This window comes from Microbacterium sp. NPDC089190 (genome assembly GCF_040701795.1).
Classification (GTDB): Bacteria; Actinomycetota; Actinomycetes; order Actinomycetales; family Microbacteriaceae; genus Microbacterium; species Microbacterium galbum.
In genome coordinates this window covers 676270-733940 of sequence record NZ_JBFBHF010000003.1, presented here as the reverse complement: position 1 = coordinate 733940, position 57671 = coordinate 676270, and the positions used below count along the sequence as shown (strand labels likewise).

Here is a 57671-nt window from a genome sequence, read left to right as displayed (position 1 = left end):
GCGGCCGCGGCCAGGTCTTCCACCCGCTGGCGCAGCTCGCGGGGTCGGAACGGTTTCGTCAGGTAGTCGTCGGCTCCGGCCTCGCGCCCCGTGCGCTGCTCCGCCTCGTCGGCGCGGGCGCTCACCATGAGGATGCGCGTGTCGCTGAAGGCCCTGATGCGCCGTGCGGTCTCGAAACCGTCGATTCCCGGCATGCTCACGTCGAGCGTCGTGACCACCGGCGCGTGGAGTCGGACCAGTTCGATGCCGTCGAGTCCGGTGCTCGCGGCGTGCACCGTGAAGCCCGCGCTCTCGAGCACGGTGGACACGAGCGTGCGGATGTCGAGGTCGTCCTCGATCACCACCGTGGTGCGGGCATCGGGCATGGCGGAGCTTTCGTCGGGCGGGTCCGGGAGCGATCCCACCTGGGGGAATCGTAGACGACGCAGCGCCGTGACGCTCGGGAGTGCCCGGGACGTCGTGTTGTGGCATCCTCTTCGGGTGCCTCTTCTCGCGCTGACGGGTGGGATCGCCTCCGGGAAGTCCACCATCGCCGCCCTCCTGGCCGGGCGCGGCGCCGTGGTCGTCGACGCCGACGCCATCGTGCGCGAGGTGCAGGCGCCCGGATCGCCGGTTCTGTCGGCGATCGCCCGCGAGTTCGGAGACGACGTGCTCACGGCCGAGGGAGCACTCGATCGGCCCGCTCTCGGAGCGCGGGTGTTCGGTCACCCCGACCGATTGGCCGTTCTCAACGCCCTCGTGCACCCCGCGGTCAGGGCGGAGTCGCAGCGGCGCTTCGACGAAGCCTTCGCCCGCGACCCCGCGGCCGTCGTGGTCTACGACGTCCCGTTGCTCGCCGAGGCGCGCGCCGGGGACGCGTGGGATCTCGTGATCGTCGCTCATGCGCCGGCCGAGACGCGCGTGCGGCGGCTCATCGAGGGTCGAGGACTCTCCGAGGCGGACGCCCGTGCGCGCGTGGGCTCGCAGGCGTCCGACGAGGACCGCCTGGCGCTGGCCGACGTGGTGATCGACACCTCGACGACGATGGATGCCACGCGGAGCCAGGTCGACGACCTCTGGGCGCGGATCTCCCCGGCGGACTGACCGCGGTCACGGGGCACGTCGTCGCCGCGGTCGCATCCCGCCGTCGACGGGCCGACGAGCGGCCGAGAGCATTCGCGCTCGCCCACGGCGAACGCAACCCGACCCCGATGTCGGAGGCCCCGCCTACGCTGGAATCATGCAGCCCACTCGCTCCGTGCGTCCCTTCGAGGTCATCAGCGAATACTCCCCGTCCGGCGATCAGCCGCAGGCCATCGCCGATCTCGCGGGCCGCATCAACGCGGGCGAGACAGACGTGGTGCTGCTCGGCGCCACCGGAACCGGCAAGTCGGCGACCACCGCCTGGCTCGTCGAGCAGGTGCAGCGTCCGACCCTGGTGCTCGCGCACAACAAGACCCTCGCGGCGCAGCTTGCGAACGAGTTCCGCGCGCTCATGCCGAACAACGCCGTCGAATACTTCGTGTCGTACTACGACTACTACCAGCCCGAGGCCTACGTGCCGCAGACCGATACGTTCATCGAGAAAGACAGCTCGATCAACGCCGAGGTCGAACGGCTGCGTCACTCGACGACGAACTCGCTGCTGTCTCGCCGCGACGTCGTGGTGGTCTCGACGGTCTCGTGCATCTACGGCCTCGGTGCGCCCGAGGAGTACCTGCGCGCCATGGTCGCCCTGCAGGTGGGGGAGCGGTACGACCGAGACGCGCTCATCCGCAAATTCATCTCGATGCAGTACAACCGCAACGACGTCGACTTCTCGCGCGGCAACTTCCGCGTGCGGGGCGACACGATCGAGATCATCCCGGTCTACGAGGAGTACGCCATCCGCATCGAGATGTTCGGTGACGAGATCGAGGCGCTCTACACGCTCCATCCGCTCACGGGCGACGTCATCGAGAAGATGGACTCCGTGCCGATCTTCCCGGCGTCGCACTACGTCGCGGGGACCGAGACGGTGCAGCGCGCCATCGGCACCATCGAGCACGAGCTCGACGAGCGGCTCAAGGAGCTCGAGTCGCAGAACAAGCTTCTCGAGGCGCAGCGTCTCCGCATGCGCACGACCTTCGACCTCGAAATGCTGCAGCAGCTCGGCTTCTGCTCGGGTATCGAGAACTACTCGCGTCACATGGACGGCCGCATGGCCGGTGATCCGCCCCACACGCTGCTCGACTTCTTCCCCGACGACTTCCTGCTGGTGATCGACGAGTCGCACGTGACCGTGCCGCAGATCGGCGCGATGTACGAGGGAGACGCATCGCGCAAGCGCACCCTGGTGGAGCACGGCTTCCGTCTGCCGAGCGCGATGGACAACCGTCCGTTGCGCTGGGACGAGTTCAAGGAGCGCGTGGGGCAGACCGTCTATCTCTCGGCCACCCCGGGGCGCTACGAGATGGGGATCGCAGACGGAGTCGTCGAGCAGATCATCCGCCCGACCGGACTCGTCGACCCCGAGATCATCGTCAAACCGTCGAAGGGGCAGATCGACGACCTGCTCGAGGAGATCCGGGTGCGCGTCGAGCGTGACGAGCGCGTGCTGGTCACCACCCTCACCAAGAAGATGGCGGAGGAGCTCACCGACTTCCTGGGAGAGCACGGAGTGCGCGTGCGCTATCTGCACTCGGACGTCGACACCCTGCGCCGCGTCGAACTGCTCACGGAGCTGCGCGCCGGCGTCTACGACGTGCTCGTCGGCATCAACCTGTTGCGCGAGGGTCTCGACCTGCCCGAGGTCTCGCTGGTGGCGATCCTCGACGCCGACAAGGAGGGCTTCCTGCGCAGCGGCACCTCCCTCATCCAGACGATCGGCCGTGCCGCGAGAAACGTCTCGGGCGAGGTGCACATGTACGCCGACAAGGTGACCGACTCGATGCGCAACGCCATCGACGAGACGGAGCGACGTCGCGAGAAGCAGATCGCGTACAACACCGAGCACGGCATCGACCCGCAGCCGCTGCGGAAGAAGATCGCCGACATCACCGAGGTTCTCAACCGCGAAGCGACGGACACCAAGAAGCTGCTCGCCCGAAACGACAAGGCGGGCAAGGGCAAGTCGCCCACGCCCTCGCTGCGTCGCACGGGGATCGCGGCCGAGGGCGCGGACCAGCTCGAATCGACCATCGCCGACCTCACCCAGCAGATGCTCGCCGCCGCGGCGGAACTCAAGTTCGAGTTGGCCGGGCGTCTGCGCGACGAGGTGCAGGACATGAAGAAGGAGCTTCGCGCGATGGAGCGGGCCGGGCACGCCTGAGCCGGGGGAGCGACCGATGGACCAGCGCGTCACCCTGATCACCCTCGGAGTGCAGGATCTCGCCCGTGCGATCACCTTCTACGGGGCGCTCGGTTGGCAGGCCCATCCGACGTCCGTCGATGGCGAGGTGGCTTTCTACGACACCGGCGGGCTCGTCGTCGCGCTGTGGGCTCGAGATGCCCTCGCCGCGGACTCCGGGGTCACCGACGGCGGCGGGTGGGGTGGCGTCACCCTCGCGCACAATGTCGGCACCCCGGCCGAGGTCGACGGCATCCTGGAAGCGGCTCGATCGGCCGGGGCGCGGCTCGCGCGCGGCGGAGCCCCCACCGTCTGGGGCGGCTACTCCGGGGTCTTCGTCGATCCGGACGGCCACCCCTGGGAAGTGGCGGTCAATCCCGGATGGCCGTTGGACGACCTGGGCCGTCCACAACTGGGGTGACGAAGGCGAGCGAGGAACCCGCCGTGGTCAGGGGCAGTGCAGCAACGGCTTCGGTCCCGTCCGGTCCACCGAATGCTCGGCCATCGCGTGGCCGCACAGGGGGCAGGGGCGTCCGGTTCGCACGGGCTCGGGCGTGGTCTCGTAGGGGCCGACCGACGCCGGCCCCGCTACGCGGATGAGGCGGGTGTTGAGGTACTGGTACCAGCCGCCGGCCTCGCGTACGCGTGCGCGCAGGGACGGGCGGTCGGCATCCTTTCGTGTCATGATTATTAGTGTACTAACTGTTCGAAGGAGGAGGCCGTGGAAGATCCGCTGAAGCTGGAGAACCAGGTGTGCTTCGCCCTCGTCACGGCCGCACGGAACGTCGTGTCGATCTACCGGCCCGTGCTGGAGCCGCTCGGGCTGACGCACCCGCAGTATCTCGTGATGCTCGCCCTGTGGGAGGACGCGCCGCGGTCGCTCGGGACGCTGGCCGCGGAACTCGCCATGGAGCCGGCGACCCTTTCACCCCTGGTGAAACGCCTCGAAGCGCAGGGACGGGTCGTGCGTCGGCGTCGTGTCGACGACGAGCGCGTCCTCGACATCGACCTCACCGACGAGGGGCGGGCGCTCCGCGCCGCGGCGCTCGAGGTGCCGGGCAAGATCATGGAGCGCGTCGGCGCCGACGAGCGCTCGCTCATCGCCCTGCGCGACGGTCTCGCGCCGTTCGCGTCTCCCGTGCGGGACTGAGCGACCTCGCCTTCCGAGCACGGCGACGGTGCGCGAGCCTCGCACATCCGTGCGCTCGGGGCGAACCCGGGGCCGATGTCGGAGGGTCGACCTAGACTTAACAGGTGCCGATCGTTCCTGTCTCTTCGCCCTCGTCGTCCGCGAATTCCGCCACCAGCGGCAAGCTCAGCGTCCGGGGTGCGCGCGTCCACAACCTCAAGGACGTCGACCTCGACATCCCCCGCGACTCGCTGGTCGTCTTCACGGGACTCTCGGGCTCAGGCAAGTCGAGCCTCGCCTTCGACACGATCTTCGCGGAGGGTCAGCGGCGGTACGTCGAGTCGCTGAGCGCCTACGCCCGTCAGTTCCTCGGGCAGGTCGATCGCCCCGACGTCGACTTCATCGAGGGCCTCAGCCCCGCGGTGTCGATCGACCAGAAGTCGACGAACCGCAACCCCCGCTCGACGGTCGGCACGATCACCGAGATCCACGACTACATGCGTCTGCTGTGGGCCCGTATCGGTGTGCCCCACTGCCCGGACTGCGGCGCGCGCATCCAGCGGCAGACCGTGCAGCAGATCGCCGACCAGCTCATGGAGCTGCCCGAGCGCACGCGGTACCAGATCGTCGCCCCCGTGGTGACCCAGAAGAAGGGCGAGTTCGTCGACCTCTTCAAGGAACTCAGCGCGAAGGGATACGCCCGCGCGGTCGTCGACGGCGACCTCGTGCAGCTGTCCGAGCCGCCGACCCTCAAGAAGAGCTACAAGCACGACATCGCCGTCGTGGTCGACCGTCTCGTGGCATCCGGAGACATCCTCAGCCGCGTCACCGACTCGGTCGAGACGGCGATGGGGCTGGCCGGCGGCATCATGCAGGTCAACTACGTCGACGAAGAGGGCGACGACGCCTGGCAGTCGTTCTCCGAGAAGCTCGCGTGCCCGAACGGGCACCCGCTGCAGTTGACCGAGATCGAGCCGCGGACGTTCTCGTTCAACGCCCCCTTCGGCGCCTGCCCCGTCTGCTCGGGCCTGGGCACCCGCATGTCGGTCGACGTCGACCTCATGCTCGGCGACGAAGAGCTCTCGATCCGCGACGGCGCCATCCTTCCCTGGACGACGCAGGGCAAGGGCCTGTTCCAGTACTACGAGCGGCTGCTCGAAGGTCTCGCGCGCGACCTGAAGTTCTCGCTCGACACCCCGTGGAAAGACCTGTCGAAGGACGTGCAGCAGGCGGTGCTGCGAGGCGAGAACTACAAGGTCACGGTCAAGTGGAAGAACCGCTACGGGCGTGAGATGCGGTACTCGTCCGGGTTCGAGGGCGTCGTGCCGTACATCGAGCGTCAGTACCTGCAGGCGGAGTCCGACACCCAGCGGCAGCGCTGGGCGGAGTACCTTCGCGAGGTGCCCTGCGCGGTGTGCGACGGCGACCGCCTCAAGCCCGAGGTGCTGGCGGTCCTCGTCGACGACACGTCCATCGCCGCAGCCTCGCGCATGAGCCTGGCCGACGCGCGCGAGTTCTTCTCCCAGCTCACCCTCACCGACCGCGAGGCGACCATCGCCGCGGCCGTGCTGCGCGAGATCCGCGCACGCCTCGACTTCCTGCTCCAGGTGGGTCTGAACTACCTGAGCCTCGGCCGCGCGGCCGGCACGCTGTCCGGCGGCGAGGCGCAGCGCATCCGCCTGGCCACCCAGATCGGCTCGGGCCTGACGGGCGTGCTGTACGTGCTCGACGAGCCGTCGATCGGTTTGCACCAGCGCGACAACCGCCGCCTCATCCAGACGCTCGAGACCCTGCGCGACCTCGGCAACACGCTCATCGTCGTCGAGCACGACGAGGAGACCATCCACGCGGCCGACTGGGTGGTCGACATCGGACCCCGCGCCGGCGTCGACGGCGGCAACGTCGTGCACTCCGGGCCCCTCGCCGAACTGCTGACCGACGAGCGCTCACTGACGGGGGCGTACCTGTCGGGCCGTCGCGCGATCGAGGCGCCCCAGACGCGTCGCAAGATCGACAAGAAGCGTCAGGTCACCGTCGTCGGGGCGCGGGAGAACAACCTCAAGAACGTCACCGTCGACTTCCCCCTCGGCGTGCTCACCTCGGTCACCGGCGTGAGCGGTTCGGGCAAGTCGACGCTGGTGAACGGCATCCTGTACGAAGTGCTCGCCTCGAAGCTGAACGGCGCGCGCCGCGTTCCGGGCAAGCACACGCGGGTCACCGGTCTCGACAACCTCGACAAGGTCGTGCACGTCGACCAGGCGCCGATCGGCCGCACCCCGCGCTCCAATCCCGCGACCTACACGGGTGTGTTCGACCGGATCCGCACCCTCTTCAGCGAGACCCCCGAGGCGAAGGTGCGCGGTTACCAGGCGGGGCGCTTCAGCTTCAACGTCAAGGGCGGTCGCTGCGAGGCGTGCTCCGGCGACGGAACGCTGAAGATCGAGATGAACTTCCTCCCCGACGTCTACGTCGACTGCGAGGTGTGCCACGGCAAGCGGTACAACCGCGACACGCTGTCGGTGCACTACAAGGGGAAGAACATCGCCGAGGTGCTCGAGATGCCGATCTCGGAGGCCGCGGAGTTCTTCGAACCCATCCAGGCCATCCACCGCTACCTCAAGACGCTGGTCGACGTGGGCCTCGGCTACGTGCGGCTCGGGCAGTCGGCCACGACGCTCTCGGGCGGCGAGGCGCAGCGCGTCAAGCTCGCCACCGAGCTCCAGCGTCGCAGCAACGGCCGCTCGATCTACGTGCTCGACGAGCCCACCACGGGTCTGCACTTCGAAGACGTCTCGCTGCTGCTGAAGGTGCTGAACGGCCTGGTCGACAAGGGGAACACCGTCATCGTCATCGAGCACAACCTCGACGTCATCAAGAGCAGCGACTGGGTCATCGACCTCGGGCCCGAGGGCGGCGCCGGCGGCGGCACGGTCGTCGCGACCGGAACGCCCGAGCAGGTCGCGAAGGTCGAGGAGAGCCACACCGGCGCTTTCCTGGCCGAACTGCTCGAGACCGGACGCACGGGCGCGCAGCGCAACACCGCATCGGATGCGGACAGCGCCGAGCGGGAGCTCGTGAGCGCGGCGGGCTGAGTCATGGCCCCTGCACCTGCATCCCGGGAGCGGATGTCGCAGCTGCCCTATCGCCCGAAGGCGGGGGAGATCCCGACCAATCCCGGGGTCTACCGGTTCCGGGATGCCGACGGGCGCGTGCTGTACGTCGGTAAGGCGAAGAACCTCCGCGCGCGACTGTCGAACTACTTCGCGCCGCTGTACTCGCTGCACGAGCGCACCCGCCGCATGGTCACCACGGCGGCCAGTGTGGAGTGGACGGTCGTGCCCAGCGACGTCGATTCGCTGCAGCTCGAGTACATGTGGATCAAGGAGTTCGATCCGCCCTTCAATGTGCGCTACCGCGACGACAAGTCCTACCCGTTCATGGCCATCACCCTCGCGGATGAGGCGCCGCGCGTCATCGTCACCCGCAATCACAAGATCCGCGGGGCCAAATACTTCGGGCCGTACCCGAAGGTGTGGGCGGTGCACGACACGATCGACCTGATGATCAAGGTCTTCCCGATCCGCACGTGCAGCGACTCGTCGTACAAGAAGGCGATGGCCTCGGGTCGCCCCTGCTTCCCGGGGCAGATCGGCCGCTGCGGCGGACCGTGCTCGATGAAGGTGACCGTCGAGGAGCATCGCGCCGTCGTGAACGACTTCATCTCCTTCATGTCGGGCGGCGATCAGCGCTTCACGCGCGAGCTGACGGCGCGCATGAAAGAGGCGTCGGCGGCGATGGACTACGAGTCGGCCGCCCACTACCGCGACCGTCTGCAGGCGATCGACGCGGTGCTGGGCAAGAGCGCGCTCGTTCTGGCTCCCGACACGGATGCCGACCTCTTCGGCATCGCGGAGGACGAACTCGCCGCGACCGTGCAGCATTTCGTCGTGCGCGGAGGCCGCGTGCGCGGTGTGCGCGCGACGACGATCGAGAAGGAGATCGACATCTCCGGAGCGGAGCTCGTCGACCAGGTGCTGCAGCGCACCTACGGCGACGCGGATGCGTCGGACATCCCCCGCCAGGTGCTCGTGCCCGAGCTGCCCGATGACGCCGAGCAGCTGGAGGACTGGCTGCGCGAGCGACGGGGCCGGCCGGTGACGCTGCAGATCGCGCAGCGCGGGCGCAAGGCCGATCTGCTCAAGACCGCGACCCTCAACGCGCAGCAGGCGCTCATGCTGCACAAGACCCGCCGCACGAGCGATTACGTCGCCCGGTCGCAGGCCCTCACCGACCTGCAGGAGGCGCTCGGGATGAGCGAGGCGCCGCTGCGCATCGAGTGCTTCGACGTCTCGCACCTCGCGGGCACCAACGTCGTGGCATCCATGGTCGTGTTCGAGGACGGGCTCCCGCGAAAAGACCAGTACCGTTCCTTCGGCGTCGCCGAGACCACCGACGACACCGACTCGATGTACCAGGTGCTCACGCGTCGTCTGGCCTACCTCGACCGTCCCGACGAGATCGAACCCGAGACGGTGAACGGCGCGATCGTCGCCGCCCCCGAGTCGGAGGAGGCCACGAGCGACGGCGACGTGGTCACCGCCCGCAAGCGTCCGCGCTTCGCGTACCGCCCGCAGCTGCTCGTGGTCGACGGCGGACAGCCGCAGGTGGCCGCCGCGGCGCGGGCGCTGGCCGACGCGGGTCACGAGGAGATCGCCCTCTGCGGCATCGCCAAGCGCCTCGAGGAGGTGTGGCTGCCGGGTGAGGAGTACCCCGTCATCCTGCCCCGCACCTCGGAGGCGCTCTACCTGCTGCAGCGACTGCGCGACGAGGCCCACCGTTTCGCCATCGTGCACCAGCGCAAACGTCGGAAGCGTGACATCACCAGCGTGCTGTCGGAGGTGCCGGGTCTCGGTGATGCCCGCATCAAGGCTCTGCTGCGCCACTTCGGCTCGGTGTCGGCGCTCAAGAACGCCAGCCCGGACGAGATGACGGTGCTGCCCGGTATCGGGCCGACCCTGGCAGAGGCGATCCACACGCATCTGGCTCGATAGGCTGAGGACGAGGACGGGAGGCGATCACCATGGAACCGGCACGCGACGAGCCAGGTGAGGTGCTGATCGTCACGGGCATGTCGGGCGCCGGCCGCTCCACGGTGGCGAATGCGCTCGAAGACCTCGACTGGTACGTGGTCGACAATCTGCCGCCGCGCATGCTGCGCCCTCTGCTCGAACTCACCGAACTCGCCGGTGGCGCCGTCCCCCGCGTGGCGGTCGTGGTCGACGTGCGCGGACGCTCGTTGTTCGGCGATCTTCCCGAGGCGATGCGGACGCTGCAGGCCGGACGCCAGGTGCGCGTGGTCTTCCTCGACGCCTCCGATGCGGTGCTGGTGCGCCGCTTCGAGGCGGTGCGACGGCCGCACCCGCTGCAGGGCGACGGCACGATCCTCGACGGCATCCGCCGGGAGCGCGAGCGCCTGGCTCCGGTTCGCGAGGCCGCCGACGTGGTCATCGACACGTCGAGCCTGAACGTCCACCAGCTGTCGTTGCGCACGGTCGCGCTGTTCGGCGAGGAAGGGGCGGCCCGTCACACGATCACCCTGATGAGTTTCGGCTTCAAGTACGGGCTGCCGCCCGACGTCGACCTCGTGGCCGACATGCGCTTCCTGCCGAACCCGTTCTGGAACGACGAGCTGCGTCCGTTGACCGGCGAAGACCCCCGCGTGCGGGAATACGTGCTGGGGCAGGAGGGCGCCTCGGCGTTCCTGGACGCGTATTCGGCCGCGCTGCGGCCCGTCCTCGAGGGATATCAGCGCGAGAACAAGCGGCATTCCGTGGTCGCCGTGGGGTGCACGGGGGGTAAGCACAGATCGGTGGTGATGGCGCGCGAGCTCGCTGCACGTCTGGCCGATGTTCCGGGTGTGGCCGTCCGCGTGGCTCACCGCGACCTCGGTCGCGAGTAGGCTGTAACGTCGTCCCCGCCGCCCCCACCCGAGGAGAATCGTGCCCCTGACCGCCGACGTGAAGGCCGAGCTCATCACCGTCCGCGACCCGCGCCCGACCGCGCGCGTCGCCGAGCTCACGGCCCTCCTGCGCTTCTCCGGTGGTCTGCACTCCATCGCCAATCGCGTCGCCGTCGAGGCCGAGTTGGACTCCGACATCCTCGCGCGTCGCGTCGCCCGCGACCTGATGGAGCTGTACGGCGTGCGCCCCGAACTGCACCACGTGCAGGGCTCCGGCGGTCGCAGCGGCGGTCTCTTCGCCGTGCGCGTGATCGAGGCGGGTGAGACGCTCGCGCGTCAGACGGGGCTGCTCGACCAGCGACGTCGCCCCGTTCGCGGTCTGCCCAACAAGCTCACGACCGGCTCGCGCCCCGACCTCAGCGCCATCTGGCGCGGCGCGTTCCTCGCGAGCGGCACGCTGAGCGATCCCGGCCGGTCGGCTGCACTCGAGATCTCCTGCCCCTCGTCCGAGGCGGCGATGGCCCTCGTCGGCGCGGGTCACCGCATCGGCATCCCGGCCAAGGCCCGTGAGGTGCGCGGCGTCCCCCGCGTCGTCGTGCGCGACGGGGAGGCCATCCGCGGCGCCCTCTACGAGATGGGTGCCCGCCGCACCGCGGGGGAGTGGGATCAGATGCGCCAGCGCCGCGAGGTGCGCGCCGGCGTGAACCGTCTCGTCAACTTCGACGACGCGAACCTCCGCCGATCGGCCCAGGCCGCCGTCGCCGCGTGCGCGCGCGTCGAGCGCGCCCTCGAGATCCTCGGCGACGAGGTCCCCGACCACCTGCAGCAGGCGGGCGAGCTGCGTCTGGCTCACCGCGACGCGAGCCTGGACGAGCTCGGCCATCACGCCGATCCGCCGCTGACCAAGGACGCCGTCGCCGGGCGTATCCGCCGTCTGCTCGCGATGGCCGACAAGAAAGCCGAGACCGAGGGCATCCCCGGGACCGAGGCCGCGGTCCCCGTCGGCGCCGACGACTGACGGATCTCTTCCGGATGCCGCGTTCCCGGCATCCGTGATCCGATCGCGCAGGGTGTGCGGCCGAGCCCCTCGCCTCTCCGGCTGCCCCGACCCCCCGCTCATCCCGATCCGGCCCGCGCGAGGGGAGCCCGCCCGGGCCGAGCCCGCCCGGACCGAGTCCGCGCCGGCTCGGGTGCGCCGACGTGCCACCGGTCCGGGGGTCCCCGACGCCCGACGACGCGCCCGGGCCGCTACCTTTCGTCACGCGGGGAAGCAACCCTGTGGGTTGCGCGTTGGCCCTCAATAGGATGAAGACGTCACCCTCGCTGCGCGATCCCTCAGCTCGTCGTCTTGGCGGAGAGGTTTCGGCGGCGCCCGATTCGGAAGTAGAGAACATGGCGAAGTACACGCTGCCCGAACTGCCCTACGACTACTCGGCGCTGGAGCCGCACATCAGTGCGACGATCATGGAGCTGCACCACAGCAAGCACCACCAGACCTACGTCAACGGCGCCAACACCACCCTCGACCTCCTCGCCGAAGCGCGCGAGAAGGGCGAGTTCGCCAACATCAACCGCCTGCAGAAGGACCTCGCGTTCAACCTCGGCGGTCACACCAACCACTCGATCTTCTGGACGAACCTCTCGCCCAACGGTGGCGACAAGCCCACCGGCGACCTCGAGTCGGCCATCGACGATCAGTTCGGCTCGTTCGACGCCTTCCGCGCGCAGTTCACCGCCGCCGCCCTCGGCGTGCAGGGCTCGGGCTGGGCCGGCCTGTTCTGGGACTCGATCGGGGAGAACCTCGTCATCCAGCAGTTCTTCGACCAGCAGGGTCAGATCGTCGCCGGTACCGTTCCGCTGCTGCTTCTCGACGTCTGGGAGCACGCGTACTACCTCGACTACAAGAACGTGCGCGCCGACTACGTGAAGGCCTTCTGGAACATCGCCAACTGGGCCGATGCGCAGGAGCGCTTCGCCGCCGCCCGCGAGAAGACCGCGGGTCTGCTGGTACTGTCGTAAACGGTGCGGCGTCCCGGTGGGACACCCACCGGGACGCCGTTGTCCGCCAGCGAAACCGCAATCACGCGCTCATCGCGCACAACTGATTCAGGAGATATTCCGTGACCGTCAAGATCGGAATCAACGGCTTCGGCCGTATCGGACGCAACTACCTCCGCGCGGCTCTCGCGCAGGGTGCCGACCTCGAAATCGTGGCGGTGAACGACCTCACCGACAACAAGACCCTCGCGCACCTCCTCAAGTACGACTCCGTGGGCGGCGTGCTGTCCGAGGACGTCTCGTACACCGAAGACTCCATCACCGTCGGCGACAAGACCATCAAGGTCTTCGAGGAGCGCGACCCCGCCAACCTCCCCTGGGGCGAGCTGGGCGTCGACATCGTCATCGAGTCGACCGGCCGTTTCACCAAGGCCGAGGACGCCAAGAAGCACGTCGCCGGTGGCGCCAAGAAGGTGCTCATCTCGGCTCCCGCCACGGGTGACGACGCCACCATCGTCATGGGCGTGAACGAAGAGACGTACAACCCTGAGACCGACGTCATCATCTCGAACGCGTCGTGCACCACGAACTGCCTCGCGCCCCTCGCGAAGGTGTTCAACGACGCCTTCGGCATCGAGCGCGGCTTCATGATGACGGCTCACGCCTACACGGCCGACCAGAACCTGCAGGACGGCCCGCACAGCGACCTGCGTCGTGCCCGCGGTGCGGCGATCAACATCGTCCCCGCCTCCACCGGCGCCGCGAAGGCCATCGGCCTCGTCCTGCCCGAGCTGAACGGCAAGCTGAGCGGCTCGTCGTACCGCGTTCCGGTTCCCACCGGCTCCATCGTCGACCTCACGATCGTCACCCCCACCGAGGGTCTGACCGTCGACCAGGTCAACGAGGTCTACAAGAAGGCCGCCGCCGAGGGGCGCCTCAACGGGATCCTGCAGTACACCGAGGACCCGATCGTCTCGAGCGACATCCAGGGCAACCCGCACTCGTCGATCTTCGACGCGGAGCTGACCAACGTCAGCGGCAACCTCGTCAAGGTGTCGTCGTGGTACGACAACGAGTGGGGCTACTCGAACCGTCTCGTCGACCTGACCGAGTACGTCGCCGAGCGTCTCTGACCCTCCATGGCTCTGCGCACCCTCGATTCGCTGGGGTCGCTCGCCGGCACGCGCGTCATCGTCCGTTGTGATCTGAACGTCCCCCTCAAGGACGGCGTCATCACGGACGATGGCCGCGTGCGCGCGTCGCTGCCGACCCTCAATGCACTGATCAACGCCGGCGCGCGCGTGGTCGTGTGCTCGCACCTGGGCCGCCCCGACGGGGCGCCCGACCCGAAGTACTCGCTCGAGCCGGTCGCGCAGCGCCTGTCCGAGCTGCTCGGCCAGCCGGTCGCGTTCGCGCGCGACACGGTCGGCGAGTCGGCTCAGGATGCCGTCGCCTCGCTCGAGGACGGAGAGGTCGCGGTCATCGAGAACCTCCGCTTCAACGCGGGGGAGACCTCGAAGGACGAGTCCGAGCGTCAGGCGTTCGCTCGCGAGCTCGCCGGTCTCGGCGATGCCCTCGTGTCGGACGGCTTCGGCGTCGTGCACCGCAAGCAGGCGAGCGTCTACGACCTCGCCCAGTTGGTGCCCTCGGCCGCGGGCCTGCTCATCCAGAAGGAGCTCGAGGTCCTCGACCGCCTCACCGAGAACCCCGAGCGTCCGTACACGGTCGTGCTCGGCGGATCGAAGGTGAGCGACAAGCTCGGCGTCATCGAGCACCTGCTGCCCCGCGTGGACAAACTCCTCGTCGGCGGCGGCATGATGTTCACGTTCCTCGTCGCCGAGGGGCACAAGGTCGGATCGAGCCTGCTCGAACAGGACCAGATCGACACCGTGAAGGGCTATCTCGCCACGGCGAAGGAGCGCGGCGTCGAGATCGTGCTGCCGGTCGACGCGGTCGTGGCGGCGTCGTTCTCGGCGGATGCCGAGCACGTGGTCGCCGATGCCGACGCCCTGGAGGACACCGCCTTCGGCGCCTCCGGTCTCGGCCTCGACATCGGGCCGCGCACGGCGGAGATCTTCGCCGACGCGATCCGGGGCTCGCGGACCGTCTTCTGGAACGGCCCGATGGGCGTGTTCGAGATGAAGGCGTTCGAAGCCGGCACCAAGACCGTCGCCCAGGCGCTCACCGAGGTCGACGGCCTCAGCGTCATCGGCGGCGGCGACTCCGCGGCGGCCGTGCGTCAGCTCGGTTTCTCCGACGACCGATTCGGTCACATCTCCACCGGCGGAGGCGCCAGCCTGGAGTTCCTCGAAGGCAAGAAGCTCCCCGGACTGGAGGTCCTCGGATGGCAACAGTGAACAGAACCCCCCTCATCGCGGGCAACTGGAAGATGAATCTCGACCACCTGCAGGCGGTCGCGTTCGTCCAGAAGCTGCACTGGACCTTGAAAGAGGCCAAGCACGAGAACGGCAGCGTCGAGGTCGCGGTGTTCCCGCCGTACACCGACCTGCGCACCGTGCAGACGCTCCTCGATGCCGACAAGATCGAGTTCGCGCTCGGCGGTCAGGATTTGTCCGCGCACGACTCCGGTGCCTACACCGGTGAGATCTCGGGCCAGTTCCTGGCGAAGCTCGACGCGACCTATGTGATCATCGGTCACTCCGAGCGACGCCAGTTCCACCACGAGACCGACGAGGTCGTCGCGGCCAAGACCCAGGCGGCACTCCGTCACGGTCTCGTGCCCGTGATCTGCGTGGGCGAGACCTCGGAGGACCTCGAGAAGTTCGGCGCCAGCGCCGTTCCGGTCGGGCAGCTCGAGGTCGCACTCGAGGGTGTGTCGGCGGACGCCGACATCGTCGTGGCGTACGAGCCGGTCTGGGCCATCGGCTCCGGCCAGGCGGCGACGCCCGACCAGGCCCAGGAGGTCTGCGCCAAGCTGCGTGCCGTCGTCGCCGACAAGCTCGGTGCCGATGCGGCCGCGCGCACCCGCGTGCTCTACGGCGGCTCGGTCAAGTCCGGCAACATCGCCGGGTTCATGCGCGAGCCCGACGTGGACGGCGCGCTGGTGGGCGGTGCGAGCCTCGTCGTCGACGAGTTCGCGGCGATCATCCGCTTCCAGAAGCACGTCGGCGTCTGACGCCCTCCGGATGCCCGCGGCAGCACGCCGCGGGCATCCGTGCGTCTGAGACGCGTCCCCGTATACTTGACGCTTGTGCGGTCGTCCCGTCCGCTCGCGAAAGGCTTTCGACAGTGCAGATTCTCGAGTTCGTCCTGCAGGTGCTCCTGGGCGTCACCAGCCTCCTGCTGACCCTGCTCATCCTGCTCCACAAGGGTCGCGGCGGCGGTCTGTCCGACATGTTCGGCGGCGGCATGAGCTCCGCCCTCGGTTCGTCGGGCCTGGCTGAACGCAACCTCAACCGTTTCACGATCGTGCTCGCGCTGGTGTGGTTCATCACCATCGTCGGTCTCGGTCTGCTGACCAAATTCGCGGAGATCTGACATGGCCACTGGCGGCAATGCCATCCGTGGCTCGCGCGTCGGCGCGGGCCCCATGGGCGAACAGGACCACGGCTTCCACGCCGACCGCGTCGCCGTGTCGTACTGGGACGCCCTCGGCAACGAGACCGTTCGCTACTTCGCGGCGGGCATCCCCGACGACGAGATCCCCGAGACGATCGACTCGCCTCACTCGGGCCTCCCCGCGGGTCGCGACAAGGCGAACCCCCCGGCACTGGCCAAGGCGGAGCCCTACAAGACGCACCTCGCCTACGTGAAGGAGCGCCGCAGCGACGAAGAGGCCGCTTCGCTCCTCGACGACGCCCTGCAGCAGCTGCGCGAGCGTCGCGGACAGTAAGCCCGCTTCGCCTCGCTTTCCACGGAAGGGCCGGATGCCATGGCATCCGGCCCCTCCGCGTTCACGGCGTCCGGGAACGGACGTCGTCTTCGCACGCCGTCCCCGGACCGGTCGCCTTTCTCGGCGAGGCCTCACGGGGCGTACGCGTGCCGCACGGCGTCCGCTCAGCGGACGGGGGAGTCCGTGACGATCGTGGTCCACGGGCCGGGCGGGACGTCGGCGTCATCGATGAACGCCCAGTCGACGCGGTCGCCGTCGCCGTCGAGCTCCGCGTAGCCGAGACAGCCGTTGAGGGCGGGAGAGACATCGAGGCCCGCTCCGTTGTAGCGCTCGTTGGCGGGTCGGCGGTCGTCGGAGCCGAAGACGTATGCGCTGTCGCGGTATTCGCCGGGTCCGGCATCCTGGATCTGCCCGTAGCAGAGGCGGTCGCCCTTGCGAAGGACGACCCAGCGGTTCTTCATCAGGCTCGCTCGGCGGTCGTCGACGACCGTGGCGTAGGGCGATCGGTCGGCCCAGGGGATGACCTGACCGCGCATCGCGAACCCCTCGTCGTCGTTGACGTCGTCGAAGGGGAGATCGAGGTAGAACGGGTTCTGCCGCGGCGTCATGCGGGTGGGGAAGTAACCGTTGTCGGCGGTGCGGGTCTCGGTGCGGCAGTCGTCACCGTCGACGACGCCGTCGCACCCGCCGTACGAGGTGAGCCAGTCGGAATCGTACGTCGAGATGCGCTGACTGCCGTCGGAGGCCTGGGGGTCGAAGACCTCGCCGACCCAGAAGGTCGTCGAGACGATCCCGGTGTGCCAGGGATAGCCGGTGTCGGGCAGCGGCGCGAGCGTGGGCGCGCAGCCGGTCGCGCCGACGACGGCGACCACCGCGAGGGCGATCGCCGCCGTCGAGCGCGAGCGGGGTGTCATCCGGTGACGTCGCTCTCCGTCGGACGGAACACCTCGAGCGGACCCTGTGGCGTCGACGGTGCTGACGTGTCGATCGGGGCCGTGGCGCTCATGACGGTCAGCGGCGGGGCGCTGGAACTGTCGTAGAGGCCGAGGTCGTCGGTGCGCAGCGTGCCGTTGCCGAAGATGTTCAGCGCGAAGCTGATGCCGGTGTATCCCGACGGGATGGGAGCCGTGGTCCAGTCGGCTTCGGTCCAGGCATCGGCCGCGGCGAACCAGGGGCTCGATGTCCAGTACGACCAGGACCCGCTCGCCGACCGGAGGTAGACGGCGAACTGCGTCGGCCCGCTCGCCTGATACCACTCACGCAGCGTGTACGTCCGTCCGGGGGTCACCGTCGGCGAGCACTGGCCGAGGTCGAACTGCGGCAGGAGCTTGGCGTCGCCGTCGACGTACCCCGTCATCGAGATGCCGCTGGCGATGTTGCCGGTGTGCGCGGGGGAGCCCGTGCTGAAGGAGGGCGTGTTGGTGCCGTAGCCCCCTCGCATCCAGCAGTCGGGGGCGCCCGTCTCCATGCCGGGGTTGACGATGCCGTTCGTCGAGCCGGTGGCCGCCGGCACGGCGGGACCGTCGACGACGGGCTTCGTGGTCCCGCCGATGACGCTTCCGATGGTCTTCACGACCGTGCCGGCGGACTGCCGGGTCTTCAGCCACGACAGGAACTGGCTGAAGGTCGACGTCGTCACGGCGAGGTCGCTGCAGGCGTCGTCGCACACGTCGTGGAACGTGTACTGCACCCACCCGCCGCCGTTCTTCTCGGCGTTGGTCACGCCCTGCTTCAGGTCGGCGAGCGTCCAGGTGGCATCGACCTGATCGAGCGCGGCGAGGGCGAACGGATCGGGCGGAGGCGTCTTCTCGGCGTAGGCGCAGTCGGGGCAGCCGAAGCGGCTCTTGATGTCGCCGAGCAGGCGACCGCTGTTGTATCCGCATGTGGCGACCGCCTTCTCGACGTCGGGCGTGCTCGAGGCGAAGGGGTAGGCGAAGCTCTTGACCGTGAAACCCCACGAGGTGAGGTTCTTGCGGTCCAGGCAGATCTGCCGGGTCGCCTCGTCGACGCTCACGTCGGCGAGGTCGGGGTGGTTGACGGTGTGCCCGCCGATCTCGTGACCGGCGTTCTTGAGCTTCGTGAGGTCGGCGCGCGTCATGTGCCCGGCAGCGCCGATGTAGCCGGACGGGACGTAGAAGGTCGCCTTCATCGCGTTGGCCTGCAGGGCGGGCAGCGCGTTCAGCTGGTCGGCGTTGGCGTCGTCGAAGGTGAGGCTGACCACGGTGCGGGTCGCCGCTTCGGCGGGCGGGGGCGCGAGCGCGACCGAGGCCCCCGCCACCACCGCGAAGGCCGAGACGACGGCGAGGACGCGCCGCCATCTCGGGGGCGCGAGCGTGGGCGGGCGTCGGCGTTCGATCCGGAGGTCTCGTCGGAGCATGGGCTCTGCCTTTCGTGGGGGGTGCGGAGGGTTCACGACACCGTCACCGACTTGGCGAGGTTGCGGGGCTTGTCGACGTCGCGATGCAGACGCACGGCGAGCTCGCGCGCGAACATCTGCAGCGGAACCACGGTCTCGAGCGGTCCCCACGAGGGTCCGGTGCGCGGCAGATGCAGCGGCACTCCGCCCACGGTGAGCACGCGTTCGCCGATCCGGATGACGCGACCTCCGCGTGCGGCGACTTCGGCGATGTCGACATCGAGCCGCGGATCGCCGTTGTCGACCACGAACACGGGGGTGCCGGCATCCACCAGGGCGAGGGGACCGTGCTTGAGCTCGCCGGCGGGGTGGGACTCCGCCCAGCGGTACGACAGCTCCTTGAGCTTGAGGGCACCCTCGGCGGCGTAGATCAGACCCGCGCCGCGGCCGAGGAAGAGGAACCCCGACGCCCGGGCGTACTCGGCGGCCAGCTGCGCGCTGGGTCCCCGCCAGGCGTCGAGGGCGGCGGCGAGCGCATCGGGCGTCGCGGCCAGGGCGCGGAGGTCTGCGCCCAGGCACGCCGAGTCGGCGCGGTCGAAGGCGGACAGTCCCGACAGGGCCACGCAGACCCCGGTCAGCACCTGCGCGACGAACGTCTTGGTCGCGGCCACCCCCACCTCCGGGCCGGCGAGGCAGTCGATGACCGCGTCGGAGCGGCGGGCCAGGGTGGAGGAGGAGCTGTTGGTCAAGGCGAGCAGGGTGCCGTGCCGGGGCGGCAGGGCGTCGAGGGCGCGCAAGACGTCGGCGGTCTCGCCGGACTGGCTCATCGCGATCACGAGGGTGCGCGGCTCCCACACCTCGTGCGCGGCCTCGCTGGCCACGAGGGTGCGCGTGGGCAGACCGCCGAGACGCCCGAAGACCCCCGCGACGGCGCGACCGGCGTGCAGCGACGTGCCGCAGCCGATCACCGTGACCCGGTCGATGTCGTCGAGCGACGGCAGGCCCAGGCCGCGCCACAGCGACCCGTCGACGATGCCCGGGCCGAGGGCCTCGAGCACCCGGCGGGCGACCACGGGCTGTTCGTCGATCTCGTTGCCCATGTGGTCGCGGTGGCGACCGGTGCTGGCCAGCAGCGCCGTGCGGGGGACAGGCCACAGCCCGCGCGGTCGGCAGCTGCCCCCGGCGCGGTGCCAGCGGATGCCCGCGGCGTCGATCTCGACCACGTCGTCGTCTTCGAGCACGCGGAACTCGGTGACCTCGGGAGCCACCGCCCCGACATCGCTCGCGAGGTAGGTGCCCGTGCCGTCCTGGGCGGAGATGAGGGGGGAGCCGTGCGCCGTCGCCGCGAGGGTCCCTGTGCGCGCGTCGAGGGCGACGACCGCCCACGAGCCCGAGAGGTGGCCGGCCGCGTCGGCGAGCGCGTCGCCGAGTCCCACCCCGGGGCGCTGAGCCTGCTCGATGAGGTGCACGATCACCTCGCTGTCGACGCCCGTGGCGAAGCGGTGCCCGGCGGCGACGAGTTGCGCCCGGAGGACCTCGGCGTTGTCGATGATGCCGTTGTGCACCACGTAGAGCCGGCCGCTGCAGTCTTCCAGCGGGTGGGCGTTCGCCTCGCTCACCTCTCCGTGCGTGGCCCACCGGGTGTGCCCGATGGCCGCGGTCGTGGCGTCCGTGCTCTGTTCTCCGGTGACCACGGCGAGGGCCGCCACGCCGCTGAGCGTACGCGCGTGCAGGGTGGTGCCGTCGGGCCGTCGCGCGGCGATCCCGGCGGAATCGTAGCCGCGGTACTCGAGGCGTTCGAGGGCGGAACGCGCACGGGATGCCGCGGCGGCGGGGCCGCGGTAGGCGGTGATTCCGCACATCAGACGACGCCCCGGAACGAGCCGGCGCCGGCGAGGGGCATGGCATCCGACCCGAGACGCTCCCGAGAGAGCAGATCGGCAGCCACGCGCATGATGGTCGTGGTGAGCGGGGTGGTGGGCTCGTAGCCGACGAGGTCGTGCGCCTTGGTGTTGTCGGGGACGCGGCGACGCATGTCCTCGAAACCGGCGGCGTAGGCCTGCTCGTAGGGGACGAGCTCGATCTCGCTGCGACTGTCGAGGGTCGCGATGATCTCGCGCGCCAGGTCGAGGATCGAGATCTCCCGCGACCCGCCGAGGTTGTAGGCCTGTCCGCGGGCACGGGGATCGCGTTCGATGCGCACCATGGCGGGGACGACGTCTTCGACGGCGGAGAAGCAGCGCGTCTGCAGGCCGTCGCCGAACACCGTGAGGGGGTGCCCGCGCAGCGCCTGGCCGACGAGGTTGGGCAGCACCATGCCGTAGCGGCCGGTCTGACGCGGACCCACGGTGTTGAACAGGCGGACGATCGCGACGTCCAGCCCCTCCTGATCGCAATAGGCCTTGGCGAAGGCTTCGTCGATCCCCTTGGCGCCGGCGTAGGTCCACCGCGAGAGCAGGGGATCGCCCAGCACGCGGTCGGAATCCTCGCGCAGGCGGTCGGCGGTGTTCTTGCCGTAGACCTCGCTCGTGGACACCAGGAGCACCGACGCCTTGTGCTCGATCGCCGCGGTGAGCACGTTCTCGGTTCCGTGGATGTTGATGCGCAGGCCCCGCAGCGGCTGCTCGACGATGAGCTTGACGCCGACGGCGGCGGCGAGGTGGAACACCCGATCGCAGGAGTGCATCGCCTGGGCGACGGTCCTGCTGTTGAGGATGGATCCGTGGATCATCTCCAGCCGGGGGTTGTCGGCGACACCGGCCAGGTTGCGCGCCGACCCGGTGGAGAGGTCGTCCAGGACGACGACGTCGTCGCCGGCCGCGAGGAGGTGCTCGACGAGGTGGCTGCCGACGAAGCCGGCGCCGCCGGTGACCAGCGTGCGCGTGCGTCCGCCCGCCGACGCGGGGAAGACCGGGACGCCGCTCACAGCAGCACCCGCCCTGCGATGTCGGTGCTGCGGTAGGTGCCGTCGACCACGAGGGCGTCGCCGTCGAGCCACGCCAGGTCGCAGTCGTGATGCCGCGTGTGCACGAGCACGACGTCGGGATGGAATCCGCCCGGGTCGGCGAGGGAATCGCGCTCGCGCCCCGAGTCGAGGTGGATGTGCGGGGCGTGGGTGTCGACGTACTGCACCTCGGCACCCACGTCGATCAGGTGGTCGATGATCTCGAGGGCGGGCGACTCGCGCAGATCGGCGACGTCGGGCTTGTACGTCACCCCGACCACCAGGACGCGGGCCCCGAGCGTGCCCTTGCCGGCGCGGCCCAGCACGTCGCGGATGCGTTCGACGACGCGGCGCGGACGGGCGGCGATGCGCGTCATCGCCTCGGTGATGACGCCGGCGTCGACGTGCAGCGCCTTCAGCTGCCAGAGCAGGTAGTGCGGATCGCACGGGATGCAGTGCCCGCCCACCCCGGGACCGGGATAGAACGCCATGAATCCGTAGGGCTTCGTGCTCGCCGCCTCGATCACCTCGGTGACGGGCACGTCGAGCGCGCCGCAGATGTCGGCGAACTCGTTCGCGAGCGCGATGTTGACCGCGCGGAAGGTGTTCTCGAGCAGCTTCGTCATCTCGGCGGTCGCGAGGGAGGAGACCCGGTGGACGCGGGCGGCGTAGCGTGCGAGCAGCTGCGCGCCCTGCTCCTCGCAGCGGGCGGTGGCCCCGCCCACGACACGCGGGACGACCTCCTGCGCGAAGCCGACGTTGCCGGGGTCGATGCGCTCGGCGCTGAAGGCGACGAAGACGTCGTGGCCGATCTCGAACCCCCGCTCGCGCAAGGGCTGCTCGACCAGGTCGTGCGTGCAGCCGACGTAGGTGGTGGAGGTCAGCATGACGAGCTGCCCCGGGCGGGCCGCGGCGACGACGGTGGCGCACGCGGCCCGCAGGGGAGCGAGGTCGGGGACCTGCTGGTGGTCCACCGGCGTGGGGACGCACACCACGATGGCGGCCGCCCGCGACAGCTCGGTCACGTCACCGGTCAGGCGGAACGCGCCGGGACGCCGCAGCGCGGCATCCAACCGTTCTCGATCGGTGTCGATGAGGTCGGCGCCGCGGGCGGCGATCGTGCGCAGCCGGCGTGATGAGACGTCGAGCGCCAGGACGCGAGAGCCGCTGGCGTGATAGGCCAGCGCCGTCGGCAGCCCCACGTACCCCAGGCCGACGATCGCGACGTCGAAGTCGAATCGGGGCGGCGCGGCGGCGACCGGGGGCGGCGACACGGGGGTCGCTTCGGCGCGCACATCGAGTGTGGACATCGTCATCCTCCAACAGCGGGGTCCGAGGGGGCGATGGGGGGCCAGGCCCCCTCGGACGATTCGGGTGGTGCGGGTGGGAGGCGGCCGATCGGGTGGGTCGGCGCTGATCCGGGGCCCACACTGATGCGGGCCGGGTGGGATGGTCAAGGACGCCGGGCGGATCGTGCGGGATACCGCCGACCGCACCGTGCCGTGCGGGAAACCGCATCGACGAGTGCGGGCCGGCTGCGGCGCCGCGGGCCCGTTCTGCGCGTACCGTCGGGCGCAGCCTCGACCCGAAGAGGAGGACCCCGTGAGCCCCGCCCTGCCCGCGCACGACCTCGCACGCCCCCCTGCCGTGTCCCCCTCGCGCGCCGCCGACGAGGGGCGGATGCCGTGACCGTGACGTTCGCCGTCGTCATCGCCGTCGCGACGGTGGGCGTGTCGACGCTGGCGTGGGGGACCGTCGGCATCCTGCGCCTGCTCGCCGAGTCCCGCATCGCGTCGCCGTGGGGCGCACCGTCGATGTTCTACCGGTCCGACGAGGTGGCCGTGCTGATCGCGGCGCACAACGAGGAGCTGGTCATCGCGGAGGCGGTCGGCGCCGCGCGACGCCTCGTTCCGCCCGGCAACGTCTTCGTGGTCTCGGACGGGTCGAGCGACGACACCGTCGGGCGGGCGCGACGCGCCGGAGCGACGGCCGTCGACCTCGTTCCGAACCGCGGCAAGGCCGGCGCCATCCGGGCCGGGCTCGAGCGCTTCGGCATCGCCGCCCGCTTCCCCCTCCTGCTCCTGCTCGACGCCGACTCCCGCCCCCGCCCGGACTACCTGCGCACCGCCCTCCCCTTGTTCACCGACGACGGGGTGGTCGCTGTCGCGGGCCGCGCCACGACCGCGGCCGACACCCCGCGCACCGTCGTCGGCCGCGTGCTCACGGCGTATCGCGAGCGCACCTACGTCTGCACCCAGTACCTGCACAAGTTCGGCCAGGCTGCGCGGGGCGCCGACGCGGTGGCGATCGTGCCGGGCTTCGCGAGCCTCTACCGCACCGACGTGTTGGACCGCATCGACATCGATGCCCCGGGGCTCTCGATCGAGGACTTCAACATGACGTTCGAGGTGCACGCGAAGCGCTTGGGGCGCATCGCCTTCCATCCCGGCTGCGCGGTGGCCGAAACGCAGGACCCGGCGACCCTGCGCGACTACACCGCACAGGTGCGCCGGTGGAGCCTGGGCTTCTGGCAGACGGTGCGGCGGCACGGTGTGCGCTACGGGCTGTTCTGGACCTCGGTGGGCGTCTTCGCGATCGAGACCGTCGTCTCCAGTCTCGTACTCGCCGCGGCGCTTCCGGTGCTGCTGTTCGCTGGTCTCGCGGCCGTGGCCGCGGCCGTCCTCACCGGACCGGCGGCGCAGACCGCGGCGGCGCTGTCGGCCGCTCTGCCGGTCGGTCCGCTCGCGCTGGCCTTCCTACTCGTGGACGCGCTGATGACGGTCTTCGCCTGCGCCCTCTCGCGCACCCGGCCGCGCGTGTGGATGCTGCTGTTCCCGCTGCTGCGGGTGTGGGACGCGCTGCTGTGCCTGCGGGCGCTGATGTCGGCGTGGGGGCGTCCCTCCGACGGGCGCTGGCGCAGCCCGGACCGCCGGCCGGCCGCTGTCGCGCCGGCAGCGGGGGGAGCGGATGCCGTGACCTCGGCATCCGTGTCGGCCCCTCGTCGCGAGTTCCGGCGCCGGACCTCCGCGACGCCGTCGCCCGGCGCGATCAGGGCGTCGCCGCTCCGCGCAGCAGCGAGACGAGGTGGACGCGCGAGGTGACGCCGAGCTTGCGGTAGACGCGCGTCAGGCGCAGTTCGACCGTGCGCAGCGAGACGAACAGCGCCGACGCGATCTCGCGGTTGCGCAGACCCTGCTCCACCAGGGCCACGACCTCCTGCTCCTGCGGCGACAGCGCGCGACCGCGCGCCGGAATCGTGCTCGTGCGCGCCGCGGGGGAGCGGTCCGCCGTCGGCAGGCACCGCTCGCGCGTCGCGTGCAGGGCCGAATGCTCCGAGGGGGCGTCGGTGCTGCGCAGGACGGCGTCGGCGTCGCGGAACGCCCGCGCGCCGTCCTCCGCGGAGCGGCAGACGGCGCGGGATCGCGCCACGGCGAGGGTCGTCCATCGGCGCGGATGCCGGGCCGCGGCCGCTTCGAACCGCGCGAGCTCGCGGCGGGCCTCGGCCCCGCGCCCGGTCAGCCACAGCGCCTCGATCAGATCGGCGTCGATGCGCAGCAGCGACGGATCATGCGTCGCCGCAGCGTCGCCGGCCCCGCGGAGCAGGTCCACGGCATCCTCGTACCGTCCCTCGGCGAGGGCGAGCCTCCCCTCCAGCGCCGCGAAGAACGGCAGAAGGGCCGTCGTCCCCTCACGCCGGCACAGGTGGCGTCCCCGTGCGATCAGGTCGCCCGCGCGCGCGTCGAGAGGGTCGGCTGCGGCCGCCTCGGCGCACAACAGGGTCGTCGCGGCGTCCTCCGCGCGGCCCGGGGCCCACTCGTGGCGCCAGGCCGCGACGGCCTCGCGCACCGCCGACGCGTCGCCGCCCCGCACCTCGCAGACCACGAGCAGGCGCAGGACGCGCTCGCGCCACAACGGGGCCACCCGGGGAACGCGCTCCAGCAGCTCGGTCGCCTGACGCCGCGCCGCGGCGTACTCCTCGCGCAGCATGCGCACGCTCGCCGAGAGCGAGGCGATCTCGACCGGTGCATCCGCCGCAAGTACGGCCGGGTCGAGGGGCGGCGGCACGTCGCGACCCGGCGCCGGGGCGCCGCAGCCGAGTTCGGCGACGAGCAGGCGCAGCATCGCGGTCTCGGTCGACGCGGCACCTGCCGCGGCGATCGCGTCCAGAGCCTCGAGCGCCGCGGCGAGCTCCCCGCGCCCCAGATGCAGTCGGGCGCTCTCGCAGAGCAGGCGCTCCGCACCGGCGGTCCATCCCTCGGCGTCGACGCGGACGAGGACGTCGTCGATCACGTGGTCGACGTTCGCCCCTGCGCGCAGGCGGGCGATCGCCGCGCGCACACGGACGGCGGCATCGTCGCTGCGACCCGCGCGCCGCAGATAGTGCTGTCCGAGCAGGTCGAGCCCCTGGAGCACCAGCGCGCCGCCGAGATCGACGAGTCCTCGGGTGCGGCCCTCGGGGTCGAGTCGACCCGACAGGGCGCGTTCGGCGAACTCCACAGCGGATGCCGTCTCCCCGGCGCGCGCGAAGCCCACCGCCGCGGCGAGGAGCGAACCGCGGTCGCCGTCGGGCTCGAGGAAGCTCTCGTGCCACAGCTGGGTGGCACGGTCGCGGTCGCGATGATCGTCGGCCGCTTGGGCGTGCAGTCGGCGCCGGTCCTCCGGCGCCATCGCCGCGTGTCGCCGCAGACGGAGCGCGGGATCGCTCATGCGGGCCAGGTCGTCGTGCACGCGGACCGTGCCGTCGTCGATGAGCTGGTCGACGTCGGCGCCCTCGGCGAGGGCGGTGAGGCGCAGTCGCTCGTAGTCGTAGACGGGACCGATCGACAGCAGGTCGAGCACCGCGTCCGCGCGTGCGCCGCGCGGGGAGAATGCCTCGCGCCGTGGGCGACCGCTCCGGTCGTCCGACAGGCGCAGCGGGAGGGGCAGCGCGTCCTCACCCGCCGCCTCCGCCGCCGTCAGCCGCACGCGAGACAGCACGCCGGGGTCGCCGCCGGTGAACATCACGACGAGGTGGCGTACGGCGGCCGCGCTCGCGGGACCGACGATCTCGCGTGCGAGGTCGGACGCGGCCTCGAAGGCGAGGGGCTCGAGGCGCACGTGCGGCAGCGCGGCGACTTCGTGGCGGTGTCCGGGGGCCCCCACGGTGGCGAGGATCGTGACCCCCGTGCCACGAAGACGCCCGAACACGTACGACAGCACCGTGAGGCTCGCACCGTCCATCTCATCGAGGTCGTCGATGACGAGCACGCCCGCGTCGTCGCGGATGAGGTGCAGTGTCCGGCTCACCTCCTCGGCCATCAGGTGCTCCGGCCAATCGCGACCGCGGTCCAGGATGCCGTCGATCGCGGCGCCGCGCGCGCCGCCGAGTCCGGCGGCGACGGCCGACAGGCCCGAGTACGGCCACATCCGCTCGCTCGGACTGACGGCGACCAGGTTCGCCCGGTGCTCCCGGGCGAGTTCGGCCGCCAGGGCCGATTTGCCCATTCCCGCCTCGCCGACGAACACGCAGGCGGCTCCGGTGCGCAGTCCGACGGTCGTCCGTGCGATATCGAGCTCGCGCCCGCGACCGAACAATGGCATCCCACGCTCCCTCTCGCGCGAACCGGCGGGCGACGATCACGATCGTCGCGCCGGTTCAGGATGCCCCCCCTGCAGGAAGGGTAAGCCGCCGCACCGTCGAAGACAAGAGCCGGAGGATTTCTCCCCGTTCGCACGGAAGGGGCCCGGATGCCGGGCATCCGAGCCCCTCGTGCCGTCAGGGTTCCGACGACGAAGTCTTCTCGCCGCAGCCGCGGCGTGAGACCTCGCGTGGTCGGAGTGCGCGGGCGGGGGTACCGGAGGTCAGTACTCGCGATCGATGAGCTGCGGCGGAACCTGATCGGCGGCGACCTCATCGACGAAGAAGGCCGTGCGACGACGGCCCTTCGCACCCGCCGCGGGGACGCTCTGATAGCTGGCCCCGGCGAGGGCCAGCCCGAGGGCTGCGGCCTTGTCGGCGCCGGCGATGACCATCCACACGCGCTTCGAGGAGTTGATGACCGGTCGCGTCAGCGAGACGCGGTCGCTCGGCGGCTTCGGTGAATCGCGCACAGGCACGGTGGCGCGATCGGTGACCGAGATCTCGGGCCGGTCGGGGAACAGCGAGGCGATGTGCGCGTCGGGGCCCACTCCGAGGAAGCAGATGTCGAACGACGGCCAGGGGCCGGTCTCGCTGCGGTCGGAGGGGGCGAACTGCGCCAGTTCGTCGGCGTATGCGATCGCCGCGGCATCCAGGTCGAGTCCGTCGTCGCTCGAGGCGACCACGTGGATGTTCTCGGCCGGGATGTCGAGGTGGTCGAGGAACGCTTCGCGCGCTTGCTTCTCGTTGCGGTCGTCGGAATCGCGCGGAACGAAGCGCTCGTCGCCGAACCAGAAGTGCACGAGCGACCAGTCGACGTCGGCGACGCGCGCATCGCTTGCCGCGGTGCGCAGCACCGCTGCGCCCATGGTCCCGCCGGTCAGACAGACGTGCATGCGCTTGCCCTCGGCGACGCGCTTGACGATCCGGTTCATGAAGCGGGTCGCGACGTACTCGGCGAGCGTGTCGGCGTCGCGCTTGATGATGACGCGCTTGGCCGAGCCGTTGTCGGTCATGACGCGTCCTGCTCGCTCGCCGCGAGCAGCAGGTCGTGCCCCTCGGTGATGACCCGCCCGTAGAGCAGGTCGGGGTCGAGACGCCGCAGCTCCTCCGCCAGGCACTCCCGCAGGGTGCGGCGGGGGAAGGCGAGGTCGTGCGTGGGCTGCCCGGGCTGCGTGAGTACCGCGATGCCCGCCTCGGGACGCTCGAGGAGCGTGTCGCCACTCGGGCGCGTGAGGCGCACCGACTTGATGCCGCTCGCCCACTCGTCGGCGGGCAGGTAGGCGTAATCCACCGGAGCTTCGAGCTTCATGCCCAGCCACGCCGCCAGCAGGGCGGTGGAGGGGGAGTCGGCCGCACCGCGCACCTCGACGGCGGTGACCGGCTCGAACGGCGGCTGGTCGAGCACCGCGGCCAGCTGCTCGCGCCACCGGGTGACCCGCGTCCAGGCGAAATCGGTGTCGCCGGGCGCGTAGTGCTCGCCGAGCCGCGCGACCCAGGCAGCGGGATCCGCCTGCGACGAGGCATCGGTGATGCGACGCTGGGCGATGCGGCCGATGGCCGAGCGCGAGGGGTTCTCAGGGGCTTCGGCCGGCCACCACGCCACGACGGGCGCGTCGGGCAGGAGCAGGCCCGTCACGAGGCTCTCGGCGTTGGAGCCGGCCGCGCCGTGGGCGCGGAGCACGACCACCTCGCTCGCACCGGCGTCGCCGCCGACGCGGATCTGCGCGTCGAGGCGCGGTTCCTCGTCCTCGTCGCCGAACAACACGGCGATCACGCGCATCGGGTGCTCGCGCGAGGCGTCGTTCGCGGCCTCGATGACTTCTTCCTCGGCACCGTGGTGGGTGACGATGATGAGCGTCAGCACGCGCCCGAGGGCGACGGCGCCGCCCTCTTCGCGCACGCTCACGAGGCTCTTCGAGATCGCGCTGACGGTGGTGTCGGGCAGATCGATGATCACGGGCGCCTCCAGGTGCGGCCGTCGCGGGCGAGGAGCTCGTCGGCGGATGCCGGCCCCCACGACCCGGGCGAATACTGTTCGAGGGGACCGCCCTCGGCGGCCCAGAACTCCTCGATCGGGTCGAGGATCTTCCAGCTGAGCTCGACCTCTTCGTGCCGCGGGAACAGCGGCGGGTCGCCGAGGAGCACGTCGAGGATCAGACGCTCGTAGGCCTCCGGGCTGGCCTCGGTGAAGGCGTGGCCGTAGCCGAAGTCCATCGTGACGTCGCGCACCTGGGTGCCGTCGCCGGGGACCTTGGATCCGAACCGGATCGTGACGCCCTCATCGGGCTGGACGCGGATGACGAGCGCGTTCTGTCCGAGCTCCTGCGTCTGGCTGCGGGAGAACAGCTGCTGCGGCGCCCGCTTGAACACCACGGCGACCTCGGTCACGCGGCGTCCCAGGCGCTTTCCGCTGCGCACGTAGAACGGCACGCCCGACCAGCGGCGCGTGTTGATCTCGAGCTTGATCGCCGCGTACGTCTCGGTGACCGACTCGGGGTTCATCCCGTCTTCCTCGAGGAAGCCGAGCACCTTCTCGCCGCCCTGCCATCCGCCGGCGTACTGACCGCGCGCGGTGGCCTCGGCCAGATTCTCCGGCAGGCGGACGGCGGCGAGCACCTTTTCCTTCTCGGCGCGCAGGTCCGCGGCGTTGAAGCTGATGGGCTCCTCCATCGCGGTCAGGGCGAGCAGCTGCAGGAGGTGGTTCTGGATGACGTCGCGCGCCGCGCCGATGCCGTCGTAATACCCCGCACGACCGCCCACACCGATGTCCTCGGCCATGGTGATCTGCACGTGGTCGACGTAGTTGCGGTTCCAGATGGGCTCGTACAGCTCATTGGCGAAGCGCAGCGCGAGGATGTTCTGCACGGTCTCTTTGCCGAGGTAGTGGTCGATCCGGAAGATCGAGTCGGCCGGGAACGCGCTCTCGACGACCTCGTTCAGCTCGCGGGCCGAGGCGAGGTCGTGGCCGAAGGGCTTCTCGATGACCACGCGGCGCCAGCCCGAGGTGTCCTCGGCCTTGTCGCCCACGAGACCCGACGCCTTCAGCTGGGTGGTGACCAGCGGGAAGGCCTTCGGCGGGATCGACAGGTAGTACGCGTGATTGCCCATGGTCCCGCGCTCGGTGTCGAGCTTGTCGACGGTGTCGCGCAGGCGCACGAACGCCTCGGGGTCGTCGAACTCGCCCTGCACGAAGCGGATGCCCTCGAGGAGCTCCTTCCACGTCTCCTCGCGGAACTCCGTGCGCGCGTACTTCTTCACCGACTCGTAGACGACCTTCGCGAAGTCCTGGTCCTCCCAGTCGCGGCGGGCGAAGCCGACGAGCGCGAATCCGGGGGGCAGGAGTCCGCGGTTCGCGAGGTCGTAGACGGCCGGCATGAGCTTCTTGCGTGACAGGTCTCCCGTCACGCCGAAGATGACGAGCGCGCTGGGCCCCGCGATGCGGTTGAGTCGGCGATCCTCGGGATCGCGCAGAGGATTGTGACCCGGTGTGATCTCTACGACCATGCTTACTGTGCCGCCTCGAAGAGTGAGAGCACCTCGACCTGCGGGTCGGTCAGCGTCAGCGTGACGACGGGACGGCCATGAGCCTCCGCCAGTACGCTCGCGTCTCCCGCGGCCTGTGCCTGGATGAGTTGTCCGAACGTGAACGGCCGCCCCGGGATCTCGAGGTCGACATCGGTGCGTTCGATGATCTGGAGGAACACCCCGTTGGCGGGGCCGCCCTTGTGGTACTGCCCGGTGGAGTGCAGGAACCGCGGACCCCATCCGAACGTGGTGGGACGACCCGTGTCGGCCGCCACCAGCTCGCGGAGCCCCGACAGCTGAGCGAGGTCGAGACGGTTCACGTACGCCTGCACGCTGACGTACCCGTCTGCGGGGACGCGGGCCCAGAGCGCCGCGAGCACGCCGGCGACGGTTCCGCTCTCGGCGAGGGCCGGGTCGGACACGCGCACCTCGACGCCGTCGGCGACGAAGGCCGCGGCGGTGGGGGCGGGCTGCGACTCGAGCAGGCCCCGCGTCGCCTCCTTCGCCGACTCCACGTCGGGCTGGTCGAACGGATCGATGCCCAGGAGGCGGCCGGCGATCGCCGTCGCGTACTCCCACACGACGAACTGCGCGCCCAGCGAGCCGCTGACCAGCACCTCGCCGGTGTGGCGCTCGAAGAGGTGGAACGCATCGGCGTCGTCGACGAAGCGCACGACCTGCAGGTCGTCGGGCTTCGCCTCGAGCTCGGGCGAGACGGGGAGCAGCACGACGGGCAGGATGCCGGTGCCGTCCTTGCCCGTGGACTCGGCGACGAGCTGTTCGATCCAGTCGGGCAGGCCGATGATGTGACTGCCGTCGGTGACGAGGCCGAGCTTGTCGCGTCGGTGCGCCCCGCCTCCGGCGATGGCCGCCGCGAGCACGAGGGCCGGGTTCTCGGGGGAGTCGATGGCGACCTCGAGGAGGGTCGCGTCGGCTTCGTCGAGCAGATCGTCGATGTCGACGCCGGCGAGACCCGCCGGCACGAGTCCGAAGGCGGTGAGCGCGGAGTATCGTCCGCCGACCTCGGGGTCGGCGAGGAACACGCGGTAGCCATCGGCGCGGGCCGACCGCTCGAGCGGGGAGCCGGGGTCGGTCACGACCACGATGCGCCCCGCGGGGTCGATACCGACGTCGCGGAAGGCGGCCTCGAAGGCGCGCTTGGCGGAGTCGGTCTCGATCGTCGACCCCGACTTGCTCGATACGACGAGCACCGTCTGCTCGAGTCCGCCCGACTCGGCGTCGCCGTCGATCGCGGCGAGCACCTGGCCGGGGGCCGTGGAGTCGAGGATGACGAGCGGTACGCCGGACGACTGCGCGATGACCTCGGGCGCGAGGGACGATCCGCCCATGCCGGCCAGCACCACCCGGGTCACGCCCTGCGCGACGAGCTCGTCGCGCAGGGCGGTGATCTCGGGCACGAGCGGGCGCGAGACGGAGACCGCCCGCACCCACCCGAGCCGACGAGAGGCCTCGTCTTCGGCAGCCGCGCCCCACAGGCTCGCATCGCCCGCCGTGATGCCCGACGCGATGAGCGACGCGGTCAGACCGGGAAGCTCGGCGTCGACCACCGACTTGACGTGGCCGGTGACCTTGACGGCGAAGCTCACTTGGCGGCCTGGGCGCTTCCGGCGTCGAGGGCGGTCTTGACCGTGTCCTGCAGCTCGTGCCACGACGCGATGAACTTCTCGACGCCCTCGTCCTCGAGCGTCTGCGTGGCGTCGGCCACGTCGACGCCCGCAGCGGCGAGGCGGTCGAACACCTCATGCGCCTCGGCGTAGGCACCGGTGACGGTGTCTCCGGTGATGACGCCGTGGTCGAACGTGGCCTCGAGCGTCTTCTCGGGCATCGTGTTCACGGTGCCGGGGGCGACGAGTTCGGTCACGTAGAGCGTGTCGGGCAGGGCGGGGTCCTTGACACCCGTCGAGGCCCAGAGGGGACGCTGCACGGTCGCACCGGCATCCAGAAGCTTCTTGGCACGGTCGTCGGAGAACTTCTTCTCGAACAGCTCGTAGGCCAGGCGGGCGTTGGCGATACCGGCCTTGCCCTTCAGCTCTGCGGCCTCATCGGTGCCGATCGCGGCGAGACGCTTGTCGATCTCGGTGTCGACGCGCGACACGAAGAACGACGCCACCGACTGCAGGGTCGTGATGTCGTGGCCGGCGGCCTGCGCCTTCTCGACTCCGGCGAGGTAGGCGTCGATGACCTCTTCGTACCGCTCGAGGCTGAAGATGAGCGTGACGTTGACCGAGATGCCCGCACCGATGACCTCGGTGATCGCCGGCAGGCCGGCCTTGGTCGCGGGGATCTTGATGAGGACGTTCTTGCGGTCGACGCGCGCCGAGAGGTCCTTCGCCTGCGCGACGGTGCCCTCGGTGTCGTGGGCGAGGTCGGGGGAGACCTCGATCGACACGCGACCGTCGACGCCGTTCGTGGCCTCGAAAACGGGCAGGAAGATGTCGCATGCGTCGCGCACGTCGTCGGTGGTGATCGAGAAGATCGCCTCGTCGACGTCGGCGCCCGCCGCGGCGAGCTCCTTGACCTGACCCTCGTACGCCTCGCCCTTCGAGAGGGCTCCGGCGAAGATGGTCGGGTTGGTCGTGACGCCCGAGACGTTGCGCGACTCGATCAGCTCGGCGAGGTTGCCGGACTGGATGCGTTGACGCGACAGGTCGTCGAGCCAGATGCTGACGCCCTGAGCGGCGAGGTCTGCGGTGGGAGTGCTCATGTGTGTCGGTCCCTCTCGATTACTTCTTCGCCGCGGCGAGCGACTCGCGTGCGGCCTCGACGACGTGCTCGGTCGTGATGCCGAACTTCTGGAACAGGGTCTTGTAGTCGGCCGACGCACCGAAGTGGTCGATCGCGACGGAGCGGCCGGCGTCGCCGACGATGCCCGCCCAGCTGAGCGCGGAGCCCGCCTCGACCGAGACGCGCGCCTTCACCGACGACGGCAGCACCGACTCGCGGTAGGCCTCGTCCTGCTCGGCGAACCACTCCAGCGACGGAGCCGACACCACGCGGGCGTGCACGCCCTCGGCGGCGAGCGTCTCGCGCGCCTCGACGGCCAGCTGCACCTCGGAGCCGGTGGCGATGAGGATCACGTCGGGCTCGCCGTTCTTCGCCTCCGCCAGCACGTAGGCCCCCTTGACGGCGCCTTCGGCGGAGGCGAACTCGTCGCCGGATGCCGCGCCCTCGCCGCGGGCGAAGACCGGGATGTTCTGACGGGTCAGGGCGATACCGGCGGGACCGGCGGTGCGGCGCAGCATCTCGAGCCACACGACGGAGGTCTCGTTGGCATCCGCGGGACGCACGAGGGCGAAGTTCGGGATGGCGCGGAGCGTCGCGAGCTGCTCGATCGGCTGGTGCGTGGGGCCGTCCTCGCCGAGCGCGACGGAGTCGTGCGTCCAGACGAAGATCGTCGGGATGTTCATCAGCGCGGCCAGACGCACCGGCGGGCGCATGTAGTCGCTGAAGATGAGGAAGGTGCCGCCGAACGGACGGGTGTGTCCGTGCAGGACGATGCCGTTGAGGATCGCGCCCATGGCGTGCTCGCGGATGCCGAAGTGCAGCACGCGGCCGTAGGGGTCGCCCGACCACTCGTGCGTCGACCACGAGGCGGGGATGAAGGACTTGGCATCCTTGATCGTCGTCAGGTTGGACTCGGCGAGGTCGGCCGAACCGCCCCAGAGCTCGGGGAGCGAGGCGGCGAGGGCGTTGATGACGGTGCCCGAGGCGGCGCGGGTGGAGACGTCCTTGCCGGCCTCGAAGGCGGGCAGCGCCTCGGCGATGTCGGCCGGGAGCTCGCGGGCCTGCAGGCGGTCCCACAGCTGCTTGCGCTCGGGGTGGGCGGCGGCCCAGGCGTCGAACTTGTCCTGCCAGGCGGCCTTCTCGGCCTCGCCGCGCTTCACGAGCTCGCGCGTGTGCTCGAGGACGTCGTCGGCGACGGCGAAGTGCTGCTCGGGGTCGAAGCCGAGCACCTCCTTCGTGGCCTTGAGCTCGTCGGCGCCGAGGGCGGAGCCGTGGATCTTGCCGGAGTTCTGCTTGCCGGGCGAGGGCCAACCGATGATCGTCTTGAGGATGATGAGCGAAGGCTTGCTCGTCTCGCCCTTGGCGGCCTCGATCGCGGCGTGCAGCTCGGCGACGTCCTCGACGTACTGACCGGTCTTCTTCCAGTCAACGGTCTGCACGTGCCAGCCGTACGACTCGTAGCGCTTCTGGACGTCCTCGGTGAAGGCGACGTTGGTGTCGTCCTCGATCGAGATCTGGTTGGAGTCGTAGATCGCGATGAGGTTGCCGAGCTCCTGGTGGCCGGCGAGCGAGGAGGCCTCGCTGGTCACGCCCTCCTGGAGGTCGCCGTCGCCGGCGATCACGTAGACGAAGTGGTCGAAGGGGCTCTCACCGGCGGGGGTCTCGGCGTCGAAGAGACCGCGCTCGTAGCGTGCGGCGTAGGCGAAGCCCACCGAGGAGGCCAGACCCTGGCCGAGGGGGCCGGTGGTGATCTCGACGCCGTCGGTGTGTCCGTACTCGGGGTGGCCGGGGGTCAGCGAGCCCCAGGTGCGCAGCGCCTCGAGGTCCTTCAGCTCGAGGCCGAAGCCGCCGAGGTAGAGCTGCACGTACTGGGTGAGCGACGAGTGCCCGGCGGAGAGGATGAAGCGGTCGCGACCGGGCCAGTGGGTGTCGGCCGGGTCGTGGCGCAGCACACGCTGGTACAGCAGGTAGGCGGCGGGGGCCAGCGACATGGCCGTTCCCGGGTGGCCGTTGCCCACCTTCTCGACGGCGTCAGCCGCCAGGATGCGTGCGGTGTCCACCGCGCGCCGATCGATCTCGTCCCATTCGAAGTCCGACAACACGGTGCCTTTCTCGATCCTGCGCCCGATTCACAAACCGACGTCCGCGCTCGTCACCGTAGGAGTGGGAGGGGGGTGGGGTGTCGGCGCGGGGCGCGCGTTCTTCGCCAGCATAGCGAGAACGACCGACGCCGTTGCCGTTCGTGACGGGGGTCGACAGGCGGCCGTGCGTGTGGTGGGGATGGCATAGAATCGTGGTGATTACATACGCGCTACCCCGGGGGACGATGGACATCTCGACGACGTCGCACGTCATTGCGACGACCGATCGCCGCTCCGTCGGACGCACCCTCCGGGCCTACGTCGCTCTGACGAAGCCCCGCGTCCTCGAGTTGCTGCTGGTGACCACCGTTCCGGTGATGATCCTCGCGCAGGGCGGGCTGCCGAACCTCTGGCTGATCCTCGCCACCGTGATCGGCGGCTCGCTCAGCGCCGGTTCGGCGGCCGCGTTCAACATGTACCTCGACCGCGACATCGACGCGCACATGCAGCGCACGGTGAACCGACCGCTGGTCACCGGCGAGGTCTCGCCCCGGGGGGCTCTGACGTTCGCCTGGACGCTCGCGGTCTTCTCCACCGTGTGGCTGCTGGTGTTCACCAACCCGCTGGCGGCGGGCCTGTCGGCGGTCGCGATCTTCTTCTACGTCGTGATCTACACGATGATCCTCAAGCGTCGCACCGAGCAGAACATCGTGTGGGGCGGCATCGCGGGGTGCTTCCCGGTGCTCATCGGTTGGTCGGCGGTGACGGGCTCGCTCTCCTGGGCGCCGTTCATCCTGTTCGCGCTGGTGTTCCTGTGGACGCCGCCGCACTACTGGCCGCTGTCGATGAAGTACGCCGCGCAGTACGACGAGGTCGACGTCCCCATGCTGGGCGCCACCCGCAGCGGTTCGCAGGTCGGCCTGCAGGTCATCCTCTACGCCTGGGCGACCGTCGCCTGTTCGCTCCTTCTCATCCCCGTCGCTTCGATGGGCCTGGTGTACAGCGTGTCGGCCCTCGTGTTCGGCGGCTGGTTCATCTACGAGTCGCACCGCCTCTACGCCCGTGCGGTGCGCGGCGGCGAGCCGCGGCCGATGCGCGTCTTCCACGCCTCGATCACCTATCTCACGCTGCTGTTCGTGGCGATCGCGGTCGACCCGCTCCTCCCGTTCTGAGCACGAGTCTTCAGGAAGCGCCCGCCCCGTCTCGGGGCGGGCGCTTCCTCGTGCGGATGCCGGGTCCTCGGCGTCATCCGCCACGTGCGACCTGCGCGCGGCGAGGTCAGAGAGCGGCGGCCACCGAGGTGGTGGCGCCCGTCAGCGGGCGGCTCATCTCGAGGAGCCCGCCGTCGTCGGGCTGCGGCTCCCGCCCGAGGACCCGCAGCTCCTCGACGCGCCCCGTGGGGACGAACCCGTTCCGCGCGTAGTACCGGCGAGCGGGCACGGCGTGCTCGGCCACCCAGAGGCGGAGGACCGTTCCGCGCGAGCCCGCCCAGCGCAGGATCGACTCGAAGAGCGCGTCGGTGACGCCGGCGGCCCTCCCTCGCGCGTCGGGTGTCACGTAGACGCCCGTGAGGACGGGCTCGGGGCCGTGGGCGTCGCCGATCTGCGCGCACATCATCCCGAGCCAGCGTCCCGTCTCGTCGTCTGTCGCCACGACGCTGGTGGTGTCGGGCTGACCGCCGCGTCGGGCTCGCATCCGCCATCCGTCTTCGGGGATGCTCAGCGTCTCGTCGACCGTCGCCGTCCAGGAGACCGGGTTGTCGGTGGCGTTCTCGAGACGGAACGTCCGCAGCTGCGGCCAGTCTTCTTCCCGCGTCGTTCGGAGGGTGAACATGTCTTCAGCGTAGGCACGCTCGTCGGCGCCCCTGGACGCGGAAGCGCCCGCCCCCGAGGGGAGCGGGCGCTTCCGGGACAGCGTCAGCGACGCGTGGCGTCGTCTCCGGTGTCGAGCGTGGGCTCGTCGTGGCGGGCGGCCGCCGCGGCCGCCGGAGGAGCCGTGGCGGTCGACGGGGTCTCGACGTCGGCATCCTCCACCGCGAGGGGCGCAGCGGTCGTGGCCGGCGCGAAGGGGGCGGCGGGAGCGGTGCTGTCGGCGGCGGTCTCGTCGTCGCTGTTCCAGTCGATGGTCTCGATCGCGACGTCGGGGCGACGGGTCAGCGTGGCGGCGGCGCCCAGGGCCAGCACGAGGGCGATGCCGATCGCACCGGCGCCGAGTACGGCGGCGCCGACGACGACCCACGACTGACCGACGTAGACCTGCACGACGGTGGCGTTCGGGTCGTTGAGCACCTGCTCCATCGCATCGATCCCGTTCAGGACGATCGCGAGTCCACCGCCGATGGCGGCCAGGGAGGCGACGACGAGCACCCAGAACGGGATGCTGGTCACCAGGCGGGGGCGGGTCTTCATGGGGAGTACTCCTTGTCGTTCCGGCGCGGGGGCACCGGACTGGCGTTCCCCGACGCGGTGGCATCGGGAATGCCCGGGCTGAACCCGGAACGTCAAGGTTCTCTCACCGGTCCTGGCGGGGCCTAGGGGTCGCCGATGAATGCCCTATGAGCGTATAAGGGGGAGCGGGGCGTCAGGCGCGGGCGTCGGCGGTGGCGCGACCGCTCTCGGCCGAGGCGGCGACGACCGGGGTCTTCAGCCGCAGCACGACGACCGTCATGGTCGCCGCCGCGAGGGCCGCGAGCACCATGTGCGTGCCGACGGCGATCTCGGGGAGGCCGTTGCGCGCCTGGTAGAGGCCCACCGCGATCTGCACGAGTTCGACCGCCAGCAGTGCGGTCGCCCAGCGTCGGACGGGCAGACGGAGGCGCCAGGCGGCGACGACGACGACGAGCGTGAGGGCGAACAGGGCGTATCCGGGCCAGGCGTGCACGTGCTCCAGCACCTGCGCGTCGAAGCCGTTGCGCACCGAGGCCTCGTCGCCGGAGTGGGGACCCGCACCGGTGGTCAGCACCCCGAAGCCGATGGTCAGCGCCAGCACGCCGGTGGTCGCGTGCACGAGCCCGGCGAACCAGCGGGGCACCGACAGCGTGCGGGGCCCGGCCGGCTGGTACATGCGCACCAGGAAGGCGGCGCACACGGCCACGAGCACCACCGAGGCGACGTAGTGGAAGCCGACGATGAAGGGGTTCAGGCCCGTGAGCACCGTGATACCGCCCACGACCGCCTGCGCGATGATTCCGCCGAGGACGATCAGCGACAGCACGAACAGGACGCGGCGCTCGTGACGCATGCGCCACACGAGCACGACCACGGCGAGGGCGAGGATGCCGACCAGGCCGGTGAGTGTGCGATTGCCGAACTCGATGATGCCGTGGATGCCCATCTCGGGGGTGTTCACGAGCGAGTCGGGGGTGCAGCGCGGCCACGTGGGGCAGCCCAGGCCCGATCCCGTCAGACGCACGGCCCCGCCGGTGCCGATGATGAGCACCTCGGCGATGAACGACAACCACGCGAACACCTTCACCCGGCGGTCGACCCGCGTGGGCAGCCACGCGCCGAGGCGCCGCAGGACCGCGGGGACGCGGGACGGGGAGGGGGAGGACGGGGCGGAGGGCATGCGTACGGCTTCCTGGCGTCGGGGCCGTCCCGGCGTTCGGGAGAGCGGGACTGCCATGCCGGGAGCGGGTGTTGCCTGTAGAATCGAAGGGTCCGTGTGCAGCGCTCACGCGATCCGCACAACAGACAGTCTAGGCGCGCAGCCAGCGCCTTCGAGCGGGCCCACCAGCGACGAACCTGGGACTTCGACCGGAGTCCGGAATGTCGGGGCGGATGACACCGTTGAGGCCCGAGAAGGAGAGTGATCACCATGTCCGATGTCCTCATCGACCGACCAGAGCTCGAGAGCCTGGGGCAATACGAGTTCGGCTGGCACGACACCGACGCCGCGGGCGCCGTCGCGCAGCGCGGCATCAACGAGGACGTCGTGCGCGGCATCTCCTCGCTGAAGTCCGAGCCGGAGTGGATGCTGAAGACCCGTCTGAAGGGGTTCCAGCTCTTCGGCAAGAAGCCCATGCCGACCTGGGGCGCCGACCTCAGCGACATCGACTTCGACAACATCAAGTACTTCGTGCGCTCGACCGAGAAGCAGGCGCAGTCGTGGGAGGACCTCCCGGAGGAGATCCGCAACACGTACGAGAAGCTCGGCATCCCCGAGGCCGAGCGTCAGCGCCTCGTCGCCGGCGTCGCCGCGCAGTACGAGTCCGAGGTGGTGTACCACCAGATCCGCGAGGACCTCGAGCAGCAGGGTGTCATCTTCATGGACACCGACACGGCGCTGCGTGAGCACCCCGAGTTCTTCGAGGAGTACTTCGGCACGGTCATCCCCGCCGGCGACAACAAGTTCGCGGCGCTGAACACCGCCGTGTGGTCGGGCGGCTCGTTCGTCTACGTCCCCAAGGGCGTGCACGTCGAGATCCCGCTGCAGGCGTACTTCCGCATCAACACCGAGAACATGGGTCAGTTCGAGCGGACGCTGATCATCGCCGACGAGGACAGCTACGTCCACTACATCGAGGGCTGCACCGCCCCGATCTACAAGAGCGACTCGCTGCACTCGGCCGTGGTCGAGATCATCGTGAAGAAGAACGCCCGCGTGCGCTACACGACGATCCAGAACTGGTCGAACAACGTCTACAACCTCGTCACCAAGCGCGCCGTCGCCCACGAGGGCGCGACCATGGAATGGGTCGACGGCAACATCGGCTCCAAGGTGACGATGAAGTACCCCTCCATCTACCTCATGGGCGAGCACGCCAAGGGCGAGACCCTGTCGGTCGCCTTCGCCGGTCCCGGTCAGCACCAGGACGCCGGCGCGAAGATGATCCACATGGCGCCGTACACGCAGTCGTCGATCGTGTCGAAGTCCATCGCCCGTGGTGGCGGTCGCGCCGGTTACCGCGGTGAGGTGCGAGTGGATGCCAATGCGCACCACTCCGCCAACACCGTGCGCTGCGATGCGCTGCTCGTCGACACGATCTCGCGCAGCGACACCTACCCCGCGATCGACATCCGCGTCGACGACGTGCAGCTCGGCCACGAGGCGACCGTCTCGAAGGTCAGCGAGGAGCAGCTGTTCTACCTGCAGTCGCGCGGCCTCCCCGAAGACGAGGCCATGGCGATGATCGTGCGCGGGTTCATCGAGCCCATCGCCCGCGAGCTCCCGATGGAGTACGCGCTCGAACTCAACAAGCTCATCGAGATGGGCATGGAAGGCAGTGTTGGTTAAGTGACGACTGCGACCGAAACTCCCGCAGCCGCCGAGGGTCACATCGACCCGGCAGCCCTCGTGGCATCCGTCGTCCCGGTGCAGACGCGCTCGGAGCGGAAGACCTCGTTCGACCCGGCCGACTTCGGCACCCCCACGGGCCGCGAGGTCAACTGGAAGCTCAGCCCGATCGACCGGCTCGCGCCGCTCTTCGTCGACGAGGCCGGTCCGACCGGCGTCATCACCGTCGACGTCGAGGCGCCGGCCGCGGTCGAGCAGCTGCGCCTCGCCGCGGGCGACGCCCCGCGCGGCGAGCACTTCCGCCCGGAGGACCTCCCTGCCGCCCTCGCGTGGACGCACGAGGCCGAGGCGCCTCTGCTGCGGATCCCCGCGAACGTCGAGCTCGATGAGCCCGTCGTGGTGCGTCTGACCGGCACCGGCGGCCTCGCGCACGCTCATGTCGTCATCGAGGCGCAGCCGAACTCGCGCGGCACCGTCGTGCTGCGACACGAGGGCACCGCGACCCACGCGCAGAACGTCGAGATCATCGTGCGCGACGGAGCCGACCTCACCGTCGTCTCGGTGCAGCGGTGGGACGACGACGCGGTGCACGCGGCATCCCACCAGGCGCGCGTCGACCGCGACGCCAAGCTCACGCACGTCGTGGTGAGCTTCGGCGGCGGCGTCGTGCGCGTGAACCCCTCGGTCGAGCTCTCGGGCCCCGGCGCCGAGGGGCGTCTGTACGGCCTGTCGTTCTCCGACGCCGGTCAGCACCTCGAGTCGCAGGTGTACCTGCACCACAAGGGCCCGCACACCGTCGGCGACGTGCTCTACAAGGGCGCGTTGCAGGGGGAGAGCGCCCGGAGCGTCTGGATCGGCGACGTGCTGATCGGACCGGATGCCACGGGCACCGACTCCTACGAAGCCAACCGCAACCTCGTGCTCACCGACGGCGCGCGCGCGGATTCGATCCCGAACCTCGAGATCGAGACGGGCGACATCCAGGGCGCCGGCCACGCCAGCGCCACGGGTCGTTTCGACGACGAGCAGCTGTTCTACCTGCAGGCCCGCGGCATCGCCGAGGACGAGGCGCGCCGCCTGGTCGTGCTCGGCTTCCTCAGCGAGATCGTGCAGCGCATCGGCATCCCCGAGCTCGAGACCGAGCTCATCGAGGCGATCGAGCACGAGCTGGCCGAGGGGACCGCCGCGTGAGCGCGTCGCGCGTCTGCGCCCTGAGTGATCTCGTGCAGGACGAGGCGCGTCGCGTCGAGATCGACGGCGTCGCGATGGCCGTCGTGCTCGACGGCAACGGCGACGTGCACGCGATCGGAGACGTCTGCACGCACGGCGACATCTCGCTGTCCGACGGTTTCGTCGAGGGCGAGACGCTGGAGTGCTGGGCTCACGGCTCGGCGTTCTCGCTGAAGACCGGCCGTCCGCTGAACCTCCCGGCCTACGAGCCGGTTCCCGTGTACGAGGTCGTGATCGACGGAGACGACGTGCTCATCGATCCGTCCGTCACCAAGGCGACGGCCTGAGCCGCGCCGACACCAGAGACTTTACGAGTAAGGAACACCATGTCTGTCCTCGAGATCCGCGACCTCCACGTGACGGTCGAGACGGAGAACGGTACGACCCCGATCCTCAACGGCGTGACGCTGACCATGCGCACCGGTGAGACCCACGCCATCATGGGCCCCAACGGCTCCGGCAAGTCGACCCTGGCGTACACGATCGCCGGTCACCCCAAGTACACCGTCACGAGCGGCTCGATCACGCTCGACGGTGAGGACGTGCTCGAGATGAGCGTCGACGAGCGCGCTCGCGCCGGTCTCTTCCTGGCGATGCAGTACCCCGTCGAGATCCCCGGCGTCACGGTCACCAACTTCCTGCGCACGGCCAAGACGGCCATCGACGGCGAGGCGCCGGCGATCCGCAGCTGGACCAAGGACGTCAAGGGCGCCATGGAGAACCTGCGCATGGACGCGAAGTTCGCCTCGCGCAACGTCAACGAGGGCTTCTCCGGCGGCGAGAAGAAGCGCCACGAGATCCTCCAGCTCGAGCTGCTCAAGCCGAAGATCGCGGTGCTCGACGAGACCGACTCGGGCCTCGACGTCGACGCGCTGAAGATCGTGTCGGAGGGCGTGAACCGCGCGAAGGAGCAGACCGACCTCGGTGTGCTGCTCATCACGCACTACACGCGCATCCTGCGCTACATCCGTCCCGACTTCGTGCACGTGGTGGTCAAGGGCCGCATCGTCGAAGAGGGCGGCCCCGAGCTCGCCGACCGACTCGAGGAAGAGGGCTACGACCGCTTCCTCGAGGCCGGTACGCCGATCGACGCGTAAGATCGTTACATGACCGCAACCCTCGCTCCCGAGAAGTACGACGAGGTCACCGAGGCCCTGAAAGACGTCATGGACCCCGAACTGGGGATCAACGTCGTCGACCTCGGCCTCATCTACGACCTCGCGTGGGACGACGAGAACGACGCGCTCGTCATCCACATGACCCTCACCTCGGCCGGGTGCCCCCTGACCGACGTGCTCGAAGAGCAGACGGCTCAGGCCCTCGACAACGTGGTGGACCGCTTCCGCATCAACTGGGTGTGGATGCCGCCGTGGGGCCCCGAGCGGATCACCGACGACGGCCGCGACATGATGCGCGCCCTCGGTTTCGCGATCTGAGACCCGACTCTCGAACGCCCATCCCTTCGGGGGTGGGCGTTCGTCGTCGCGGCCCTTGGTCGTTGCCGGCCTGCGCCGTGTGTCGTCGTCTGACGCGCGCGCTGCGGGCCCTCGGGGCCGTCGTTAGGCTTTTCGCATGAGCGTCACCCCCCTGCAGGCCCTGCCCCTGGACCTCCTCCGTCAGCGCTCCAGCACGAAGTGGCGCTCGTACGGCGACGACGTCATCCCCATGTTCGTCGCCGAGACCGACTTCCCGCTCGCCCCCGCGATCACCGCGGCGCTGCAGCGTGCGGTCGAGATCGGCGACACCGGGTACACGCCGCCCCGCCCCGGCATCGATCTCGATTTCGCCGCCTACGCCCACCGGCGGTGGGGCTGGACGATCGATCCGGCACGCGTGCGCTGGACGGGGGACGTGATGATGGGCGTGGTCGAGGTGCTCCGCGCGGTGACGTCGCCGGGCGACCGCGTCGTCGTGACGCCGCCGGTGTACCCGCCGTTCTACGACACGGTCGAGGAGGCCGGGGCCGTCGTGGAGCGCGTCCCCCTCGTCGACGACGGGGAGCGATGGAGCCTCGACCTCGGCGGGATCGAGGACGCTCTGGCATCCGGGGCCCGCGCGGTGCTGCTGTGCAACCCGCACAATCCCACGGGCACGGTGCACACGCGCGACAGCTTGGCCGCGCTCGCACGGCTCGCCCAGCGGTACGGCGCGAGCGTCGTCAGCGACGAGATCCACGCGCCGCTGACGCACGCGCCGGCGGCGTTCACCCCGTTCCTGGATGCCGGGCCGGAGGCCGCCGCGGTCGGGTATGCGGTGACGAGCGCGAGCAAGACCTACAACCTCGCCGGGCTCAAGTGCGCGGTCATCGTCACCGGGGCGGAGGAGACCGCGCAGGTCGTGCGCGCGCTGCCGTGGGAGGTCGAATGGCGCGCGGGTCTGTTCGGCGTGATCGCCAACCGGGCGGCGTTCGCGGCGGAGAGCGACCCCTGGCTCGACTCCCTGCTGGCGGCTCTCGACGAGAACCGACGACTGCTCGCCGACCTGCTCGCCGAGCACCTCCCGCTGGCCCGCTACCGTGTTCCCGAGGCCGGCTTCCTCGCGTGGGTCGACGTGTCGGCCTACGGGTGGGGCGACAATCCCGCGCCCTTCCTCCGCCGCGAGGCCAAGGTCGCGTTGCACCACGGCCCGCTGTTCGGCACGGAGGGGATCGGCCACGTGCGCATCAACGTCGGGTGCGCGCCGGAGGTGCTGCGCGAAGCGATCGAACGCGTCGGGGCGCTGGTGCCGCGGCCCTGACGTCGGCGGGCGTCGTGCACGCGGGCCCCGCCCCGGGGCGCCGCGTCGCGCAGTGGTCGTCCACCGGCGAGGTTTCCGGGGCAGCGCGCCTGGCATCCGAGGATAGGTAAGGATATCCTTATCGGGTGAAGACCGCCACGCGCCCCGCTTACCGTCCGTACGTCGCCGTGGTGAAGTCCGCCCGCCGCCTGTCGCCCCACTTCGCCCGCATCACCTTCACCTCTCCGGATTTCGAGGTCTTCGGCATCGATCGGCGCGACCAGCGCGTGAAGATCGTCCTCCCCGGCGCCGACGGTCGCCTCTGCGACATCGGGCAACACGACCCCGAGGCCATCGACAACGGCGAGTGGTACACGCGGTGGCGCGACCTGCCGGAGGACGAGCGGATGCCGTTCCGCACCTACACCGTGCGGCGCATCGATCCCGCGGCGCTCGAGCTCGACATCGACTTCGTGCTGCACCACGACGCCGGCCCCGCCGGTGCCTGGGCGGAGTCGGCGATGGCGGGTGACAGCATCCTGGTCGTCGGTCCCGATGCGCGCAGCGACGATTCCGCGCAGGGCATCGACTTCCACCCGGGGACGGCGCAGCGTCTGCTGCTCGCGGGTGACGAAACGGCGGCGCCGGCGATCTGCGCGATTCTCGAGGGACTCGGTCCCGGCTTCGTCGTCGACGCCTTCGTGGAGGTGCCGACGATCGACGACGCGCTCTCCGTCGGCCCGGGCGCCCTGCCCGTCACCTGGCTCGCCCGCGACGACCGCCCGCACGGCGAGGCCTTGATCGAGGCGGTCGAGGCGTGGGCCGCGGGTTCCCGGGCGGTGCTGGAGCGCGCCGCCGCGCCGCGCCCGCAGGAGCTCGAAGACATCGACCTCGACGTCGACCTGCTGTGGGACAGCCCGGCAGACGGCGAAGGGGAGTTCTACGCGTGGATCGCGGGGGAGTCGCAGACGGTGAAGACCCTGCGACGGTTGCTCGTCCAGGGGCACGGCGTCGATCGCAAGCGCGTGGCGTTCATGGGGTACTGGCGCGAGGGCCAGGTCGAGCGGACCGCCTAGGCGACCCGCACGAAAGGGCCCGCACGGGGATGCCGTCCGGGCCCTTTTGCGTGCGCGAACCCGCGTCCGCGTCCCGTCATGTCACGTCAGCGCGAGGGCGTCGCGGTCTCGTGCAGGGTGTGGTGGCGCCCGATCGGCACGATCATCGGGCGGCCCGTGAGGGGATCGGGGACGACGCGACTGCGCAGCCCGAAGACCTCCTGCACGGTGGCTTCGGTGAGCACCTCGGCCGGGTCGCCCGCGGCGACGATACGCCCCTCCGCCATCGCGACGAGGTGGTCGGCGTACCGCGCGGCGAGGTTGAGGTCGTGCAGCACCATCGCGACGGTGGTCCCGCGTTCGCGGTTGAGGTCGGTGAGCAGGTCGAGCACGTCGATCTGGTGGCTGATGTCGAGGAAGGTCGTCGGTTCGTCCAGCAGCAGGACATCGGTCTCCTGCGCGAGGGCCATCGCGATCCACACGCGTTGACGCTGTCCGCCGCTGAGCTGATCGACGTGCCGGTCGGCGAGGTGAGCGGTGTCGGTGGCGTCGAGCGCGCGCGCGACGGCGTCGTCGTCGGCGCGCGTCCAGCGGGACAGCGCGCCCTGGTGCGGGTGGCGACCGCGACTGACGAGGTCGGACACCGCGATGCCGTCGGGAGCGACCGGTGACTGGGGGAGCAGCCCCAGCACGCGCGCGACCTGCTTCGTCGGCATCCGATGGATCGCCTTCCCGTCCAGCAGCACCTGACCGGTGGTCGGGGAGAGCAGACGGGCCATGGCCTTCAGCAGCGTCGACTTGCCGCACGCGTTGGCGCCGACGATGGCCGTCACCTTTCCCGGCGGGAGGGAGAGGTCGAGCGCGTCGACGATCGTGCGGTCTCCGTATCCGAGGGTGACGCCCTCGGCGGTCAGGCTGCGCTCGACGGTCATCGTGACGTTCCTTCCACGCGGGAGAGGGGAGGGACCGGCTGTCCAGGGAGAGTCATAGCGACGTTCCTTCGGATCGGCTGCTGCGGACGAGCAGGAAGATGAGGTACGGCGCGCCGAGCACGCCGGTGATGACGCCGACCGGAAGGCGGGTGCCGAAGGCGTACTGCGCGGCGAAGTCGGCGACGAGCACCAGCAGGGCGCCGACGAGACCCGCGGGCACGATCGGTGAGCCCACCGGACCGAGCAGGCGCACCGCGATGGGACCGGCCAGGAACGACACGAACGCGATGGGGCCTGCCGCCGCCGTTCCGAAGGCGAGGAGCCCGACGGCGGCGACGATCAACAGCAGGCGGCTGCGCTCGACGGGGAGCCCGATCGCCGCGGCGGTGTCGTCGCCCATGCGCAGGATCTCGAGGCGCCCGGAGAGGATGACCAGCACCGGGCCGAGCACGACGACCGCGAAGAGCACCGGCAGGGCGCGGTCCCAGGTGGCGTCGTTCAGATTGCCGGTGATCCAGCGCATCGCGGCGGGGAGATCGTATTGAGCGGCGCGCGCGATGACGTACGAGACCACGGCCTGGCACATGGCGGCCACGCCGATGCCGATGAGGATGAGGCGCGCCCCCGAGCTGCCGTCGCGGTAGGCGAGGAGGTAGATGATCAGCGCGGCCGCGAGAGCCGCGGCCATGGCCAGGAACGACACCGCCGTCTCGCCGAGGCCCAGCACGACGATGCCGATCACCGCGGCGGCGCTGGCGCCGGTGTTGATGCCGATGACGTCGGGACTCGCGAGCGCGTTGCGCAGCATCGTCTGGAACACGACGCCGCCCATGCCGAAGCACAGGCCGGTCAGCAGTCCGGTCATCGCGCGCGGAAGGCGCAGCTCGCCGACGGTGAATGAGGCTCCCGCGACGCGCTGGCCGGTCAGGACGCCCCAGACCTCCGCCGGGGAGTAGAAGGTCTGCCCGAGCATGAGGCTGAGCACGAACGCCACGACGACGAGAGCGGCGAGCGTGCCGGTGACGGCCGCCCAGCGGCGGCGGCGACGACGTCGACCGGACGAGACGGATGCCAGGGTGTCGGGCGCGGCGGGCGGCAGAGCACCGGGGTGGGTCAGGGACGCGCTCACAGGGCCCTCATCTTCTGTCGGCGGACGAGGGCGATGAAGAACGGGGCGCCGACGAGCGCGGTGACGATGCCGACCTCGATCTCCTCGGGGCGGGCGACGACGCGTCCGACCACGTCGGCGAGGGTGAGCAGGGTCGCCCCGCCCAGCGCCGAGACGGGGAGCAGCCATCGGTGGTCGACGCCGACGATGAGGCGGAGCATGTGCGGGACGACGAGCCCGACGAAACCGATGGGGCCGGCCACCGCGGTCGCGGCGCCGCACAGGACGACGGCGCCGCCGGTGGCGATGAGGCGGGCGGTGCGCACGCGGGCTCCGAGGCCGGTGGCGAGCTCGTCGCCCAGCGCGAGGGTGTTGAGGGCGGGGGCGGAGCCCAGGCAGACGAGGAACCCGACGAGAAGGAACGGCGCGACCTGGCCGATGGTCTCGAAGGTCGCGCCCCCGACGCCGCCGATCTGCCAGAACCGGAACACGTTCAGCACATCGGTGCGCGGAAGCAGGATCGCACTCGTGAGCGAGCTGAACGCCACGGCGGTGACCGCGCCGGCGAGTGCCAGGCGCAGGGGCGTGGCGCCTCCGCGTCCGAGTGAACCGATCGCGTAGACGAGGACGGCGGCGGCACCGGCTCCGAGCATGCCGATCCAGATGTACATCGAGGGCGAGCTCAGGCCGAAGAAGGCGATGCCCGTGACGATGGCGAGCCCCGCGCCGCCGTTGATCCCGAGGATCTGCGGATCGGCGAGGGGGTTGCGGGTGGCGCCCTGCAGGACGGTGCCCGACACGGCGAGGGCGGCGCCGACGAGGATCGCGAGGACGGTGCGCGGGATGCGCTTGGCGACAGCCGCGCTGGAGGCGGTGTCGGTGGAGCCGCCGAGGCCGGCCCAGACGTCGGCGGCCGTGACGTCGCGCGCGCCGAAGGTGACGGACAGGATCACCGCGACGACGAGGAGCACGACGAGAGCGGTGACACCGACGACGCGTCGCCGCCCCCAGTGACGCACGGGTGCGCCGCCGGGGGCGGTGACGGTCGGAGCGAGAGCGGTCATCGCGCCGACGGACGGAGGACCTGCATCAGGACGCGGCCTTCTCGGCGGCCGCGCCCACCAGTGCGATGTAGTCGTCGCCGTAGGTGGTGCCGATGTTGAGCGGGGTCGGGGTGATGGCCGACGACAGGGTCGATCCGCTCTCGATCACGGCGATCGCGCCGTTCTGCACGGCGGGCACCTTCGACAGCAGCGGGTCGGCCTGCATCGCCGCGATCATGTCGTCGCTGCCGTACGCGACCATCAGGTCGACGTCGGAGAACTTCTCGATCTGTTCGGTGCTGGGCGTGAACCAGAACGTCTCCGACGCGGAGGACTCCTCGGACACGTACGACGAGGGAGCGAGGCCGAGCTCCTGCAGGTATCCCATGCGCGGGTCGAGCGTGCTGTAGAAGCCGAGCGTCGACAGGTTCGTCGGGTCGAAGTACGTCAGCAGCGACTTCTTGCCCGCGAGGGCGGGGAACTTCGCCGCCTGGGTGCTGATGTGCTGCTCCTTCTCGGCGACGAGCGCGTCGGCCTCGTCCTTCAGTCCGAGCGCGGTGCCGTCGAGGGCCGTCATCTCCTGCCAGGTCGTGCCCCAGGCGACACCCTGATAGGTGACCACCGGTGCGATCTTGCTCAGCGTGTCGTACTGCTCCTGCGTCATACCCGAGTAGGCGGCCAGGATGACGTCGGGCTGGGCGTCGGCGATGGCCTCGTAGTCGTAGCCGTTCGACTCGTCCATGAGAACGGGCGTCTCCGCGCCGAGCTCGGCCAGCTTGTCCTTCGTCCAGGGGAGGAGTCCGTCGCCGTCCTCGTCGCCGTAGATGATCTTGGGCATCGCGACCGGGACGACCCCGAGGGCCAGGGCGACGTCCTGGTTACCCCAGTCGACGGTGACGACGCGCTCGGGCTTGGCGTCGATCGTGGTTTCGCCGAAGACGTTCTCGATCGTGACGGGGAATCCGGCATCCCCGGACGCGGCTTGCTCCTCGCCCGGGGCGGCGGAGGTACCGGCGCAGCCGGTGAGGACGAGGGCGGAACCGACGGCGAGGGCCGCCAGAGCGCGGAATCGGGACACGAAGAGCCTCCTGCGTGTTAGGTAAGGATAGGCTTAGTTTAGGTCAGGCGTCGGGTGAGATTGCAAACCCGGATGCCGATCGCCCGGGCCGTCGTCTCGACGCCGAGACAACGGCATCCGGGGCGTTCGACGACCCTCGGCGTCGGTGATCCGCTCGCGAAGACCGCGGAGGAGCAGCGTTGTCGGCGGGCTCGCACGAGGTGCGCCGTATACTGGGTGGCTGGCCTCTCTCGGCCACTCACCCTTCCCCGACTGAACGGACGTTCGCTGTGCTCGCCGTGCACGACCTCGAGATCCGCGTGGGCGCCCGCGTGCTCATGTCCGACGTGGCGTTCCGCGTCTCCGACGGCGACAAGATCGGCCTCGTCGGGCGCAACGGTGCCGGCAAGACCACCCTCACCAAGGTGCTCGCCGGCGATCTGCTGCCCTCGAACGGTGGCGTCGACCGCTCGGGTGAGCTGGGCTATCTCCCGCAGGACCCGCGCTCGGGCGACCCCGAGATGCTCGCGCGCACGCGCATCCTCGACGCGCGCGGTCTCGGCTCGCTCGCTCTCGGCATGCACGAGGCCTCGATGGCGATGGGCGACGACGATGCCGCGGTGGCCGCCAAGGCGATGAAGAAGTACGCGCGCCTCACCGAGCAGTTCGAGGCCGCCGGCGGGTACGCGGCGGAGGCCGAAGCGGCATCCATCGCCCACAACCTCTCGCTCCCCGACCGCATCCTCGACCAGCCGCTGAAGACCCTCTCGGGTGGTCAGCGGCGCCGCATCGAGCTCGCGCGCATCCTGTTCTCGGACGCGCAGACGATGATCCTCGACGAGCCGACCAACCACCTCGACGCCGACAGCGTCGTGTGGCTGCGCGAGTTCCTCAAGGGGTACAAGGGCGGCCTCATCGTCATCTCGCACGACGTCGAACTCGTCGGCGAGACCGTGAACCGCGTGTTCTACCTCGACGCCAACCGCCAGGTCATCGACGTCTACAACATGAACTGGAAGAACTACCTGCGCCAGCGGGTGGCCGACGAGGAGCGCCGCAAGAAGGAGCGCGCCAACGTCGAGAAGAAGGCCACGGCGCTGCAGCTGCAGGCTGCCCGGTTCGGCGCGAAGGCCTCGAAGGCCGCGGCCGCGCACCAGATGGTCGCGCGCGCCGAGAAGATGCTGTCGGGCCTCGACGACGTGCGCCAGGACGAACGGGTCGCCAAGCTCCGCTTCCCCAAGCCCGCGCCGTGCGGCAAGACGCCGCTCATGGCCTCAGGCCTGTCGAAGTCGTACGGGTCGCTGGAGATCTTCACCGACGTCGACCTCGCGATCGACCGCGGCTCGCGCGTCGTCATCCTGGGACTCAACGGTGCGGGAAAGACGACACTTCTGCGCATCCTCGCGGGCGTCGACCAGCCCGACACCGGGCAGCTCGAGCCCGGCCACGGCCTGAAGATCGGCTACTACGCGCAGGAGCACGAGAACCTCGACGTCAACCGCTCGGTGCTCGAGAACATGATGTCGTCGGCGCCGCACATCACGGCGACCGAGGCGCGCAAGGTGCTGGGGTCGTTCCTGTTCGTCGGCGACGACGTGCTGAAGCCCGCGGGCGTCCTCTCGGGCGGCGAGAAGACGCGTCTCTCGCTCGCGACGCTCGTCGTCTCGTCGGCGAACATGCTGCTGCTCGACGAGCCCACCAACAACCTCGACCCCGCCTCGCGCGAGGAGATCCTCGGCGCTCTCGCGCACTACGAGGGCGCCGTCGTTCTCGTCTCGCACGACGAGGGTGCCGTCGAAGCGCTCAACCCGGAGCGCGTGCTCATCCTGCCCGACGGCGTGGAAGACATCTGGGGCCGCGACTACGCGGACCTCATCACGCTCGCCTGAGAGGAGTCGATCCCGGATGCCGTGACCTGCGGCATCCGCTCGCGGTCAACGGGCGTCGAGCAGGGCGTCCTCGTCGTCGGCGTCGCGGTCCTTCGGGCGCTTGCGCGAGCGGTGGAGGGCCACCGGGTCGACGCGGCGTCGATCGGGCGTCGCCGCCGAGGTCGCCACTGCGGGGACACTCTCGGGAAGCTCGTCGTCGTCGGCTTCCTCCCGGCGGAGCTTGCGCTCGTTGATGATGACGTACGTGATGAAGCCGAAGCCCATGACGGCGAAGAGGATCCACTGGATCGCGTACGACAGGTAGGGTCCCGGATCGTTGCTCGGCGGATCGATGGGCAGGGGGGCCGTGGCCGGGGCGGGGGACTCCGACATGAGAAGGCCGTACGCGCCCTGCTCGAGTGGTCCCGTCTGCGCGGCGACGAGCCCGAGGTTGATCGTCGGCACCTGACCGGCCTCCGCGGTGCGGCCCGACGTCGGTGCCGCCTCGCCGGGGCGAAGGCGCACTTCCACGACCACGTTCCCGGACGGCGGGGCGGGGATCTCGTCGGGATCGGCCTGGCGATTGCCGGGAGGGAGCCAGCCGCGGTCGACGAGGAAGACGCGTCCGTCGGTCAGACGGAAGGGGACGAGCTGCTCGTAGGCGGCCGAGCCCCCGTGCGCGCGGTTGCGGACCAGGAGCTGCTCGTCGGCGAGGTACTGCCCCTCCAAGCGCACGGGGCGCCACTCGTCGGACGGGGTGAGGTCGGCACCGGGGGCGAGGAGGTCGCCGAGGGCGACGGCGGGCGCGTCGTAGTTGTCGGCGACGAGCTGCAGCTGCTCGCTGCGCTCCGCGTTGCGGGAGAACTGCCAGTTCGAGAGGAAGGCGCACGCGATGGCGAAGACGATCGCGACGCCGACGTACATCGCCCAGCGGGCGAAGGCGGGCATCTCGCGGGCGCTCACGCGGACGCTCCGTCCTCGCGCGCGTCCCGCGCGCTCACTCCGGGTCGTGCAGCCACGTCATCCAGCGTACGTCGCACGGGCGCTCAGACCGATTCGGCCGCGAGCGCAGCGACCTCGACGGGGAAGTCGCGCGCGGTGAGGAACTCCCGCAGGTAGGCGACGTGCTCGTCGCACGCGACCCAGATCTTGCGGCGGTCGGCACTGTGGATCCGCGGATTGCGCCACCGGATCGCCCACCTGGCGGTGTCGCGGCATCCGGCCCGGGAGCACTCGGCGGCCGCGTCGCCGAGGGGCGCGTCGGCGAGGGGAGCGTCGCCGTCAGGCGCGTCGCTCACGGGCGCGTCGCTCACGGGCGTTCGTCGCGGGGCCCGCCGAGGCGCGGGGTCTCGGCGATGCGGATGACGACGGGGCCGTCGGGCGCGGCTGCGGCAGGAGCGGGTGCGGGGCGGGGCGCCTCGATCGCGCGCTCGGGGCTGATCGCGGTGGTGTCGGCCGCGTCCTGACCGACGTTGGCGACGATGACCGCGAGGTAGGGGAGGAAGATGGCGCCCGCCGCGAAGACGAAGGTGTACCAGCCGTAGGGCGTGACGACGGCCATCGCGATGAAGCACGCGATGCGGATCCCCATCATCACCATGTATTTGGCGAAACGGCTGTCGGCGTCCTCCCGGGGAGCCTTGGGGAGCGACGTCGCTGACTGGGCGGCGCGGTTGGTCTTCACAGTGGTCTCAGGGTACGCCCGCGCGGACGGGGGTCGGCGCGTTCGAGCGATGGTCTTCTCGATGTCATGGCAAGCGAAGGCGGAACGTCGGAGGATCCATCGCGCCGAACACGGACGCGAGCGGTCAGACGCCGTAGCGCGAGCCGGACGACCCGGCGGTGACCGCGACCAGGATGACGAAGCCGATGACGATCAGCGCTCCGAGCCCGAGGCTGATGTAGCCGATCAGCAGACCCGCGAGGCCCATGCCGCGTCCGCGCTCGCCCGACGCCTTGATCTGCTTGAGCGAGATGTGCCCGGTGACGATGCCCACGATCTGCCCGATGACGGGGATGACGAAGATCCCGACGAGGGATGCCACGAGGGACACGATTGCGAGGGGGTTCGTGCGGGTGGGCGCGGTGCCGTACCCGTACGAGGCCGTTCCGTACGCCGACCCGCCGTAGGCCGGGGCGCCGTACGCGGGAGCGCCGTAGGCGGGGGCGCCGTACGTGGAGCTCGCGGTGCCGGTGGTGTCGTAGGGCGGGGTGGCGGGCTCGCCGGAGGCGGCAGCGGGGTACGCGGGAGTGCCGGAGGGTGCCGCACCGTACGCGGGGGCGGCGGCGTCGGGGGTGTCGTACGAGGCGGCCGGGGCGGACTCGCCGTACGCCGAAGCCGTGTCGTGTGCCGGGGTGTCCACGTCGGTACGGCTCTCATCCGCATCCGTGCGCGGGGTCGCGTCGCGGTCCGACGCGTCGTCGCGCGGCGCGTAGGGCGATCCCGACGGGTCGGGAACGGGCGTGCCGGTCCCCGTCGCCTGCTCGGGCTGGTTCGGGGCGGGGGTGCGGTCGTCGCTCACGGTGATCCCTTTCGTCGTGCTCCATCCAGCGTTTCAGCGGCGCTCGGCCCGTGTCAAACCCCGCGACGCTCCCGGCACCACGACGGCGCGGCGCCGCCGGCAACACGGCGCGGTCGGGGGACGCGGCTGTCGGGGAGAGGGCGCGCGGTCGACGCGCGACGTTGTCGGCAGGGCGCTGTCGATAGGCTGAGGCGGTTCCGTCTCTCGCAAGCCCAGGAGTTCCGCCATGTCTCAGGACCGCGTCGTCGTCGTCACCGGAGGGAACCGGGGGATCGGTCGCGCCATCGCCGAACGCTTCGTCGCCGAGGGGTGGAAGGTCGCCGTCACCGCCCGCTCGGGCGAGGGCCCCGAGGGGACGTTGACCGTGCGCGCCGACGTGACGGACGCGGCAGCCGTCGACGCCGCCTTCTCGCAGGTCGAGGCCGAGCTCGGTCCGATCGCGGTGGTCGTGGCGAACGCCGGCGTCACCAAGGACACGCTGCTGCTGCGCATGAGCGAGGACGATTTCGACAGCGTCGTCTCCACCAACCTCGGTGGGGCGTTCCGCGTCGTCAAGCGCGCGTCGAAGGGCATGCTGAAGGCGCGCTGGGGCCGCGTCATCCTGATCTCCAGCGTCGTGGGGCTCTACGGCTCGGCCGGGCAGATCAACTACGCCGCGTCGAAGAGCGCGCTCGTCGGCTTCGCCCGCTCGCTCACCCGCGAGCTCGGCGGCCGCGGGATCACGGCGAACGTCGTCGCTCCCGGCTTCATCGAGACCGACATGACGGCGGAGCTGCCCGCCGACACGCAGGCGGAGTACAAGAAGAACATCCCCGCGGGTCGGTTCGCCTCGCCCGACGAGGTCGCGGGCGTCGTCACCTGGCTGGCCGGGGACGATGCGGCCTACATCTCGGGCGCCGTCATCCCGGTCGACGGCGGCCTGGGCATGGGGCACTGACCGTCCGCACCCAGCCGGATGCCCCTCGCGCGGCGTCCCTGAGGGGCGCAGCGCGACCGTGCTCACCGCACGGCGGTGAGGTGCTGCGTGACCGTGCTCACCGCACGGCGGCGGCGAGGCGCTGTGCGAATCGTTCGGGCTGCGAGAACTGCGGCCAGTGGCCGGAGTCGAGGTGGATCACCTCGGTGTCGCGTACGCGGGCGAACTCCCGCGCGAAGGCGTCCCAGTCGGCGAGCATGCGCGGAAGCGTCTCGGCGTCGAGGCGGCCGGAGAGCACCGTGACGGGGATGTCGTAGCGACGCTCGTCGGTGAGGGTCAGGGACGAACTCGGCACGCGCCCGGGCACGTCGACCACCTGCGCGGCCGTGCGGCGGCGGGTGTCGTCGTCGAGGTCGGAGACGTCGTCGTCGTCGAAGAACTCCCACCCCGGGAAGGGGACGACGCCGTCTTCGATCGGGAACTCCGAGATCATCGCGCCCGGTGGCGGGACGACGCTGTCGACGAGCACGATCCGTCGGACGCGCTCGGGGCGACGATCGGCGGCTCCCCACACGACGTTGCCGCCGCCGGAGTGGCCGACGAGGACCACCGGGGCGTCGAGCCGGTCGATCTCGGAGACCACCGCGTCGACCCAGTCGTCGACGACGAGGTCGCCGACGGCCGGACCGGGCAGGGTGAGGGGAAGCGGGCGGTGGCCCGCGCGGCGGAGCGCGGGCAGCACCGCATCCCACGACGACGCATCGAGCCAGAGACCGGGTACGAGGATGACGTCCATGACGGCAGCGTAGGACGCCCCTCCGACGTCGGCCAGGGGCGGCGTCGGCGCGGGGTCACGGCACGACGTCTCGCGGCCCGCGGTGCGGGGGATGCCCCTCGGATGCCGTTGCGCTCAGCGGGGGAGGACGGCGATGACCTGCGCCAGGTCGACGTCGCCCACGACGAGGTCGGCGCGCTCGCGCACGGCGGGCTTGGCGTTGAAGGCGAGACCGAGGCCCGCGACCTTCATCATCTCCAGGTCGTTCGCGCCGTCGCCGATCGCGAACGTCAGTCGCAGGGGGACGCCGTGCTCGTCGGCCCAGCGGCGGAGCGTCTCGGCCTTGGCGGTGGCATCCACGATCTCGCCGTCGACCTCGCCGGTGAGCGCACCGTCGGCTGCGACGAGACGGTTCGCGCGCCAGACGTCGACGCCCAGGCCGGGGGCGACGGTGTCGAGCACCTCGTGGAAGCCGCCCGAGACCACACCGACCACGCCACCTCGCTCGTGCACGGCGGCGATGAGGTCGTGCACACCCGGGGTCGGTTCGATGCGGGCGACCGCCCGGGCGAACGCGTCGGTCGACACGCCCGCGAGCGCCTTCACACGGGAGCGGAGGCTCGTGGCGAAGTCCACCTCGCCGCGCATGGCCGCTTCGGTGGCGGCGGCGACCTCGTCGCCACGACCCGCCTCGTCGGCGAGGAGTTCGATGACCTCGTTGCGGATGAGGGTCGAATCGGCATCCAGCACGACGAGGAAGCGAGCGGTCGAAGTCACGCGCTCGACCCTAGCGCGTGGCGTAGCGGCCCGGGGGCGCCGGCTGTCGCACGGCGTCACGGTCGGGTCCGGCCACGGACGGCGGCCGTAGGCTGGAAGCTTCCGCCGCCTCCTGAGAAGGGACCTCCCATGGCCGACGTCGAAAGCTTCACCCTGGACCACACCGCCGTGCTGGCGCCCTACGTCCGCCTGATCGGCACGGAGTCGGGCCCCCGCGGCGACGTCATCAGCAACTTCGATCTGCGTCTCGTGCAGCCCAACGAGCAGGAGATCCCGACCGGCGGCCTGCACACCATCGAGCACCTGCTCGCGAGCCTCGTCCGCGACCGCATCGACGGTCTCATCGACATCTCGCCCTTCGGCTGCCGCACCGGCTTCCACGTGATCATGTGGGGCGAGCCCGACGTGGAGGCGCTGGCGAGCGCCATCACCGACTCGCTGCGGGCGATCGCCGACGACGTCACGTGGGACGACGTCCCCGGGACCGACGCCTTCAGCTGCGGCAACTACCGCGACCACAGCCTCCACAGTGCGCGCGAGTGGTCGAAGGCCGTGCTCGAGAAGGGCATCTCGCGCGACGCGTTCGCGCGCGTCGGCGTCTGAGAGACCCGCAACGAGAGAGGGCGGCGACCGTGGTGGTCACCGCCCTCTCTCGTTGCGCGGGTCAGGCGTGGACGTGCACGTCCTTGCCGACGACGGTGATCCCCGTCTCGGTCACCGTGAACCCTCGGGCGAGGTCGCGTTCGCGGTCGACGCCGATGGTCGCCCCCGGCTCGAGAACGACGTTCTTGTCGAGGATCGCGCGATGGATGCGAGCGCCCGCGCCGACCTGCACGCTGTCGAAGAGCACCGAGTCGGTGATCGTCGAGCCTCCGCCGGCGAGCGCCCACGGGCCGACCACGCTGCGTTCGAGGTGGGTTC

The 57671-nt window shown here is 70.5% G+C and carries 54 protein-coding genes (2 of these 54 only partly in view); 26 read left to right on the top strand and 28 right to left on the bottom strand.

Annotation, left to right across the window (positions count from 1 at the left end):
* Positions 1–365 carry the 5' portion of a response regulator gene (locus AB0230_RS13460; RefSeq protein ID WP_315995881.1) on the bottom strand. The gene continues 10 nt to the left of window position 1, outside the view, so only the first 365 of its 375 coding nucleotides appear in the window; its start codon is at positions 363–365; its stop codon lies off the left edge, out of view.
* Positions 366–480: 115 nt separating this feature from the next.
* Here AB0230_RS13460 and coaE point away from each other — a divergent pair, with 115 nt between their 5' ends.
* From coaE to AB0230_RS13445, 3 genes are all read left to right on the top strand, one after another.
* Positions 481–1083: a dephospho-CoA kinase gene (gene coaE, locus AB0230_RS13455; protein ID WP_366376212.1), complete on the top strand. Its 603-nt coding sequence runs from the start codon at positions 481–483 to the stop codon at positions 1081–1083.
* Positions 1084–1219: 136 nt separating this feature from the next.
* The gene (gene uvrB, locus AB0230_RS13450) at positions 1220–3289 is read left to right on the top strand and encodes an excinuclease ABC subunit UvrB (protein ID WP_315995879.1); all 2070 of its coding nucleotides are present in this window, start codon (positions 1220–1222) and stop codon (positions 3287–3289) included.
* A 16-nt stretch (positions 3290–3305) separates the two neighbouring features.
* A complete protein-coding gene (locus AB0230_RS13445) occupies positions 3306–3728 on the top strand; it encodes a VOC family protein (RefSeq protein ID WP_315995878.1) in 423 nt (140 codons plus the stop codon).
* Between the two features lie 27 nt (positions 3729–3755).
* On the opposite strand, the gene AB0230_RS13440 is transcribed toward AB0230_RS13445, so the two are convergent.
* Positions 3756–3992: a hypothetical protein gene (locus AB0230_RS13440; protein ID WP_315995877.1), complete on the bottom strand. Its 237-nt coding sequence runs from the start codon at positions 3990–3992 to the stop codon at positions 3756–3758.
* A gap of 36 nt (positions 3993–4028) precedes the next feature.
* On the opposite strand from AB0230_RS13440, the gene AB0230_RS13435 reads away from it, so the two are divergent.
* The 11 genes from AB0230_RS13435 to AB0230_RS13385 all read left to right on the top strand — a co-directional run bounded on the left by AB0230_RS13435 (position 4029) and on the right by AB0230_RS13385 (position 16246).
* Complete coding sequence (locus tag AB0230_RS13435) at positions 4029–4457, top strand: MarR family transcriptional regulator (protein ID WP_363578952.1); 429 nt, start codon at positions 4029–4031, stop codon at positions 4455–4457.
* 104 nt (positions 4458–4561) lie between these two features.
* Positions 4562–7528 carry an excinuclease ABC subunit UvrA gene (uvrA, locus tag AB0230_RS13430; protein ID WP_315995875.1) on the top strand — a complete coding sequence of 989 codons (2967 nt, stop codon included), beginning with the start codon at positions 4562–4564 and terminating at the stop codon, positions 7526–7528.
* A 3-nt stretch (positions 7529–7531) separates the two neighbouring features.
* Positions 7532–9487, top strand: a complete 1956-nt coding sequence (uvrC, locus tag AB0230_RS13425; RefSeq protein ID WP_363391262.1) for an excinuclease ABC subunit UvrC — start codon at positions 7532–7534, stop codon at positions 9485–9487.
* Between the two features lie 29 nt (positions 9488–9516).
* The gene (gene rapZ, locus AB0230_RS13420; protein WP_136585809.1) at positions 9517–10395 is read left to right on the top strand and encodes an RNase adapter RapZ; all 879 of its coding nucleotides are present in this window, start codon (positions 9517–9519) and stop codon (positions 10393–10395) included.
* Between the two features lie 40 nt (positions 10396–10435).
* On the top strand, positions 10436–11413 hold the full coding sequence (gene whiA / locus AB0230_RS13415; protein ID WP_315995873.1) for a DNA-binding protein WhiA: 978 nt from the start codon (positions 10436–10438) through the stop codon (positions 11411–11413).
* 374 nt (positions 11414–11787) lie between these two features.
* On the top strand, positions 11788–12414 hold the full coding sequence (locus tag AB0230_RS13410; protein ID WP_315995872.1) for a superoxide dismutase: 627 nt from the start codon (positions 11788–11790) through the stop codon (positions 12412–12414).
* Positions 12415–12515: 101 nt separating this feature from the next.
* Positions 12516–13526, top strand: a complete 1011-nt coding sequence (gene gap, locus AB0230_RS13405; RefSeq protein ID WP_076675342.1) for a type I glyceraldehyde-3-phosphate dehydrogenase — start codon at positions 12516–12518, stop codon at positions 13524–13526.
* 6 nt (positions 13527–13532) lie between these two features.
* On the top strand, positions 13533–14750 hold the full coding sequence (locus AB0230_RS13400) for a phosphoglycerate kinase (RefSeq protein ID WP_366376207.1): 1218 nt from the start codon (positions 13533–13535) through the stop codon (positions 14748–14750).
* The gene (gene tpiA / locus AB0230_RS13395) at positions 14738–15529 is read left to right on the top strand and encodes a triose-phosphate isomerase (protein WP_315995870.1); all 792 of its coding nucleotides are present in this window, start codon (positions 14738–14740) and stop codon (positions 15527–15529) included. The genes AB0230_RS13400 and tpiA overlap by 13 nt, the downstream gene beginning before the upstream one ends.
* Positions 15530–15642: 113 nt before the next feature.
* Entirely contained in the window at positions 15643–15891 is a 249-nt protein-coding gene (secG, locus tag AB0230_RS13390) for a preprotein translocase subunit SecG (RefSeq protein ID WP_315995869.1), read from the top strand.
* A gap of 1 nt (position 15892) precedes the next feature.
* Positions 15893–16246, top strand: coding sequence for an RNA polymerase-binding protein RbpA (locus AB0230_RS13385; protein WP_055955187.1), 354 nt, complete (start codon positions 15893–15895; stop codon positions 16244–16246).
* A gap of 164 nt (positions 16247–16410) precedes the next feature.
* Here the strand turns inward: AB0230_RS13385 and AB0230_RS13380 are convergent, their stop codons facing one another.
* From AB0230_RS13380 to AB0230_RS13360, 5 genes are read right to left on the bottom strand one after another with little or no spacing between them, the layout of a single operon-like run.
* Positions 16411–17160: a hypothetical protein gene (locus AB0230_RS13380; protein ID WP_315995868.1), complete on the bottom strand. Its 750-nt coding sequence runs from the start codon at positions 17158–17160 to the stop codon at positions 16411–16413.
* Positions 17157–18623 carry a polysaccharide deacetylase family protein gene (locus AB0230_RS13375; RefSeq protein ID WP_363391275.1) on the bottom strand — a complete coding sequence of 489 codons (1467 nt, stop codon included), beginning with the start codon at positions 18621–18623 and terminating at the stop codon, positions 17157–17159. Before AB0230_RS13375 ends, AB0230_RS13380 begins: the two co-directional genes overlap by 4 nt.
* 32 nt (positions 18624–18655) lie before the next feature.
* On the bottom strand, positions 18656–20464 hold the full coding sequence (gene glmS / locus AB0230_RS13370) for a glutamine--fructose-6-phosphate transaminase (isomerizing) (protein WP_315995866.1): 1809 nt from the start codon (positions 20462–20464) through the stop codon (positions 18656–18658).
* Positions 20464–21528, bottom strand: coding sequence for a GDP-mannose 4,6-dehydratase (locus tag AB0230_RS13365; RefSeq protein WP_315995865.1), 1065 nt, complete (start codon positions 21526–21528; stop codon positions 20464–20466). Before AB0230_RS13365 ends, glmS begins: the two co-directional genes overlap by 1 nt.
* Positions 21525–22856, bottom strand: a complete 1332-nt coding sequence (locus tag AB0230_RS13360) for a nucleotide sugar dehydrogenase (protein ID WP_315995864.1) — start codon at positions 22854–22856, stop codon at positions 21525–21527. The genes AB0230_RS13365 and AB0230_RS13360 overlap by 4 nt, the downstream gene beginning before the upstream one ends.
* 375 nt (positions 22857–23231) lie before the next feature.
* Between AB0230_RS13360 and AB0230_RS13355 the strand changes: the two genes are divergently transcribed.
* Positions 23232–24647, top strand: a complete 1416-nt coding sequence (locus tag AB0230_RS13355) for a glycosyltransferase family 2 protein (RefSeq protein ID WP_315995863.1) — start codon at positions 23232–23234, stop codon at positions 24645–24647.
* Here AB0230_RS13355 and AB0230_RS13350 read toward each other — a convergent pair.
* The 7 genes from AB0230_RS13350 to tkt form a co-directional block, all read right to left on the bottom strand.
* The gene (locus tag AB0230_RS13350; RefSeq protein ID WP_366376203.1) at positions 24595–27126 is read right to left on the bottom strand and encodes a LuxR family transcriptional regulator; all 2532 of its coding nucleotides are present in this window, start codon (positions 27124–27126) and stop codon (positions 24595–24597) included. The genes AB0230_RS13355 and AB0230_RS13350 overlap by 53 nt on opposite strands.
* Before the next feature lie 261 nt (positions 27127–27387).
* Positions 27388–28179 (bottom strand): 6-phosphogluconolactonase, encoded by a 792-nt coding sequence (pgl, locus tag AB0230_RS13345; protein ID WP_315995861.1) that lies wholly within the window; start codon positions 28177–28179, stop codon positions 27388–27390.
* Entirely contained in the window at positions 28176–29123 is a 948-nt protein-coding gene (locus tag AB0230_RS13340) for a glucose-6-phosphate dehydrogenase assembly protein OpcA (RefSeq protein WP_366376201.1), read from the bottom strand. The genes pgl and AB0230_RS13340 overlap by 4 nt, the downstream gene beginning before the upstream one ends.
* Positions 29120–30670: a glucose-6-phosphate dehydrogenase gene (gene zwf, locus AB0230_RS13335; protein ID WP_363578958.1), complete on the bottom strand. Its 1551-nt coding sequence runs from the start codon at positions 30668–30670 to the stop codon at positions 29120–29122. The genes AB0230_RS13340 and zwf overlap by 4 nt, the downstream gene beginning before the upstream one ends.
* Positions 30671–30672: 2 nt before the next feature.
* Positions 30673–32298, bottom strand: a complete 1626-nt coding sequence (locus AB0230_RS13330) for a glucose-6-phosphate isomerase (protein WP_366376199.1) — start codon at positions 32296–32298, stop codon at positions 30673–30675.
* Positions 32295–33416: a transaldolase gene (gene tal / locus AB0230_RS13325; protein ID WP_363391293.1), complete on the bottom strand. Its 1122-nt coding sequence runs from the start codon at positions 33414–33416 to the stop codon at positions 32295–32297. The genes AB0230_RS13330 and tal overlap by 4 nt, the downstream gene beginning before the upstream one ends.
* Before the next feature lie 19 nt (positions 33417–33435).
* Complete coding sequence (tkt, locus tag AB0230_RS13320) at positions 33436–35535, bottom strand: transketolase (RefSeq protein ID WP_366376242.1); 2100 nt, start codon at positions 35533–35535, stop codon at positions 33436–33438.
* Between the two features lie 227 nt (positions 35536–35762).
* Here tkt and AB0230_RS13315 point away from each other — a divergent pair, with 227 nt between their 5' ends.
* Positions 35763–36689, top strand: coding sequence for a heme o synthase (locus AB0230_RS13315; protein WP_315995856.1), 927 nt, complete (start codon positions 35763–35765; stop codon positions 36687–36689).
* A gap of 106 nt (positions 36690–36795) precedes the next feature.
* Here the strand turns inward: AB0230_RS13315 and AB0230_RS13310 are convergent, their stop codons facing one another.
* The 3 genes from AB0230_RS13310 to AB0230_RS13300 form a co-directional block, all read right to left on the bottom strand.
* On the bottom strand, positions 36796–37350 hold the full coding sequence (locus tag AB0230_RS13310; protein WP_363391296.1) for a GNAT family N-acetyltransferase: 555 nt from the start codon (positions 37348–37350) through the stop codon (positions 36796–36798).
* Positions 37351–37433: 83 nt separating this feature from the next.
* Entirely contained in the window at positions 37434–37925 is a 492-nt protein-coding gene (locus tag AB0230_RS13305; protein ID WP_366376196.1) for a dinucleotide-utilizing enzyme, read from the bottom strand.
* 172 nt (positions 37926–38097) lie between these two features.
* The gene (locus tag AB0230_RS13300; RefSeq protein ID WP_366376194.1) at positions 38098–39084 is read right to left on the bottom strand and encodes a COX15/CtaA family protein; all 987 of its coding nucleotides are present in this window, start codon (positions 39082–39084) and stop codon (positions 38098–38100) included.
* Positions 39085–39333: 249 nt separating this feature from the next.
* Between AB0230_RS13300 and sufB the strand changes: the two genes are divergently transcribed.
* From sufB to AB0230_RS13265, 7 genes are all read left to right on the top strand, one after another.
* Positions 39334–40752 (top strand): Fe-S cluster assembly protein SufB, encoded by a 1419-nt coding sequence (gene sufB, locus AB0230_RS13295; protein ID WP_363391305.1) that lies wholly within the window; start codon positions 39334–39336, stop codon positions 40750–40752.
* Positions 40753–41943, top strand: a complete 1191-nt coding sequence (sufD, locus tag AB0230_RS13290; protein ID WP_363391308.1) for a Fe-S cluster assembly protein SufD — start codon at positions 40753–40755, stop codon at positions 41941–41943.
* On the top strand, positions 41940–42269 hold the full coding sequence (locus AB0230_RS13285; RefSeq protein WP_363391311.1) for a non-heme iron oxygenase ferredoxin subunit: 330 nt from the start codon (positions 41940–41942) through the stop codon (positions 42267–42269). Before sufD ends, AB0230_RS13285 begins: the two co-directional genes overlap by 4 nt.
* Positions 42270–42308: 39 nt before the next feature.
* Complete coding sequence (gene sufC / locus AB0230_RS13280) at positions 42309–43079, top strand: Fe-S cluster assembly ATPase SufC (RefSeq protein WP_058625386.1); 771 nt, start codon at positions 42309–42311, stop codon at positions 43077–43079.
* 9 nt (positions 43080–43088) lie between these two features.
* A complete protein-coding gene (locus AB0230_RS13275) occupies positions 43089–43418 on the top strand; it encodes a metal-sulfur cluster assembly factor (protein WP_013586729.1) in 330 nt (109 codons plus the stop codon).
* A gap of 136 nt (positions 43419–43554) precedes the next feature.
* A complete protein-coding gene (locus AB0230_RS13270; RefSeq protein ID WP_363578964.1) occupies positions 43555–44718 on the top strand; it encodes an aminotransferase class I/II-fold pyridoxal phosphate-dependent enzyme in 1164 nt (387 codons plus the stop codon).
* A gap of 125 nt (positions 44719–44843) precedes the next feature.
* Positions 44844–45773 (top strand): siderophore-interacting protein, encoded by a 930-nt coding sequence (locus tag AB0230_RS13265; RefSeq protein ID WP_363391318.1) that lies wholly within the window; start codon positions 44844–44846, stop codon positions 45771–45773.
* Positions 45774–45859: 86 nt separating this feature from the next.
* Here AB0230_RS13265 and AB0230_RS13260 read toward each other — a convergent pair whose 3' ends face one another.
* The 4 genes from AB0230_RS13260 to AB0230_RS13245 are packed head-to-tail and all read right to left on the bottom strand — an operon-like array spanning position 45860 to position 49913.
* The gene (locus AB0230_RS13260; RefSeq protein WP_315995847.1) at positions 45860–46684 is read right to left on the bottom strand and encodes an ABC transporter ATP-binding protein; all 825 of its coding nucleotides are present in this window, start codon (positions 46682–46684) and stop codon (positions 45860–45862) included.
* Between the two features lie 52 nt (positions 46685–46736).
* On the bottom strand, positions 46737–47813 hold the full coding sequence (locus tag AB0230_RS13255) for an iron chelate uptake ABC transporter family permease subunit (protein WP_315995846.1): 1077 nt from the start codon (positions 47811–47813) through the stop codon (positions 46737–46739).
* The gene (locus AB0230_RS13250; protein WP_366376189.1) at positions 47810–48856 is read right to left on the bottom strand and encodes an iron ABC transporter permease; all 1047 of its coding nucleotides are present in this window, start codon (positions 48854–48856) and stop codon (positions 47810–47812) included. The genes AB0230_RS13255 and AB0230_RS13250 overlap by 4 nt, the downstream gene beginning before the upstream one ends.
* Positions 48857–48881: 25 nt before the next feature.
* Positions 48882–49913 carry an iron-siderophore ABC transporter substrate-binding protein gene (locus AB0230_RS13245; protein ID WP_366376187.1) on the bottom strand — a complete coding sequence of 344 codons (1032 nt, stop codon included), beginning with the start codon at positions 49911–49913 and terminating at the stop codon, positions 48882–48884.
* Positions 49914–50182: 269 nt separating this feature from the next.
* Here AB0230_RS13245 and AB0230_RS13240 point away from each other — a divergent pair, with 269 nt between their 5' ends.
* On the top strand, positions 50183–51781 hold the full coding sequence (locus AB0230_RS13240; RefSeq protein ID WP_136585782.1) for an ABC-F family ATP-binding cassette domain-containing protein: 1599 nt from the start codon (positions 50183–50185) through the stop codon (positions 51779–51781).
* Between the two features lie 45 nt (positions 51782–51826).
* Here the strand turns inward: AB0230_RS13240 and AB0230_RS13235 are convergent, their stop codons facing one another.
* The 4 genes from AB0230_RS13235 to AB0230_RS13220 form a co-directional block, all read right to left on the bottom strand.
* Entirely contained in the window at positions 51827–52708 is an 882-nt protein-coding gene (locus AB0230_RS13235) for an SURF1 family protein (RefSeq protein ID WP_366376240.1), read from the bottom strand.
* A gap of 98 nt (positions 52709–52806) precedes the next feature.
* Complete coding sequence (locus AB0230_RS13230; RefSeq protein ID WP_366376185.1) at positions 52807–53058, bottom strand: hypothetical protein; 252 nt, start codon at positions 53056–53058, stop codon at positions 52807–52809.
* A gap of 11 nt (positions 53059–53069) precedes the next feature.
* The gene (locus AB0230_RS13225; RefSeq protein ID WP_366376183.1) at positions 53070–53444 is read right to left on the bottom strand and encodes a DUF3099 domain-containing protein; all 375 of its coding nucleotides are present in this window, start codon (positions 53442–53444) and stop codon (positions 53070–53072) included.
* A gap of 124 nt (positions 53445–53568) precedes the next feature.
* Positions 53569–54282 carry a DUF4190 domain-containing protein gene (locus AB0230_RS13220; protein ID WP_366376181.1) on the bottom strand — a complete coding sequence of 238 codons (714 nt, stop codon included), beginning with the start codon at positions 54280–54282 and terminating at the stop codon, positions 53569–53571.
* Positions 54283–54508: 226 nt separating this feature from the next.
* Here AB0230_RS13220 and fabG point away from each other — a divergent pair, with 226 nt between their 5' ends.
* A complete protein-coding gene (gene fabG, locus AB0230_RS13215; RefSeq protein WP_264630680.1) occupies positions 54509–55219 on the top strand; it encodes a 3-oxoacyl-ACP reductase FabG in 711 nt (236 codons plus the stop codon).
* Positions 55220–55316: 97 nt separating this feature from the next.
* Here fabG and AB0230_RS13210 read toward each other — a convergent pair whose 3' ends face one another.
* Both AB0230_RS13210 and serB read right to left on the bottom strand, forming a co-directional pair.
* A complete protein-coding gene (locus AB0230_RS13210; protein ID WP_366376179.1) occupies positions 55317–55994 on the bottom strand; it encodes an alpha/beta hydrolase in 678 nt (225 codons plus the stop codon).
* Between the two features lie 114 nt (positions 55995–56108).
* Complete coding sequence (serB, locus tag AB0230_RS13205; protein ID WP_366376177.1) at positions 56109–56750, bottom strand: phosphoserine phosphatase SerB; 642 nt, start codon at positions 56748–56750, stop codon at positions 56109–56111.
* Positions 56751–56879: 129 nt separating this feature from the next.
* On the opposite strand from serB, the gene AB0230_RS13200 reads away from it, so the two are divergent.
* Positions 56880–57353, top strand: coding sequence for an S-ribosylhomocysteine lyase (locus AB0230_RS13200; protein WP_315995839.1), 474 nt, complete (start codon positions 56880–56882; stop codon positions 57351–57353).
* A 61-nt stretch (positions 57354–57414) separates the two neighbouring features.
* Here the strand turns inward: AB0230_RS13200 and glgC are convergent, their stop codons facing one another.
* On the bottom strand, positions 57415–57671 hold the end of the coding sequence (gene glgC / locus AB0230_RS13195; protein WP_315995838.1) for a glucose-1-phosphate adenylyltransferase. 988 nt of this gene lie beyond the right edge of the window; 257 of the gene's 1245 nt are visible here — the last part of the coding sequence; the start codon falls outside the window, past its right edge — the gene reads right to left on this strand; it ends in the stop codon at positions 57415–57417.

Coding starts and splice junctions, on each gene's coding strand:
- uvrB (WP_315995879.1), top strand. CDS start 1,220: ATGCAGCCCACTCGCTCCGTGCGTCCCTTCGAGGTCATCAGCGAATAC.
- AB0230_RS13445 (WP_315995878.1), top strand. CDS start 3,306: ATGGACCAGCGCGTCACCCTGATCACCCTCGGAGTGCAGGATCTCGCC.
- AB0230_RS13440 (WP_315995877.1), bottom strand. CDS start 3,992: ATGACACGAAAGGATGCCGACCGCCCGTCCCTGCGCGCACGCGTACGC.
- uvrC (WP_363391262.1), top strand. CDS start 7,532: ATGGCCCCTGCACCTGCATCCCGGGAGCGGATGTCGCAGCTGCCCTAT.
- rapZ (WP_136585809.1), top strand. CDS start 9,517: ATGGAACCGGCACGCGACGAGCCAGGTGAGGTGCTGATCGTCACGGGC.
- AB0230_RS13410 (WP_315995872.1), top strand. CDS start 11,788: ATGGCGAAGTACACGCTGCCCGAACTGCCCTACGACTACTCGGCGCTG.
- AB0230_RS13400 (WP_366376207.1), top strand. CDS start 13,533: ATGGCTCTGCGCACCCTCGATTCGCTGGGGTCGCTCGCCGGCACGCGC.
- tpiA (WP_315995870.1), top strand. CDS start 14,738: ATGGCAACAGTGAACAGAACCCCCCTCATCGCGGGCAACTGGAAGATG.
- AB0230_RS13385 (WP_055955187.1), top strand. CDS start 15,893: ATGGCCACTGGCGGCAATGCCATCCGTGGCTCGCGCGTCGGCGCGGGC.
- AB0230_RS13380 (WP_315995868.1), bottom strand. CDS start 17,160: ATGACACCCCGCTCGCGCTCGACGGCGGCGATCGCCCTCGCGGTGGTC.
- AB0230_RS13375 (WP_363391275.1), bottom strand. CDS start 18,623: ATGCTCCGACGAGACCTCCGGATCGAACGCCGACGCCCGCCCACGCTC.
- glmS (WP_315995866.1), bottom strand. CDS start 20,464: ATGTGCGGAATCACCGCCTACCGCGGCCCCGCCGCCGCGGCATCCCGT.
- AB0230_RS13360 (WP_315995864.1), bottom strand. CDS start 22,856: ATGTCCACACTCGATGTGCGCGCCGAAGCGACCCCCGTGTCGCCGCCC.
- AB0230_RS13350 (WP_366376203.1), bottom strand. CDS start 27,126: ATGCCATTGTTCGGTCGCGGGCGCGAGCTCGATATCGCACGGACGACC.
- pgl (WP_315995861.1), bottom strand. CDS start 28,179: ATGACCGACAACGGCTCGGCCAAGCGCGTCATCATCAAGCGCGACGCC.
- zwf (WP_363578958.1), bottom strand. CDS start 30,670: ATGGTCGTAGAGATCACACCGGGTCACAATCCTCTGCGCGATCCCGAG.
- tal (WP_363391293.1), bottom strand. CDS start 33,416: ATGAGCACTCCCACCGCAGACCTCGCCGCTCAGGGCGTCAGCATCTGG.
- AB0230_RS13315 (WP_315995856.1), top strand. CDS start 35,763: ATGGACATCTCGACGACGTCGCACGTCATTGCGACGACCGATCGCCGC.
- AB0230_RS13310 (WP_363391296.1), bottom strand. CDS start 37,350: ATGTTCACCCTCCGAACGACGCGGGAAGAAGACTGGCCGCAGCTGCGG.
- AB0230_RS13305 (WP_366376196.1), bottom strand. CDS start 37,925: ATGAAGACCCGCCCCCGCCTGGTGACCAGCATCCCGTTCTGGGTGCTC.
- AB0230_RS13300 (WP_366376194.1), bottom strand. CDS start 39,084: ATGCCCTCCGCCCCGTCCTCCCCCTCCCCGTCCCGCGTCCCCGCGGTC.
- sufB (WP_363391305.1), top strand. CDS start 39,334: ATGTCCGATGTCCTCATCGACCGACCAGAGCTCGAGAGCCTGGGGCAA.
- sufC (WP_058625386.1), top strand. CDS start 42,309: ATGTCTGTCCTCGAGATCCGCGACCTCCACGTGACGGTCGAGACGGAG.
- AB0230_RS13275 (WP_013586729.1), top strand. CDS start 43,089: ATGACCGCAACCCTCGCTCCCGAGAAGTACGACGAGGTCACCGAGGCC.
- AB0230_RS13270 (WP_363578964.1), top strand. CDS start 43,555: ATGAGCGTCACCCCCCTGCAGGCCCTGCCCCTGGACCTCCTCCGTCAG.
- AB0230_RS13260 (WP_315995847.1), bottom strand. CDS start 46,684: ATGACCGTCGAGCGCAGCCTGACCGCCGAGGGCGTCACCCTCGGATAC.
- AB0230_RS13250 (WP_366376189.1), bottom strand. CDS start 48,856: ATGACCGCTCTCGCTCCGACCGTCACCGCCCCCGGCGGCGCACCCGTG.
- AB0230_RS13235 (WP_366376240.1), bottom strand. CDS start 52,708: ATGCCCGCCTTCGCCCGCTGGGCGATGTACGTCGGCGTCGCGATCGTC.
- fabG (WP_264630680.1), top strand. CDS start 54,509: ATGTCTCAGGACCGCGTCGTCGTCGTCACCGGAGGGAACCGGGGGATC.
- AB0230_RS13210 (WP_366376179.1), bottom strand. CDS start 55,994: ATGGACGTCATCCTCGTACCCGGTCTCTGGCTCGATGCGTCGTCGTGG.
- AB0230_RS13200 (WP_315995839.1), top strand. CDS start 56,880: ATGGCCGACGTCGAAAGCTTCACCCTGGACCACACCGCCGTGCTGGCG.